Raw genomic sequence first — 51,355 nt, forward strand, 5'->3', positions numbered from 1 at the left:
TGGGCGGATATGCTCCCGGAGGGATTCGAACCCCCAATAACTGGTCCGAAGCCAGTCGTGATATCCATTTCACTACGAGAGCGTGATTATAATCTATATTATAGCCTATTTTAGTAAAAAAATCAAGAGGCATAATTTAAGTAAAATTAGCAATTTTTTAATTTTTATAAGAGAAACTTGACAAAACCGCTAAAATATGCTAATATATAGCAACCCTTAGATCTTTGACAACAACCAAAAACCGTTCCACAAAATGGAACAAAAAAAGGAGAAACAATGAGAAAGATTCTACCTTTTTTGGTTATTTTTCTTTTTACCTTTACCGCTTATGGAGAAGAGGGCTTTGGCGCAGCAGAAAGAGATAGATGCAAACCGACTCCAGAACAAAGATGTCTTTCACGAGGCGGAAAATGGGAAAACGGTCTTTGTATGAAAACGAAGTTGCAGGTCAAGTATCGCCGTCGTCGGCAAGTGAAGCCAAGAGTTTCCAATGAGCTTCGTTGTTTTCGGCGCGGAGGCGAATGGCGCGATGAAATGTGTCATGCGCGAGAAAAGCCACCGGTGTTAAAGCCGGAGACAAGAGTCGTCAGGATTCCGGCAAAATCGGTGCCAGTAGCTAGCCCCGTTGTTAATGTCAACCAGCAGGTTGGCGTTCAGCATGAAACAGAAAAAAAAGAGCCTGTCAAAACTCCTCCACTTTCTTCAAAAAAAGAAGAGCCTAAAAAGTGGTGGTGGATTGGCCCGGGCGCTTTTACCCTGGGGCTTTATATGTCCGATAAAAAGGAGTTCTTAACAGGCGTGGAAGGCAAATTGACTTTTGCTTTGAATGACCGTTTCCGTGTAAACGGACTTACGGGGTATTCTTTTTGGCAAGAGTCGAACGTTCTCTTGGGTGTTGGCTTTGATGTCCGCATCTGGCAGGCGCTTTTCACGACATTTACCTTTGATTCGCTTTGGGGCGGATTTGATGATTTTACCGTCAAACGCCGCACTTGGCTTTTGGGAACTGGGCTAACTTATTGGTTTGGCAATCGCGCCGATATTTCTTTGCGTTTTATTTTTGGAGTAAAGAACGAAGTCGGCACTTGCGACACCTATGATTACTTTGTTGGCGGTTCTGTATTTTCTGTTCACGTCTACTTTTAGAAAGCGAAAGGAACAAACAAATGAAGACACGCATCAGTATCATCCTTCTGGCGATTTGGATGTCTGCTTGTACGATGGCAGCTCCTGATTTGGCAAACTGTGACTCTTGCGTTGATAGCGGTCTAGACAACGGGCTCGTGCCCGACCAGCACGTTACTGATGGCAAGAGCAGAGATTCCACTGACGACTCAAAAGTTGTTTGGCCGGACAATGACAACGACGGCTACAGAGAAAATGTGGATTGCGACGACAACGATCCGGCGAGATATCCCGGAGCCAAAGAAATATGCGATAACAAAGATAATGACTGTGACGGCGAAATCGACAACCGGCTAACGGATGTCGGAGGCGTCTGCGGTTCCGCGATTGGCGAATGCAACCAAGGCATAACGGTTTGCTTTAACGGCAAATTGGAATGCGACGGTCCTACACTAGTACTTCCGAAGAACGAACTTTGTGATGGAAAAGACAATGACTGCGACGGAAAGACTGATGAAGACTGGTCTTTGCTTGGCACGATTTGTGAAGTAGGTCTTGGTGAATGCGCGCAGAGCGGATATTGGCAGTGCAATGGCTCGGCGACTAAACTGACTTGCAGTGCCAGTCCTCTTCAGCCGATAATTGAAGGACCACCAGGTTCTTCAATCTGTTATGATAACAAGGATAATGATTGTGATGGGTTGACTGACTTGCAAGATACTTCGTGTATTGCTTGCGTGTCAGATTCGGAATGCGATGACGGGAATAAGTGCACAAACGATCAATGTTTGGGCGGTATTTGTCAGAATGCCGCTTTATCTAACAATACTTCTTGCACCGATGAGCTTTATTGCAACGGTGTCGAGAAATGTATTTCCGGCGTTTGCACTTCCGGCATCAAGGTTTTGTGTGACGACGGCAACGCTTGCACGCAGGACAACTGTGATGAATTAGGAAAAAAGTGCGTTTTTGTCGCTTTGCCATCTTCTGGTAAAGAAGGTTTTCCCGGCGCCACCGAGTGTTTGGACGGCCAGGACAATGACTGTGATGGAAGCATTGACTTGTTGGATTCAGACTGCCAAGGATGCCAAAATGATCTTGAGTGCGACGACAATAACTCGTGCACTTACGACGTTTGCAATTCCAGTAAGGTTTGTGTTAATACGCCGAAGTCGGATGGAACAAGTTGTTCTGACGGACTTTATTGTAATGGCGCAGAAACTTGCCAATCGGGCAGTTGCCAATATGGGACGCAAATTACGTGTAATGATAACAATACCTGTACTGGCGATAAATGCGACGAAGTATTAAAGTCTTGTTCTTTTACCCCTATTCAGGGATGCAAGTCCTGTACGATTGCAAGCGATTGCGATGATGGGAATACTTGCACGGCCGATTCTTGCACCGGCGGAAAATGTTACAATTCCGATAAGCCAAATGGAAGTCTTTGCGATGACGGCCAATGGTGTACCTCGGTTGACCAATGTCAGGACGGATCTTGTCAGGGGACTCTGCGTGACTGTTCAAGTTTTGCAGATTCTTGCAACCAGGCATTCTGCGACGAATCGCTTAATGCTTGCAAGCAAATTCCAAAGGCAAATGGAACAGCCTGCGATGACGTGCTTTATTGCAATGGGCATGAGTCATGTCAGAGTGGCGTTTGTTTGTCTGGGACACTGATTTTCTGCACAAGCACAGATGTATGCAAATTGGCTTCTTGCGATGAATCGCAGGATAAATGTGTTCTTACGCAAAATCCAAACTCAGGCGCTGAGTCTTGGACCATTTCCGGAACCTGTTCCGATGGCAAGGACAATGACTGCGACGGACTTCTGGATTATGCTGACCCAGATTGTCATCAATGCCAATATCATGCCGATTGCAATGATGGAAATTCTTGTACGCAAGATACTTGCAATAGCACAACTTGGAAATGTGAGCACCAGAATCTAACCGGCGCTTGTGATGACGGCAAGTGGTGCACGGTAAATGATTATTGCTCAAACGGTTTGTGTATTTCTGGTTCTTCGCGCGACTGCGGAACAGGATATTCTTGTGACGAGTTGCAAGACCAGTGTCTTTATAAGGAATGCACGACCGGTTCTGATTGCAATGATAACAATACCTGTACTACGGATGCTTGCAATAGCGCGACTTGGAAGTGCGAGCACTTCGCTCTTTCCGGTAACTCTTGTGACGATGGTCTTTATTGCACAATTGGAGACTATTGTGTTTCCGGCACCTGTGTATCAGGTGGCGCACGCAATTGTTCACCCGGTTACTGTGATGAGGCTCAGGACAAGTGTGTGGGTTCTTACACCTATGGCTATGGATGCGCAGACGGCACGCGTGAGGGATTTGTCGTTGCCACCGATTTTCCCAACATCGCGGGTTGTTCTGGCACATGGTCAAATCCGGGATTGCAGAACGCATCCTATCTTTGTGAGTCCGGATGGCACATCTGTCAGGACTACCAAGATGTGGCGCAGAATATGCCATATGGCAAGGACTGTACGCATTGTTGGAACGGTACGGATAAGAGATTTTTTGCAACGCTTCAGCCATCAAGCGGATTCGGTTATTGCAACACTTCCGGAACAAACGACATTTTCGGGTGTGGCAATTTCGGCGATCCTCCGCAGCCTAGTTCTTGCGGGTTGCTGAATTATTTTTCCAGCGAGGATTGTATGGCGATCAAATATCCATATACCGGCGCGCCAGAAACATGGAGATGTGGCGACACCAGCGATTCTTCAAACGAGCTTACGACAGTTGTAAAGTTCCAGGCAATCGGTGGTGGCGTTCTCTGTTGCAAGTTGTAAATAATAGTTCATTTTTCTTAACATAAAAATAACCCCTGTCTAATACGGACAGGGGTTTTATATTTGGTAAAATCAAAATTTAGTTAAATTTTGATTGAAGCATTTTTTCCTCGCAACGCGGACATTCGCTCATGTCTACGTTTTTGATAATTTCAAATATAACACGTTTCACATTGTCTATATTTTTATTGAAAGTTTCGATAATTTCTTGCGCTGATGATTCTTTTATATCTTTTTCATTATGCGACCAAGCGTCATAATCTGTCGCAAGTGAGATATTGGCAATGCTAATTCCAAGTTCATTTGCTAATACAACTTCCGGATAAGCTGTCATGCCGATAACGCCAGCAAAAGTGCTGAATAGTTTACTTTCGGTAATCGTAGAAAATCGCGGACCGTTTATTACGACGATTGTTCCATGTTCTACAACCGGAACGCCAAGTTTTTTGCACGCTTTTATTGCGGTTTGACGCAAGTTCTCACAATATGGATCGACGCTCGTCATATGGCGAACTTCGGGACCTTCAAAAAAAGTGTCAGTTCTCCCACGCGTCCTGTCAAAATAAGAATCACAAATAACAAAAGTTCCCGGCGCGATATCACGATGCAAGCTTCCAACCGCGCAAGGAGAAATTATTTTTGTTACGCCCAGTTCTTTCATTGCCCAAAGATTTGCTCGATATGGAATTTTGTGAGGCGGAATTTTATGACCACGTCCATGACGTGGCAAAAATGCAACTTTACGGTCACAAAATTCACCGACCATAAATTTATCAGAAGGCAAGCCGTATGGAGTGCCAACCTCAATTTCTTTTAAGTTGTCTAAGAGTTCATAAAATCCCGAACCGCCAAAAATTCCTAGCATATTAGTAGTGGACGAGCGTTTTGACGTTGTTTTCCTCCAGTTTGTTTCGACCTTGTAAAAAATCTAACTCTATTAAAAATCCTATTCCTGCTATTTCCCCACCCAATTTTTTTACCATCTTGCACGTTGCTTCCATCGTTCCACCGGTTGCCAGGACATCATCAATAATCAGAACATTTTGCCCGGGTTCTATTGCGTCCTCATGAATTTCTAAGGCATTACTTCCATATTCCAAATCATAGCTTTCACCAATTGATTTGCGTGGGAGCTTGCCGGGTTTTCTAACGATAGCGATTCCTTTCCTTAGTTTGTATGCGACAGGCGCGGCCAATAAAAATCCGCGTGCGTCAATTCCTAATACAATGTCAATTTGTCTATCGGAAAATAATTCTGCAAGTTTATCAATAGCGTATTTAAAGGCCTCGCCATTTCCTAAAAGGGGAGTAATATCTTTAAAAACTACGCCGACTTTAGGATAGTCGGTCACATCTTTTATATATTGAGTTAAATCCATAAATTTATAGTTATTTTATAATGATTTTATATTAACAAACATATTATTAAAATTCAAACTATTGAGTTTCTATTATATTCCTGCTACTATTTATTATATAGTTTATCCTAATTACTAAACGTTAAACGTTGTTTTATGCTATATTCCAAATTATTTCCGAAAGCATTGCGCCAGGCGCCAAAGGACACAGAGTCGGCTAATGCTAAATATTTAACACAAGGCGGATTTGTCCATCAGGAAATGGCTGGAGTTTATTCTTGGCTTCCTTTGGGTTTCCGCGTTTTACAAAAAGTGGAAAATATTATTCGTGAAGAAATAAACGCACTTGGCGCGCAAGAAATTTTGATGTCCGGTTTACAACCAAAAGAAAACTGGTCAATCACTGGTAGGTGGGATGACCTAGATGTCTTGTTTAAATTAAAATCAAAAATCGGCGGAGAAGTTGCTCTGGGTCCAACAGCAGAGGAGATCGTTACCCCTTTAGTAAAGACATATCTAAACTCTTATCAAGATTTTCCAATAGCTTTATATCAGATTCAAAATAAATACCGTGACGAGCTTCGGGCAAAATCTGGAGTACTTCGTGGCCGTGAGTTTGGAATGAAAGATTTGTATAGTTTTCATAAAGACGAAAATGACATGGAAAATTTTTATGAAAAAACCGCTCGTGCTTATGCAAAAATTTTTAAGCGCTGTGGTTTGCAGGCCGTTCGCGTTCGCGCAGGCGGTGGGACTTTTTCAAAATTTTCCGACGAATTTCAGGTTATTACCCCGTCAGGAGAGGATACGATTTTTTATTGTTCAAAATGTAAGATACATTATAATAATGAATTGGTAAAAGTCGGCAAGTGTCCGGAATGTAAGAGTAGCTTAACCAAAGGAGAAAAGGCAATAGAGGTTGGAAATATTTTTCAATTAAAAACAAAATATAGCAAAGCTTTTGATTTTAAATATACTGATAAAAACGGTAAAGAAAAACCAGTTTTAATGGGTTGTTATGGGATTGGCACCACTCGGCTTGTTGGCGCAATAGTTGAAGCAAACCATGATGAGCGTGGAATTTTTTGGCCTCAAGATGTAGCACCGTATAACATTCATTTAATTGCTCTTTTTGGGAAAGATAAAAAAATAAATAAAAAAGTAAAGTCAGCCTCTTTGTTATTTATGAAAAAACAGGAGTCTGATGGTAAGAATGTTTTATTTGATGATCGTGAAGACATATCGGCAGGAGAAAAATTTGCCACTGCAGATTTATTGGGAATACCAGAGCGAATTATTATTTCTGAAAAGACACTGGCAAAAAATAATATAGAGATTAAAAATAGAAAAACAGGTAAAGTAACGATGAAAAAATCATAAGCAACAAGGAGGAGGAAATGAATAAAAAATCACGGCAAAAGATTCGCGCGTATATTGCAAATTTATTTCGGAGTCATCAGGACATTGTGTGGTGTGATTATTGGAGCGAAAAAGAGCAAGACGTTGAGTTAAAGTCAGCTTTGAAAATAGTAAAAAATAGTTATGCGAGAGATCCGGATGTAGTTGGTCATTATTACAATGCTACTCGTAAATTACAAAACAATAAATACGAAACTGTTCTGGAACGCGAGGTATTGGAGGCTTTTCGCGATGTAGCCAGCCGTATTCTTGAAGAGGCTGAGTATAAGGCAATGATAAACCGTCAAATTTAATAGGCGGTTTTTTTAAATTAAAAAGCCACGCGTTAGTCGCGTGAGTTTTATTTAGATTTTGTCAGGCACGAGCGCGTCAAAAGCGTCGAGCCACTCCTCAAATTTTTTCATTAAAGCCAAAAGGTAATCGGATTTGCTTACATCAAGACCTGCATTTTTCAGAAGAATTGCCGGGTAGTCGGAACCACCGGCGCGAAGCAATTTCATATATGCTTCAAGCGCGTTTGGTTCGCCGGATAAGATTTTTTCGCTAAAGAACGTAGCGCAAGAAAGGCCTGTGGCATACTGATAAACATAAAAGTTGTAAAAGAAATGGGGAATAAAAGACCACTCATGGCGGATGACTTCATTTATCATAGTATCTGGGCCGTAATAGCGCTGATTCAGTTTAAAGTATGCCTCTTCCAAATCGTCTGCAGAAAGTTGTTCGCCATTCCACGTTCTTTCATAAAGCATTGCTTCAAATTCCGCAAACATTACCTGCCTGAAAAATGTTGTTCGGACACTCTCTAACTGGTTATTAATTATGTAGGAGCGTAATGTGTCGTTGGCGTCACGTAATAGATACTCGCTAAGGAGATTCTCATTCAACGTGGAAGCAATTTCGGCGATAAAGATTGTGTAGTCATAACGCGGAAAGGGTTGGGCATTCATCGCTAGGTAACTATGCATTGAGTGTCCGGCTTCATGAGCCAGCGTAGAAACATCTTCTAATCTGTCCCTATAACTCATCAGAATAAATGGCTTGCCGTTATAGGTGCCGGCAGAATATGCGCCACTTCTTTTTCCTTTGTTTGGGATTCTATCAACCCAACGTTCGGTTGTGAGGCCTTGCCTTAAAGTTGCAACATATTCTTTGCCTAACGGCTCTATTGCCGCAAGTACTATTTCTACTGCTTTGTCATATTCAAATTTATAATCTATAGAGCTAAGAATCGGAACATACAAATCATGCCAGAAAAGTTTTTTCAATCCAAGCTTTCTTCTTCTGATGTCAGAGTAGCGGTGCAAGAGATGTAGATGTTCATTTGCTACTTGAAATAAAGTTTTGTAAACAGTGGAGCCCATGCCTTTATTATGCAGAAAATAATCCATAATGAACTGATGTTTTCGTGCGCGTGCCTCAGTTACGTTATATTTTATATGTGCTATAAGGGTTGTGGCTAGAGTTGTTCGGAAATTCTTATATGTTCCAAAATATTTTTCTGTTGTTGCTTTTCTAACTTTCCGGTCGGGGTGTTCTCTTAAGACACCGAAGTTTGAATTTGAAACTTCAACTCTTTTTCCATCAACCAAAATTTTTGGGAATTGCATATCAGCGTCGCGGAGTTTCTCGGCAATAAGTTTTGGCACTCCAAGTGTTTCGGATAAGCTTGCCAAAAGCTCTTCTTGCTCGGTTAGCAGAAGATGTTTTTTACCTCGCGATAATTTCTTTAGATATAAAACATAGTCGGTGAAGTCAGGCTCAAGAGACAATTGCGCCAAGAATTCATCTGATTGATTTGACAACTCAGGGTCAATAAATGCCTTGGCAGTTGCTAGTTTAGACAAAAGCTCATATATTTTGCCTGCTCTTTTTATTGATATGCCATTTGCAGTATCTTCATCTTCTTTTCTCATTGCAAAATCATATAGACGCTCAAAAATTTGTTCAATTGATGAATGCAATCTCAGACATTCCAAGATCGTTTCCGAATTATTCAGCGCACCCTTGTATTTCAGAAGTTCTTCAGAAAGATGCATGACTTTTTCATAATCTTCGTTCCAGGTTTTGTTATTGGTATAAAGGGATTCAATATCCCAGCAGTCACAAATCGGCATATTCTTTCGTTCTACTGTCATACCCCTCTCCTTTTTGTAATGAGCCATTGCTATATTAGTAGATAACTCGGATTTTGTAAAGAGTTGACATATCTCATAAAGTTTTTTAAGATAGTGTTAGTTTTTTTAGGGAAGGAGAGACGGAGATGGATCCGAGAATCAGATAATTGGCAAAAAATCTTATCCAAAATTCTGTTTGTCTTAAGCCGGGTGAGAGATTGATGATTGATGCCGCTGGTTCCGACTCTTATCCATTGGTTGAGGCGCTGATTGACGAGGCCTATGCCGTGGGTGCAGAGCCATACTATCAGCTTGATTTTGAGTATGGAACGGATGCACGACTTTTGCGTGTATTTTTGCGCGGAGCAAATCAAGAACAGCTAAGATTTTATTCCGAGATTTTTTTGAGGTTCATTTTTCAATCCGATGCCTATATTCGTTTTTATGCTAAAAATAATGCTTTTGAAATGTCCGATGTTCCAGAAGAGAAAATGGCCGCTTTTAATAAGGTAATGAAAAAAGGCCTAGATTATCGTGTAGGCCAGACTCGTTGGTGCGTGCTTCGTTGGCCGACACCCTCAATGGCACAGTCCGCAGAAATGTCCACTGAGGCCTTTGAAGATTTTTATTTCAAATGCTGTTTGCTGAATTATGATAAGATGAGTAAGGCTATGGATCCTTTGGTTGAATTGATGAATAAAACAGATAGAGTCAGAATCGTCGATCCTAGAACTGATTTGAATTTTTCAATCAAAGGAATTCCGGCAATAAAATGTGATGGGAAATTAAATATTCCCGATGGCGAGGTTTACACTGCGCCAGTTCGCAATTCGGTGAATGGGACGCTTTATCATGTGCCGGTGACGATGTATGAGGTAGGAGATTTTCCGGAATATCTTTGGAATTTAAAGAGGGAAAGATTGTGAGCGCTTCTTGTGGGCAAGGAGGCGACGAAGATCTCAATGTTATTTTAGATAGAGACGATGGCGCGCGTTATATTGGCGAGTTTGCTCTTGGCGTCAACCCATATATTCTAAAGCCGATGATGAGTATTTTGTTTGATGAAAAAATTTCCGGCTCGTTTCATTTTACTCCGGGCGATAGTTATGACGATGCGCCGAATGGGAATAAATCAACTGTTCACTGGGGCATAGTTTCGGTCCAAACGCCGGAATACGGGGGAGGAGCGATTTTGTTTGATGATGTCCTTATCCGTAAAGACGGACTATTTGTTCTTCCAGAATTGTTTTGTTTGAATCCAAAAAATTTGAAGTAATCTTTAAAAAACTCCGCTTACGCGGAGATTTTTTTATAACAAAAAAATTAGACTATATTTTTACAAGCAGTATAAATATTTTCAAAAAGAAGAGGAATATTTTTTAAATTAACGCTTGAAAAAGCGATTCTTATACAGCCTGAAGTAGTTACGACCCCAGTATCATAATCCAATAATAATTTTTTTCTAACTTTTTCAATATCTATATTTTTATTCAATTCCAAGCACATAAAATATCCGGAATTAAACGGTAATGCGTTAAAGTACTCATTAAATTTAGGATTTTTTAGAACTTCTTTTATCGCGTTATATCTTAATTTTAATATTTCTTGTTTTTCTTGTTTTTCTTGTGAATAGTCAGGAGAGTTTAATGATTTTAGCACTAAACTTTGAGAAAGGTTGGAGACGTTAGATATATTTCTTGCTACCGTGCCAACTATTTTTTCTTCTAAGGCTTTACATACACTTTTGGTCATTCCTTTATAGCCAAAAGTTAAAAATCCCACGCGTAATCCCCAAGCAAAATTTTCTTTTGTTGCCCCGTCTATTTTTATTGCTAAAATATTTTCATGAATATTGGAGAGAGGAGCAAATAATGATTCTTTATAAACATTATCTTCATATGTCAATCCAAAATAAGCATCATCGCAAACGGCCAATATTCTGTCGCCCATGTCTGCCCGTTTTTTTATAATTTCAAGTATTCTTTGGACCTCCTTATTGGTAGGAGAATATCCGGTTGGATTATTTGGATAATTTAGGAGCAATATTTTTTTTCCAATGTTTTGACCGAATGCATCTTCAAGCGCATCAATATCTAACCCTCCTTCTGAAAATGTTTTGTATGATTTAAAAATTGGTTCTTGCGTGCTGAAAATAACATTGTAGTTACTCCATGACTTATCGCTTAATAAAATAATATCTTCTGGATCTATAAATAATTGCGCCGTAACGCTTACGCCGTGGGTTAGGGCATTAGTCACAACGGGTGTACTTATGAGACTTTTTAATGAAGGATTTTTTTCATATATTGATTGTTGCCAAAGTTTCCTAAGTTCAGGTTTTCCAGGCATAGGCACATATGGAAAAATATCCTGAGGTTCCAGCAAAATATATTTAGTAATGCTTTTTAGATGCATGATAGATCCATCTTCCTCAAGGGCTATCCCAATTGTGGCATTAAGTTCTGTTTGTTTTGCCTGCAATGACTGCGCGAAGATACCTGTTTTTGAAAAATATGTTTTTTTTCCGGTTTCCGAAAGAAGCCCATAGATAAGCGGGCTCTCTTTTTTTATTATTTCATTTAGTTCCATCGCTTCTTTGTGCATAGCAATATCTTATCATATCGAAGGCTTATTTAAAACTTTTTCTTTGATTTGGATAACAAAAAATAGCCCGTAGGCTATCTTTTGTTTAATATTGATTTTCCTCTGTTGGCTTCTCGGTTATTTCTGCAGAAGTTTCCGGTAAAGTTTCAGCCATTTCGTTTTTTATAGTTTCATCTGAAGATGGATTTTCTGGCATTGGTGTTCGGTCGGAACGTTTCAAGGCATCTTTTAGATTTTTTCCAGGTTTGAATTTTGCTACTTTTACACTTGGTATTTCTATTTGTTCTTTTATATTTCTTGGATTTACACCGATTCTACCTTTCCTTTTTCTGGAAGAAAATGCTCCAAACCCCGCTATCGTAATATCTTCGCCTGCAATAAGACGTTCGGTTATAACGCGTGTAAGTTCTTCAAGCATTTTTTCTGTTTGAGCGCGCGAAACACCTCCTACGCGACCTGATAGTTCATCTGCCAACTGTTGTTTATTCATATGATTAGCTTTTTTTGGAAAGTAACTATTTAGCCGGTTAGGATTTGTCCCGCAAAGCGAGACAGGATAAAATCCTAAAAAGCTAAAAAGCTAAGTAGCCACGATCCTTTTTATGTTATTACTTCTTCTAATACTTGTTGTATTTTTATTGTACGTAGTATTTTGGAGTTTGGCAAGTTTTTACCTAATTCTACATAAATACCCTGGATTACTGCAGGGCCATTTTCTAATAAGCTATGTTTTAATTTTATATTTTTTTTCATCATTGAAGAGACAACTTCTTCTTTATTATCTCCAATAACAGAATCACGTGCGCCACACATTCCTAGGTCGGTTATATATCCTGTGCCGTCAGGAAGTATCTGGGCGTCAGCTGTTGGAATATGCGTGTGCGTTCCCCACACAAGAGACGCTTTGCCATTTAGAGCCCAACCCATTGCGCGTTTTTCGGAAGTTGCTTCTGTATGTAAATCTAATAAAATGGCATCCACGGATTTCTTTTTGTATTCATCTAAAATTTTTAATGCGGCAGGAATTGGAAGAGTCACTTTGTCGGCTTCTCCTTTCATAAAAACTCTACCCAAAATATTTATTACTAATATGCGTTTTCCGCCAGCTTTTATTATTTTGTGACCCTTTCCTGGTTTACGGTATATTTTTTTATAATTTGACGGGCGAATAATTATACTACGTAAGACGTTATCTTCCATAACGCGTTTAAATTCTATCTCTTTATTCCATACGTGGTTTCCAGTCGTAAAGAAATCTACTCCGGCTTTATGCACTTCGTGTAAAGTTTTGGTTGTTACCCCAAGTCCGTGAGCGATATTTTCTCCGTTTGCGATTACTAAGTCGGGTTTATATTTTTTACGCAAATCCGAGAGCTTTTTTACAAGCGCTTTTCTTCCAACTTTTCCCATTATATCGCCGAGAATCAAAATTTTTAACATAATATATTGTGTTTCAAGTTACGTTAATTATTTTGCGTATTCTATAATTCTTTTTTCTCTGATTACCATAACTTTTATTTCCCCAGGATATTTCAAATCAGCTTCAATCTGGTTGGCAATATTTTTTGCCAGCTCATGAGCGGAGTAGTCGTCAATCTGGTCGGGTTTTACGAAAACGCGGATTTCCCGCCCTGCTTGTATCGCGTACGCTTTATCAACGCCCTGGAATGCTTTTGCGATTCCTTCCAATTCTTCGAGACGTTTTACATATTGTTCAAAGCTGTCTTTTCTTGCGCCTATTCTTGCGCCGGAGATTGCATCGGCGACTTTAACAATAACCGCTTCTAATGTCTTTGGATGATCTTCGTGATGTCCTAAGGCGATATAAGCGACATCTTCGGCGATTCCGAACTTCTTTAATATATTATACCCTATTTCCGGATGTCCACCTTGAATATCCTGATCCATTGCTTTTCCGATGTCATGTAATAATCCGCCTTTTTTAGCAATCGTAACATCAGCGCCAAGTTCTTCAGCAAGCATAGTGGCTATGTTTGCAACCTCTATTGAATGTAAAAGAATATTCTGTCCATAACTGGTACGGAATTTTAGTCGGCCAACGATTTGCACTAATTTTTGATCAAAGCCCGTAAGCCCTAGTTTATAGAGAGCGTCTTCGCCGGCTTTAGTAATTTCTATTGCTAATTCTTTTTTAACATTTTGAATAGTTTCTTCAATGCGCGCCGGTTGAATTCTGCCATCGGCAATAAGTTTATCTAATACGCGTTTTGCAAGTTGTCGTCTTATTGGGCTAAAAGATGAGATTGTAATTACCTCAGGCGTTTCGTCAATTAGAATTTCTGTTCCGGTAAGTTGTTCAATAACTTTGATATTCCTACCTTCTTTTCCGATTATTCTTCCTTTCATTTCATCGCTAGGTAAATCAACGTTTATAGTTGTTGATTCTGCAACTACCGAACCGGCCATTCTTTCTATAACCGGCATAAGCACTTCTCGTGCTTTTTTTTCAAGCTCTTCGGAATTCTGATTTTCTAATTTTTTGCGAAGCGACATCAGCTCTTCCCCGCTGTCTTTAGAAACCAAATCCATAAGCTCGTGCTTTGCCCCTTCCGGAGAAAGGCCGGCAATCTGCTGAAGTTTTTTTATTTCTTCGTCGCGGAGATTTTGTATTTCTTTTTTTACTTCTTCAAGGCGTGTTGCCTTTTCCAGAAGCTTTTGCTGTTTTTCTTGAAAGTCCAAAAGTTTTTGATCAAAAACACTTTCGCGATTTTCCAGGCGTTTTTGGAGGTTTTGGATTTCTTTGCGTCTTAATGACTCATCCTTCTTGGTGTCGTCGATGAGCTTAAGGGCTCTTTCTTTTACTTTGACAAGATATTCCTGTCCTTTATTTTTTGCTTCGGTTAGGATTTTTTCTGCTTTTATTTCAGCAGAGCCAACTTGTCCTTTGGCAATGAGTTTATGAAGATAATAGCCAACTGCAAATCCTACAATCGTACCGAAGACTGCTACGGCTAAAATCAAAATAATTGCTGTTTGCATACATGTTTTACAGCAAAATGAAAAGAGGATTCTCTGAATCTCTAGAATCTGTATTTTTTGTGATAGATTGTGAGATTAAAGGTAAAATTAGCGAATTAATCATATAAATCCATTACAGCAATTTGGTGGAATGCTCTTTTTTTGCTTTAAAATATTAATTTAAATACAATGATACTGTACCATAAATATTAAAGTTTGGCAAGACCTTGACTTTTTGGCAGATTTTATTATATTTATTAAAGGAGGACGAAAATGTGGAAAATCAAACTCGGGTTTCTTCTGAAGATTTGGGATGAGATTTTGAAAAATTTGTCTTTCAACGTATATAAATAAAAAACTCCGATTAATGTCGGAGATTTTTAATATAATTTTTTTAAGTAAACTATTTTTGAAATAAGCATTTTTCCCAATTATCCCTAGTTATTTTTTTTAGCTCATTAGCGCGAGTGAGGTTGTAGTCTCCAATTGATGTTCTTTCTAATTCTTCCAAATATGCTCCGCATCCAAGTTTTTTTCCGATATCATATGCGAGCGCGCGGATATATGTGCCGGAGGAAACGCGGGTTTCTATTTTCAGATACGGCCACTTATAATCAAGTATCTTTATGTATTCAATATCTATATCAACCGGTTCACGCACAATTTCTTCGCCCTTCCGCGCCAGTTCATATAATTTTTTTCCACCTACTTTTTTAGCGGAGAACATCGGTGGAATTTGTTTTTGTTTACCCTCAAACTCTTTCAATATTTTTTCAATTTCTTTACTCCCTAATTCTTGATTCATCATTCCTGATTCCTGGATATTTCCCGTTTTATCATATGTATCCGATATTGCTCCGAGATGAAGTTTTGCTAAATATACTTTGTCTTGCTTTACGAAGCGGGAAATATTTTTAGTCGCCTCTCGTCCGACAGCTATAATTAAAAGTCCGCTGGCAAATGGATCCAACGTTCCTGCATGACCTATTTTTCTTATTCCTGTAATACGTCTTAGCTCATCAATAACATCGTGTGACGTGGGTCCGGACGGTTTATCTATAAGTAAAAATCCGCTATTAATGCTCATACTTGATTTTTATGCTATAATAATGTAGTGTAAGAAGCATATAGCGTTTAGTGAGGCAAGGAATGCACTAATTAACTAACCGCTAGTTGCTAATAGCTATTATTATGAATATATCAGAACTTTCTAGAAAATTAAAGGTAGATCCAAATCGTCTGCGTGGAATGCTCCCGCAGATGGGTTTTGATATTGGTAGAAAAGCCATAAAGATTGATGATAGAACAGCTCACCATATTATAAATAATTGGCGTACTCTTTTTCGTGAATGGGAATTAGAATATGTAAAAACAGAAGAAGACGAGCAAAAGACAGAACTTGCGCCTGAAGAAAAAAAAGAAATAAGAATACCAAAAATTATCACTGTCAGAGAATTTGCAAATAGAATAGACACGCCTATAAATAGTTTAATGAAAATATTGATGAAAAACGGTATTTTGGCATCATTGAATGATAAGATTGATTTTGATTCCGCTATGATTATTGGAGATGACCTTGGCTGGAAAGTTTTGCCGTTAGAAGGAGATCTGGAACTTGAATCGGGAAGCGAAGAAACTATCCGCGAAACGGTTAAGAAAAGCGGAAATACTACCGAAAGGCCACCGGTTATTGTTGTTATGGGTCATGTTGATCACGGAAAAACAAAAATTTTAGATTCAATCCGAAGTACAAATGTTATGGAGGGCGAAGCTGGTGGAATCACACAGCACATCGGCGCATATGAAGTAGAAAAAAATGGAAGAAATATAACATTTATCGATACTCCCGGGCATGAAGCTTTTACTGCGATGCGTTCTCGTGGAGCAAAGATTGCCGATATTGCGATAATAGTTGTTGCTGCCGACGACGGTGTTCAGCCTCAAACTCGCGAAGTAATAGATATCGTTAATGCCGCCAAGATACCATTTGTTGTTGCTATAAATAAAATAGACAAAGAGTCGGCTGATCCGGAACGAGTAAAACGAGAACTCGCAGAATTAAATTTAATATCTGAGGATTGGGGCGGAAAAACTATCTGTGTTCCTGTCTCAGCAAAAACAGGTCAGGGAATAGAAAATCTTTTGGACACCATTTTGTTTGTGGCAGATATGGAAAAAGAAGAACTTGTTGCTGACTCCAACGGAGAAGTTATAGCAAGTGTTATAGAATCACACATAGATAAATTTAAGGGCGTAGTTTCTACAGTCCTTATTCAAAATGGCACATTGGTTGTAAATAATTATTTGAAAATAGGAAATGTTTTATATGGGAGAGTGCGTTCTATGGAAAATTGGAAGGGTGAAAAATTGGATAAAGCCAGACCTTCTGTCCCCGTTCGTATTTTGGGATTAAAGCTTGCCCCTGAAGTAGGTGATGTTTTGCTTGCTACAGACAACACAAAAGGATTGGAAAGAGACTCAAAGCGCCAAGAATCCGGTAGACCGTTTGACCTCGCGTATGAAAAAAATACATCCGAAGATCATTCGGGAAAAGATATTCTAAAAATTATTTTGAAAACAGACGTTTTAGGTTCTGCGGAAGCTTTGCTCGGATCTTTGGAACAATTTAAACATTCCAAAGTTGGTATAAAGGTTATTCATAGCGGATTAGGAAACATAACAGAGGCTGATATTGATAGAGCTTTTTCGGGAGACGCTATCATTTATGGATTTAATGTCCGTATGGATGCTAAAATGGAAGAGGCCGCGCGCGAAAAAAATGTGGAAACAGAAACCTATCAAATAATTTACGATTTATTAGATTCAATCAAAGAACGCCTCCTAAAAAAATTAGCCGGTGAAGTAAAAAGAGTGGATTGCGGAAAACTGAAGGTTTTAGCAATATTCAAACGCGACAAAGACGGTCAAATTATTGGAGGAAAAGTAATTGAAGGAAAAATAATAAATGATTCAAAATTTGATTTAATGAGACAAAATGTTAAAATTGACGAAGGAGAAATAGTCCAGCTCCAATCAGGCAAACAAGACGTTGGAGAGGTTGTAAATCCTAATGAATGTGGTATGAAAGCAAAGATTGGACACGAAATTAATGAGGGTGATATACTACTTGTATACAAAGAAGAGTTTGAAAAAGTAAAGATAGAATTGTAATTTATAAAAAAATAAATTTATGCTAAAAGATGTCACAACAAAAAATTTTAAACGCGAAGTTTTAGAGGCTACAAGGCCGGTACTTATTGATTTTTATGCTGAATGGTGCGGGCCATGCAAGATGATGTCCCCGGTTGTTGATGAAATAGCAGAAGAAATGAAAAAGGATCTCAAAGTTTTTAAAATCAATATTGAAAAAGAAGAGGATCTAGCCAGTAAATATGGAATAATGTCTATACCAACTTTTCTAATTTTTAAAAAAGGAAAAGTTATAGAACAAATAATGGGAGCAATGGCAAAAGATAGATTGGAAAAGACTATAAAAAAAGCAATAAAATAATTTATCGGCGATATGGTTCATAAAGTTATAATCATTGGTTCCGGGCCGGCGGGTCTTACGTCGGCTATTTATACATCAAGAGCTAACTTAGCTCCTGTTTTGTTTGAGGGTGCTCTTCCGGGCGGACCATTGATGACAACTACAGTTATAGAAAACTATCCTGGTTTTCCAGAGGGGGTTAATGGTCCGGATTTAATTATGTCAATGCGACGCCAGGCAGAAAATTTTGGAACAAAAATAATTTCAAAAAATATTACAAAAGTTGATTTTAGTATAAGACCTTTTATAGTTTGGGCGGATGATGAAAAATATGAAGCAGAAACAATAATAATTGCAACCGGTACAGAAGCAAGAAATCTTGGGTTAGATTCGGAAAAGCGTCTTACCGGCAAGGGGATTTCTTATTGTGCTACCTGTGACGGTCCATTATTTAAAAATAAAAAATTAATTGTTGTCGGAGGCGGAGATGCCGCAATGGAAGAGGCTATTTTTCTTTCGAAACTTGCCGAAGAAGTAGTAATCATAAATCGTAGTGAAAAGTTTAAAGCATCTGATATTATGTATGAGAGGGTAAAAAAGAATCCGAAAATAAAATGGTTACCCAATACCGAAATAAAAGAGTTTGTCGGTGAAAGCCATTTAGAGAAGGTGAAGATTATTAATAATAAGACGAATGAGGAAAGTGAAGAAAAGGCAGATGGCGCATTTATTGCAATTGGAAGAATCCCTAATACAAAAATGTTTGAAGGAAAGTTAAAAATGAATAAGGGATATATTATTACAGAACCAGATAGCGCAAAAACAAGTGTAGAGGGCGTATTTGCTGCTGGTGACGCAAGTGAATGGAAATATTGGCAGGCAATAACTGCCGCAGGTAAGGGATGTATGGCGGCAAAAGATGCGGATAGATACCTAGATGAAAACACAAAATAAGCAAGTTTTTTAAAAAGACGGGAATGTTTTTTGTAGCAGATCCAAGGTATTGGTGATACAGAAAATATTTTTGTCTTTTTTAGTTGCAAGAAATTTTTATATATGGTAAATTAATTATTAATTATTAATTATTAATTAACTATTTTATGAGCTTAAAAGAAGAAGCATTAGAATTTCATAGAAAAAATAAAGGCAAGTTAGAAATTAAAAGTATGATTCCTCTAAAAACCAGAGAAGATTTGTCTTTAGCATATACGCCGGGCGTTGCTTTTGCCTGTCAGGAAATTGCAGCTAACAAAGAGATGGTTTACGAGTATACGTCAAAGGGTAGATTGGTCGCAATAGTAACCGATGGGAGCGCAGTTTTGGGATTAGGAAATATAGGCGCAGAAGCCAGTTTGCCTGTAATGGAAGGTAAAGCGCAATTATTTAAAGAATTTGGCGGAGTTGATGCTTTCCCAATTGCTCTAAAAACCCAAGACACTGAAGAGATTATTAAAATCGTTAAAAATATTTCCCCGGTTTTTGGTGGTATCAATTTGGAAGATATCTCTGCGCCCAGATGTTTTGAAATTGAAGAAAGATTAATTAATGAATTAAATATACCGGTTTTTCATGATGACCAACATGGAACAGCCATCGTAGTTTTGGCAGGTCTTACAAATGCATCAAAATTGGCAAATAAAAAAATCAGCGAGATGAAAATCGTTATAAACGGTGCTGGAGCTGCAGGAATGGCAGTAGCTAAAATACTTTTTGCCGGCGGAGCAAAAAACATAATATTGCTTGATTCTCGAGGTATCATCTGGGACGGTCGGGAAGAAGGAATGAATAAAGTAAAAGACGAAATGGCAAAAATAACAAATATGGAAAAACTGGAAGGTGGCTTGGCCGAAGCCGTAAAAGGATCAGATGTGTTTATTGGTGTTAGCCAGCCAAATATTTTAACAAAAGAGATGGTGCGCTCAATGAATGATAATCCGATTATTTTTGCAATGGCAAACCCGATACCAGAAATAATGCCGGACGAAGCCCATGAAGCAGGCGCAAATTTGATAGCAACAGGCAGAAGTGATTTTCCAAATCAAATAAATAATGTTTTAGCCTTTCCTGGATTATTTAGAGGAGTTTTGCAAAATGGGATAAAAAAAATAACAATGGAGATGAAATTATCCGCTGCCAAAGCCTTGGCGGATTATATAAAAGAGCCGACTTCGGAGTATTTTATTCCGGGACCTTTTGATGAGGGAGTCGCAGAAGCTGTTGCCAAATCAATCATTAATTAATTTTTTATGAATATATTTCAAAATGCGATAAAGCAATTAGAAGACGTTAAGACGATTATTAATATTTCACCCGAAGTTTACAAATTATTAGAAACACCACAAAGAATTTTACAAGTAAATATTCCGATTAAGATGGATAGCGGAGAATCGCGTATTTTTGAAGGGTGCAGAGTTCAGTACAATAATTGGCGCGGACCCTATAAGGGTGGAATTAGATTTAATGATGGAGTAGATATTGATGAAGTTAAGGCACTTGCTTTCTGGATGACTATAAAGTGCGCTATTGTAAATATTCCAATGGGTGGTGGTAAGGGCGGAGTAAGGATAAATCCAAAAAATTTAAGCAAAGGAGAATTAGAAAAATTATCACGAGGATATATGAGAGCGCTTTTTTCAGACTTAGGCCCGCAAAAAGATATTCCTGCTCCTGACATGAATACCACACCAGAAATAATGGCTTGGATGGCAGATGAATATGAAAAATTAAATGGTGCGCCTGAACCGGCGGTAATTACTGGAAAGCCGATAGAAATAGGCGGTTCTTTAGGCAGAGGAACATCAACGGCTAAGGGCGGATTTATGGTTTTAGATAGTTTGCTTTTGAAGATGAATATAGAAAATCCGCGTATTATTATTCAGGGTTTTGGAAACGCTGGAATGAATATGGCAAAGTTTTGCGTAGAAAATGGATATAAAGTAGTCGCTGTCTCTGACTCAAGGGGAGGCGCTTATAATCCCGATGGATTAAACATTAACGAACTTATAGAATTTAAAAAATTAAATGGAACGCTTTTTGGCGCGCCAAGAACGGAACTCTTAACCAATCAGTCTATTCTGGAACTTGATGCCGAAGTCCTCATTCCAAGCGCTTTAGAAAATCAAATAACCGAAGAGAATGCCGGGCGTATAAAAGCAAGGATTATACTTGAGCTAGCAAATGGTCCGGTGACTCCGAAAGCTGATAAAATTTTGGAAGATAAAGATGTTGTAGTTATTCCGGATGTTTTGGCAAATGCAGGTGGAGTTATCGTTTCATATTTTGAATGGGATCAAAATTTAAAAAAAGAAAAATGGAGCGAAGGGGAAGTATTTAATAAATTATATAATCTGATAATGCCTAATTTTGAAAAGATGCTCGAGCTTTCCCGCGACGCCAATATTTCGTTACGCAAGTCAGCATTCGCAATTGCGCTAAAACGTCTACAAGAAGCATATAATTCACAAAATATTTAACATTTCCCCAATTAAAAGACCACCCTGAATTTGGGTGGTTTTTTGTGCCAATTTTTTATGATTTGATTCGTTTGTTTTGTTTTACGAAGTCATCCCAATTTTTATATCCCTTGCTTCTCGCGGCTTTATTCAGAGTTTTGATAAGTCCGATTCTTCCAAGAAGATAGCTACCGCTTAAGAGAAGCCCGAACGGACTGGAAATTGCCAAAACGATTGAGGTCGCAAATCCTATGCCGATATCTACCTTATGTCTTGTTTTCGTTTCGTGCTCCTTTATTTGTTGCCTTCGATAATAAAGGAAGCAGAACCATAATAAATTGGGTGTTGAGACGGAACCATTGTGCCTTCAATATTGATGTGCAATCGTTTATAGATTCGAAACTTCAGACTCAGCATTCCAAAAGCGCTACTTTCATCAATTACTAAACGATTCGGGACAATATTTCTTGGACCGTTATTTGTTAAAAACCGTATTTGTTCCGCCAGCTCTTCATCGATATTTATTTTTATGGTTGCGTCCAACCAGATGTATCCGACATAGGCCGATGCATGTAACCATGAGAAGAAACTATAACTAATAATTCCCCCGCATTCGTATCGTCTGATGTCATAGCTGGCATCCAGATGATCAACAACCTGATCGTAAAGGTCAACCTCTTCTTTATTTATTGTGAGCATTGCGCTTTCAAGTGTTGCATCGCTTAGTGAGCTTGCCTGAAATTGCGCATAACCATAAAGATGCAAGCGTCGCCAACCAATTACAAAGACTTGCAACCCGGCGCCGTACGAAGGATTTCCAACAGAAGTAAGCCTTGTGCGCATTGAAATGTTATATGCGCCTGCTTTATAGTCAGCCAAGTCATAATCAATTCGTGAACTATCCAAAGAAAAAATTAGATATGGCTGGAGATATTTTTCCAAAATAGCCCACTTAAGTTTTACAAATGGCTCTATTCTTGTAAAACTCCAATTTTCTTGTTCGGTACTATATGCCAAAACGCCCCACTCAAATTGAATTTTTGGCGCTTCGCTGTCTTTGAATTTGAATGCATTCCAAAAAAATGACCAACTGCTTACTTTTTTGTTTTTATCCAAAATATCTTTTTTCTCATTTTTTTGTTGAGAATTTATTTTTTGTGTATCGTTATTCGAAGAAAGCTTTTTATTTTCTTTAGCTTCTACAGAAAAACTTAAAAAACAAATACTAACTACGAGAAGGATTTTTTTCATTTTCGTCTCCTGTCTTTTCAAAGAACCGGGGTATGTTTTAAGCTTTGTTTCATTATTTGTAGTAGATCGTCCAACTTTTTCGATCTATCTTTTAGTTCAACAATAATGAGAACGGCTGCTTGCTCATCAAGATTCTTTATTACTTTTTTTGCCAATGATTTGACGTCATCCGGCACAGGAAGGGAATCAACAAGTCCGTTTAACCGTGTCTTTCCCATTCAGCCTCCTTGCATAGCTAAACATTAGCATGAAAGACGTAATCGGTCAATACTTGCGATTTTTATAAAAAAGCTTTAAAATAAACATATACTATGGAATACCAACCAAACAAAATAGAAGCTAAATGGCAGAAAAAATGGGAAGAATGGGGTTTGTATAAAGCGGAAGATAGCTCCAAAAAACCAAAAAAATATATTTTGGTAGAATTTCCATATCCATCGGGAGATGGTTTGCATGTCGGTCATTGCAGAAGCTTTACTGCGCTTGATATTGTCAGTCGAAAAATGCGTATGGACGGAAATAACGTTCTCTATCCGATGGGGTGGGACGCTTTTGGGCTTCCAACAGAAAATTATGCCATAAAAACCGGCAAGCATCCACGCGAAGTAACCAAAACAAATACAGATAATTTTCGCCGTCAGATGAAGTCCCTCGGTTTTTCTTTTGATTGGTCGCGTGAGATAAATACAACAGACTCGGCGTATTACAAATGGACACAATGGATATTTTTGCAATTTTATAAGAAGGGTTTAGCATATAAAGAAAGAAGTTTTATTAATTGGTGCCCGTCTTGCAAAATTGGGCTGGCTAATGAAGAGGTGGTTGACGGCAAGTGTGAGCGTTGCGGAACAGAAGCCCTGCGCCGTGAGATGGAGCAATGGATGTTAAAGATTACCGCCTATGCCGATAAATTAATAGAAGGATTAAAAGACGTTGATTATCCGGAAAGAGTAAAGGATCAACAGATAAATTGGATTGGGAAAAGCGAGGGCGCGGAAATTGATTTTTGTGGAACAGTCATGGAGAAAGAATATTGTATTTCTGTATTTACAACTCGCATTGATACAATTTATGGAGTGTCAGCTTTGGTTTTGGCGCCAGAGCATTCTTTGGTTTCCAAACTCACGATAGACGAAAATAAAAAGCAGGTTAAAAATTATTTAAAAAAAGTAAGCAAAAAATCCGAACTGGAAAGAAAATCTGAGAATCAAGAAAAAACAGGTGTGTCTTTGGGTTCTTGGGCGTTAAATCCTTTTACCGGCGAGAAAGTTCCGATTTGGATTGCCGATTATGTTTTGGCAAGCTATGGAACAGGCGCTGTAATGACGGTGCCGGCACACGATAGTCGTGATTTTGAATTTGCCAAGCGTCATGGGCTGGATATAAAAGAAGTGGTAGCACCGGTAGAATTGGGAAAAGGCACAAAGACACTAGCAGAAGCCTATACGGAAGATGGAGTTTTGATAAATTCTAAAGAATTTAACGGACTAACAAGTTCTGACGCGCGTATTAAAATGGTAAGCTTTGCAGAGAGTAAAAAATTTGGACGCAGACAGACCAATTATCATTTACGCGATTGGATATTTAGTCGTCAGCATTATTGGGGAGAACCGATACCTATTTTATATTGCGAAAAATGCGGAACCGTTCCTGTTCTGGAAAAAGATTTGCCGATAGAACTTCCAGAAGTTAAAAAATACGAACCGACAGAAACAGGGGAGTCTCCTTTGGCAAATATAACTTCATGGGTAAATACAAAGTGCTCAAAGTGCGGTGGTAAAGCTCGCCGTGAAACAGATACAATGCCAAATTGGGCCGGTTCCAGCTGGTACTATTTGCGATACATTGATCCAAAAAATGATAAAGTATTTGCAGATAAAAAATTATTAAAATATTGGTTGCCTATTGATATTTATAATGGCGGAATGGAGCACACTACTTTGCATCTTTTATATTCACGATTTTGGCACAAGTTTTTATATGATGAAGGGTTCTTGCCGTACGGCATGCAGTATGGCGAGCCATATGGCAAGCGAACTTCGCATGGTATGGTCTTGGGTGAAGGCGGAATAAAAATGAGCAAATCCCGCGGAAATGTTATAAATCCCGATGACGTGGTGAAAGAATACGGCGCAGATACTTTGCGCTTGTATGAAATGTTTATGGGCCCGTATGGCGAAGCAATACCATGGGATACTAAAGGTGTAGTGGGAGTTAAAAGATTTTTAGAAAAAGTATGGAATCTAAAAGATGGCGCTGAGGATAGCGATGAAAAATTATTGCATAAAACAATAAAAGGTATAACAGAAGATATCAATAATTTTAAATTTAACACCGCGATTTCTAAAATGATGATTTTTGTAAATAAAGCAGGTAATTTATCAAAAAATAGTTTCGAAAAGTTTCTTAAAATATTATCTCCTTTTGCCCCACATATTGCAGAAGAACTTTGGGAGAAATTAGGTCATGAAAAATCTATTACACTGGAAAAGTGGCCGGCTTATGATAAAGACTTGGCAAAAGATGAAGAAATACAATTGATAATTCAAGTAAATGGCAAAGTCCGCGATAAAATTTTGGTAAGTGCCGGTATTAGCGAAGATGAGGCTAAGGAATATGCGCTCTCAAGCGAAAATGTAAAAAAATATATGGAAGGGAAGAAAATAAAAAAATTTATTTTTACAGGAAAGCTGGTGAATATAGTAATATAAGTATTTAGTATCGAGTATTATGTATTAAGTATGGGCGGGCTTTGTCCGTCTTTAAAATATGGAATTTTTGCGCGAGATAGCAAGGAGGTGTTTGGAGCGGAAATCGTATATTGTAGTGATTGCCTGTTCTGGGTTTATTGGCGGTATTCTCGTGCATAGTTTTATCAACTTTAAATTTAATTTTTTTTGGATTTATAATGCTCTGCTTTTATCCGGAGTTTTAATTTTACTTTTTTGGCGGGATAAAAAAATACGTTTGATTTTATTAAGCGTATTTTTTATTATTTTTGGGTTTACAAGGTTTAATTTGGGGATAGAGGAAAATAAAATTTTTCCAAATTATTATGATAAAGAAATCAAAGTTATTGGGATTGTAGCGGATGAGCCGATAAATAAAATAGACAAGCAACAATTAATAATTAAGCCGATAAAAATTGGAAGAGATGTTTTTAACGGAAAAGAAAAAATTTTATTAGCAACAAATCTTTATCCAAAATATCAATATGGCGATGGATTGGAAATTTATTGTAAATTTCAAGAGCCAAAGGTTTTTGACGATTTTGACTATGCGCGTTATCTTTCAATGCAAAATATTTATGGATTATGTTATTGGCCTACAATAACACGAACAAGCATAGATGATGTAAGAATAAATATAATTATAGAAAAGCTTTTGTTAGTAAAAAGTTTTTTGATTGAAAAAATAAATAAAAATCTTCATGAGCCCATATCAAGTTTTTTAGCAGGATTAACGGTGGGTGCTAGAAATGCAATTCCGCTAGAACTTTTAAATAATTTTCAACGAACCGGAACGACGCATATTATTGCAATTTCCGGTTGGAATATAAGCTTTTTGGGGGCAATGTTTCTTCCGATTCTTTTTGCTTTGAGTTTGTCACGCAAACCGGCATTTTATGTTATGCTGGGACTAATATTTTTGTTTGTTATTTTTGTGGGAGCCGGATCATCTGTTATTCGTGCCGGTATTATGGGCTCCTTGGCATTATATGCTTTAGCTTATGGCAGATACAATAATGCCGGCAGAGCTCTTCTCTACAGTATCTGCGCTATGTTTTTGATTAATTCGCACATTATTTATGACGCCGGTTTTTGGTTGTCGGTTTCAGCTACTTTCGGACTAATATATTTTTCACCAATAGTAGATAAGTACTTAAAAATTAAGATCAAGATTTTGAAAGAAACTTTGGTGCCGACAATTTCCGCGATAATTTTTACTCTGCCGATTTCCTCTTATATTTTTGGTCATATATCGTTATGGTCTTTGCCGGTAAATATTATTATTCTGCCTTTTGTTGCCTATGCCATTATTTTTACTTTGCCGTTACTGCCATTTTTAATATTTTTTTCGCAGGGCATAGGGCAGATTTTATTTTTGCCAAGCGCAGTAATTCTAAATTTTATTGTGAAAGTTATAAATTTTTTTGGAAATATGCCCTTTGGCTATCTTCCTTTAAAAATTAATTTTTTTATAATGCTTGCTTTATATGGTCTAATTTTATATTTTACTTTTTGGAAGCTGAATCAACATGAAGAATAAAGAAAAAATATTTATTATTTGTTGCACACTTTTATTTATCAGCGATTTTTCTGTAGAAGATATTTTTATACGCCAAAAAAGCAGGGCGGTCTTTTGCGATGTCGGGCAAGGCGACGGGATTTTTATAAATTTGAAGGACGGAGTACAGATATTGGTTGATGGCGGACCGGATAATAAATTTGTTGGATGTGTCGGCAATAATTTGCCCTATTTTGACCACAGAATAGAATATATGATTATTAGCCATCCGGACAAAGACCATTTTGTCGGCGCAGTTGAAATTTTGAGAAGATATGACGTGGGCAAGGTTTTTATAAGTGGCGATAGTTCGGATATTTCGGAATATCAAGAATTTTTGCGCTTAGCTAAAAATAAATTGGAAGTTGCCACCAAAGATTCTGACATTAATTTTGAAAATGGAAAAATTGATTTTATGCATCTAGGAGGATACAAAGATAGTAATGATAGTTCTTTGATATTCAAATTGATTTATAATGGAAAATCAATTCTTTTTACCGGCGATGCGCCAGTTAAGATTGAAGATGATTTAATAAATAGTAACGCTGATTTAAAGGCGGATATCCTGAAGGTTGGACACCACGGGAGCAAAAATTCAACGAGTGAAGAATTTCTGCGCGCTATTTCGCCATTTTTGGCAATAATTAGTGTTGGCGAAAATAATTACGGACACCCATCATATCGGGTAATAAAGAATTTGGAAAATGCCGATATAAAATATAAACGTACAGACGAGGAGGGAGATATAGCGATACAATTGCCAATTATCAATGATAAATGAAGGTGTCACTATGCGACAAATTATTATTGACAAAATATATGTTTCTGGTATAAGCTTTTTGTAGAGGAGGACGAAATGTCGAAGCAGATAGTTGCATAGAAATGTCAGATTTGTAGGCGCGTCTTTTTTACAGAAGAAGATGCGCAAAATTGTGAAAATAAGCATGCTAAATTTTTAAAAGTACATACTGACATAATGCAATTGTTTAATGATTTTTTTCCTGTTGTAGCTATAAGGAGATATTTTATATATGCATACGGAAGTTACTCTGATGAAAAAATAGTTATACTTGGTTATAGTTGTAATTATTTTGATTTTGCGAGAGGAGTATTAAACCTAAGTTTGAAAATGTTGATTAGAGATCGGGTTCATACATATGCATGCGAGTCGGCAATTGAGGTTCTGTGTGAAGACCCGCTTCAGACAGTTAGGGAGTTTGTAGCAGGCAAGAAAGATAAATTGAGATTTAAACATCCGGATAGAACGCATTCAAACGCCTACGATTGGCTTGCTCTGCCATCAAAATAATATAGCCGTCCAAATAAGGACGGTTTTTTGATTTATATCTATATTCTGATAATATGTTAATAAGGAGGTAAAAGATGTGGAAACGAATTAAGGATATTGCTATAAAATATCCAAAGTTGACATCTCTCGTAACTTTTATTTTGTTCTTTTTATCAATAGAATATATTTTAAAGGGCGGGTGGCAATTGGCTCTTATTATTTCACTTTCTCTAGCAGTTCATGAGTATAGCCATGTGTTAGCAATGAAGATTTATAAGATTCCTGTAAAAGGCGTTATATTTATTCCTTTCTTAGGCGCTGTTGCCATTGGTGGAACAAAAGGGAAAATATGGACTAGGCAACAAGAATGTTTTATTGCTCTTGCGGGTCCAGTAATGGGGTATCTCACCGCGCTTCCTCTTTGGCTTTTGTGGAAGACGACAGATAATCTATTATATATCTATGGTATGGGGTTTGTTATTTTTCTTAATCTTTTCAATATGTTGCCAATGAGTCCGTTAGATGGCGGGAGAGTCATAAAGTCACTTTTAATGAGTATCTCATGGAAGTATAGGAAAATCGGATTTTTTATTTGGGGAATTCTGGTTCTCGGTTCGCTACTATTATTTGCAAAGTTGTTCCTTAGAAGCAGTTACGGAATCATGATGATGGTTTTATTGGGATGGTTTGGGTTTCAGGAAATCAGATTTGAATGGCATTATTACAGAGCCGGGCAAATGATTAATTGGCCTCTTTCCAAAAAAGCTATTATCGGCTTCTTGTTTGCCTATCTGGTGCTTGCCAGCTGGCCATTTTTGCTCATTGTTTATCTTTAGAAATCAAACCCCGCACCGTTCTTCGTTAAAATTACGAAGGATAAACTGTGGGGTTTTTGCATTTTTTTATAAATGTGGTAATATTTGTTATATATTTATAATTAAATTAATAAAGTATGGAAAGAACATTAGTCATCGTAAAACCTGACGCGCTTCAGCGTAATTTAATGGGGGAGATATTTGGACGTTTTGAGAGAAAGGGTTTAAAGGTTGTTGGACTAAAGATGATGCAATTAGAAGATTTAATGCTTGACGAGCACTATTCACATCACAAAGATAAGCCATTTTTTGATGGTCTTAAAAAGTTTATGAAGAGTGCACCGGTCGTAGTTGCGGTCTTGGAAGGATTGGAAGCGATAAGCGCAGTTCGTCTTATTGTTGGACCAACAAAAGGCAGAGCTGCTGATGCCGGAAGTATTAGGGGCGACCTTGGAATGAGTGGACAAGCAAACCTTGTTCATGCGTCAGACAGTTTGGAAAATGCGGAAGCAGAAGTTAAGAGATTTTTTAAGGACGAAGAATTATTTGAATATACAAAGGGTGATTGGGAATGGGTATATGGAGAGGAAGAAAGAGAATAGTTATTAATTGCATTATACAAAACAACCCGCCAAATTGGCGGGTTGTTTTTATTAGTTTTTATTTAGAGACTTTTCTTTCTTTCAGTCTTTTCTTGTGGTCGCGTAAGTAATAAAGTTTGGCGCGTCTTACCTTTGCTTGTTTTACCGGTTCTATTTTTGCAATCGTTGGAAGATGTAATGGAAATATTTTTTCTACACCGATGCTATCAGAAACTTTTCTTACAGTAATCGTTTTGCTTATTCCTTTATTTTTGATAGCGAGTATCATTCCTTCAAAAATTTGAATTCTTTCTTTTGCTTCTCCCTTTTTTCCAACTTCTTGAATTTTTTGATGAACCCTTACAGTCATGCCGGGTTTAAGATTTGAAAAATCTTTTAATACTTTATCTTCGGCACCTTCGGTAGAAGATAGTTCTTCTGTTTTGTCCGAAATTTTTTCGGCTGTCTCCTCTAGGATTTTTTTTACTTCTGGCTCTACTTCTGTATTTGTAGTTTCTACAGATGGAGATTCGGCAGGAGCTTCTTCTGGTTTTGGTTCGTTAGGAGTCGAAACTACTGGTTTTGCTTCTGTTTCTTCGTGCTCTTTTTGTTTTTCGGCAGAGGAAGAGGTATTCTTTTCGTCAGTCATATGTTTAGATTTTATTTTTTAACTCTTTATATTTTGCCATATTTTATTAGTTTTGTCAAGAGTGGCCACGCTTTGGTTTATAGATATTGGCCTGTTATTGATTTTTTGCTTTGTTTTATCTCTTCAGGCGTGCCTTCCGCTATAATCTCTCCGCCCTTATCTCCACCATCCGGGCCAATGTCAATAACCCAGTCCGCGCTTCTGATAACGTCTACATTATGCTCAATTATAACAACGGTATTTCCTTTATCAACTAATAGGTTTAATACATTCAGTAATCTGCGAATATCTTCAAAGTGTAGTCCTGTCGTCGGCTCGTCTAAAATATAAAAAGTTTTACCCGTTTCTCGGCGCGAGAGTTCTGTTGCAAGTTTTACTCTCTGGGCTTCTCCACCGGAGAGTTTATTAGCAGGCTGACCTAGGCGCAAGTATCCCAATCCTACATCATAGAGGACAGAGAGTTTGTCGTATATTAATTGCTGGTCAGTAAAAAATTCTCTTGCTTCTTGTACGGACATTTCAAGAACATCTGCTATGGTTTTCCCTTTATAATGAATTTCCAAAGCTTCTTTATTATATCTTTTTCCATTACAATCTTTACACTCAATAAAAACATCAGGCAAGAATTGCATTTCTATTTTCATATATCCTTCACCGCCACACGTTTCGCATCTTCCGCCTCCTTTGACATTAAAAGAAAATTTTCCCGCATCATAACCTTTCATTTTTGCCTCCGGAACCTCTGTGAATAAATCGCGGATTGCCGTAAAGACACTGGTATAAGTCGCGGGATTGGAGCGTGGAGTTTTTCCAATAGGTGATTGGTCGATAGAAATAACTTTATCAATATTTTCGATTCCTTTAATACTTTTATGGCTTGCCGGTAAATCTTTACTTCTATAAAAATGGGCGGAAAGAGCTTTTGCTAATGTATCAATAACTAGCGTTGATTTTCCGGAGCCTGATACTCCTGTAACGCATATCAATTTACCCAAAGGAAATTTAGCGGTGACATTTTGAAGGTTATTTCCAGAAGCACCAAGAATAGAGAGGGTTTTTTTGTTTCCTAATCTGCGTTTTTCCGGAGCTTTTATTTTTTTGGTGCCGGTAAGACATCCTGCGGTAATAGATTTTTTATTTTTTTTAATTTCTAGAACTGTTCCCTCGGCAATAATTTCTCCGCCATATTCTCCAGCGCCCGGACCGATATCAACAACCCAGTCAGCAGATTTTATTGTGGTAATATCATGCTCAACAGTAATAACCGTATTGCCATTATCGCGCAATTTTTTTAAAGTAGCTAAAAGCTTACTTGTATCTCGTTCATGCAGTCCAACTGTTGGTTCGTCTAAAATATAGATTACTCCTGACAGGTCGGAACTGATTTGAGTGGAAAGGCGAACGCGTTGAGCTTCTCCACCGGAAAGCGTTGTAATTGATCGGTCAAGCATAAGATATCCAAGACCTACATCAATAAGATTTTGTAATCTAATTATTATTTCTTTAATTGCCAAATTAGATATCTTTTTTTGGTTTTCGTCTAAGTCGGCGCTAAGTTTTTTGAAAACCGATACTGTTTTTTCAAGAGATAAGTTGACTAAGTCGGCGATGTTATATTTATCTATAGTGACCAAGAGCGCAACTGCGTTTAGACGTTTAGCAAGACATGTCGGGCAAGTCATTTTTCGCATATATCCTTCTATCTCTTTGCGCATATAGTCAGAATTGCTCTCTTTATATCTTTGCTCCAAGTTTTTAGATACGCCAGGAAATGTAGTTTTTTTATCATTTACTTCATACTCTTGTTCCCCGGTTCCCTCCATAATAATATCAACGGCTTTTTTTGATAATTCTGAAACTGGAACATTAATACTAAAATTATATTTTTCTGCAACAGCCGCAATTAGCTTGCTGTAGTAGGCGCTATTACCAGAAATTCTTGTCCATGGCTTGATGGCTCCTTGCGCCAAAGTTAATTTTTTGTTCGGTATTGCTAAATCCACATCTACTACCTGTCGGATGCCAAGGCCTGTGCAGGCGGGGCATGCTCCATAAGGATTATTAAACGAAAAGAAGCGTGGTTCTAATTCTTTTATAGTAAAATGGCACTTTGGACAACTTAGGTTTTCCGAAAGAATTATATTTTCATTTTTTTCTGGATTATAAATACTTATTATTCCGTTTCCCCAATCAAGATACATTCTTATCATTTTCAAAAATTCTTCATCCTGGTAGTTAACGCTTTTATTCAGCTCCAAAATAACAGCTTCAAGATTATGTATTGTCCCTTGTGGTGCTTCTTCTTTTATAAAATCTTCAATCGGATAAAACTTGTCGTTGAAGCGAATTTCTTTTACACCGTTTTTCATCATTTCTCGAACTGTACGCTTATGGTCTTTTCTGTCTTTATGAAAAAGAGGAACCAAGAGTTTTATATTTTCTTTCTGCGCTATTTTTTTTATTTTATGAGCAATATCAATAATTTCAAGTTGACCCAGAGGCTGACCATCATTTGGACAGTGTGGAGTTCCGATGCGCGCGAAAAGGAGACGCAAGTAATCATAAATTTCTGTAATGGTTCCGACGGTTGAGCGAGGATTTGAAGAGATGCTTCGCTGATCGATGGCAATGGTAGGGGAGAGTCCTGTGATTTCGTCTACGTCGGGCTTGTCTTGTGTTTCCAAAAATTGCCGCGCATAAGATGAGAGCGATTCCATATATCTGCGCTGACCTTCGGCATAGATTGTATCAAAAGCTAAAGAAGATTTTCCCGAACCCGAGAGTCCGGTTATCACGACAAACTTATTTTTTGGAAGTTTGACGTTAATATTTTTCAAATTATTAACTCGCGCGCCTTTGATGTTTATGTATTCGTTTGGCATAAGTTTTTATAAAAAAAGGAAGTGCTTTCTTACTCCCATTAATATACTATATAATTGTCAATCGTGCAAGAGGGGCAGGATAAATCGCGCTTCTCTTGACAAAAAGGCAAATTTATGCTATGCTACGGCTTAATAAAGGAGAGCATGATGCAAGGCGCAGAGCACTATACGGGTGATGGATTATTAGGTAGGTCATACAGAGGCTCTGTTGGTCACACCGATCATTATTCTGCAAATGGCGGATGGCTTGGCAGCTCATATATCAAGCCTAATGGCCGTGTTGACTACTATTCAGAAAATGGAGAAAGATTAGGGGGCTCTTTTACAAGAATTAATGGCGAGGCAACGTACTATGATGACAATGGTAAGTTGGCCGGTAGGTTATATAAAAAAGCCGATGACTCTACTGAACATTGGTTTGCAAATGGCGGACGGCTTGGCAGGTCATATTACGGTAATAGCAGTTATTTCACAATGTTTGGACATAAGCAGAAAAAAGAAAAAATTCAGGATAATGTTTGCTCATTTGGCGTTGCCGATGGAGGCAGAGGCGATGGAGGCGCGGCTATAGATATGGAGTTGGGTTTTGTCGGTATGGCGGCGATAGTAATAGTCGCAGTTGGATTTTTGGTGGTTTATAGTGTTGCCCATGTTGCCATAGATGTATATAAGGGTACTATAGAATTTTTGCAAGAGTGGGATAATGAGATAGAAAAAGAGTGTTACAAAAAAAGAAAAAATAATTTACGACACTATGATATGATAACAGGTGTCACGGATATGTCTGACATAGAGGAAGAGATATCAGAAGCTAAAAAATATAAGTATGTTACTTTTTTCTTTACTATTTTATTTTTTATTTTTCTCTCCAAGATATTTTTTTAAAAAAGCTTCCAATTTATTGGAACCTTTTTAAGATATCTCTATTCTTTATTGATTATATAAAGGATATGACTTATGGTTGCTGTATTGCAGTATCTTTTCCTAAGCAAACACTGTCACTTTTAATGAGGGTTGCATAATAAGCTTTACAAAAATTTTCATTTGTTGAGCAAGGTACTGCAGAATAGTTTGCTCCAGTGGCAAACCATTTACTATCGTAGCTAAATGCACATATATAATTTGTTTTACATTGTTTTTCTCCTGATGAGCACTCTAGTTTTGCTATGTCGTTATCAGGACCAACTCCGGTTATACAACAAAGTGCTCCTTCGCTTCCATTTGAGCATAGTCCGTTTTTTGTCACTTCACCCGTAGTCTTATCCTTTAATACTCCAATACATTCCCATTCACCAGGAACTGTACCAGCATTAGTGCAATCAATATTAGATCTACAAGAAGTACCTATTGAAACAGGATCTCCTGCGCAGCTACCAATATTTCCTAATTTTTCTTCTGATAGTTCCTTTCCCGTAGTGAGGTCTATACACTTTCCACTTATGCAATTAGAATTAAATGCGCATAATCCAAACGCCGGTATACTTTTTTTTGCTAGTTTCACACAGATGCCATTTGAAACAGATTTAGTTGCAGGACCTGAATCTCCCAAGCTACTTACTACCATATAAGCGCCTACGCCTGTAGCAGTATCTACAGGGTTGGCTATGACGAATTTACCTAACGTTTTAGCTATTGGTTTCAGTACATTCAAAGCGCCTCTTATAATATATTGCCCAGCAGAAGCAACGTTAGAGGCTCCAGCCACAGCTCCTCCGGTTACAGCAGTTGCGCTCCAAACAACAACCTTAGATGCTGCTATTATTTGTCCAGCTTCTCCCCCAACTTCCTCACATGTATCTCCAGTAAAACAATCACAATCATTACTACAGTTTGTTAAGGCAACTTTGCCTGTTTTTTGCGGAGAATCGGCAGGACAGTCTCCGTTTTTTGAATTTAGCACTGTTAGCACTGACCGCCTCACCATTTTTATTTCTGGAAGTTTTAGTTGGGTAAGTGCTGGGTTTATCGTATTTAATAAGAAATATGAACCAAGCGTTAAGAAGAGTCCTACGATTGCGCCCAATATTCTTTCTTTTGCAGAATTGATAGCTCCGGGGTTTCCGCCTTTTGCAGAACTGATAGCTCTGGGGTTTCCGACTGATGTTAGGTATTGGAGCCCGCCTATCATAATCATAATTACAGCAACGATGCTGACGATAGAAACTAAATAAGTATAAATTCGCGGTATATAATCTAGTAGTCCCTTTACTTGTGTTCCGCCGATTGATACCTGAAGACTTACGGTTGGCGGAGGCGCGTAACAATAAGCTGTTGTTTTTCCATCAAAAGTGGTACATTCTTTTTTTGATGAAGCGGTTTCTGTCCAAATACCACTTTTTTGTTTACATAAGTCTTGTGGCCAGCATTGCATTGGCGGTTCTTTGGCTGTGTTACCGGTAGTCTGCGCGAAAACAAAAATTGGCAAGGCATAAACTCCTATTAATAATAGTAGGGTAAATAGGACAAAAATTTTTTTAAAAAAAGACATATTATTTATATAACTAAATTATCAATAAAAGATATAGAAATTATTCTAATAATTTATCTATCAGTTGCTTAAATGTTTCTTTTGGTATGGCGCCTTCTACTCGTATCGGTTTGTCCTCATATCCTTTTTTTATGAAAAAGAATGTCGGCGTTCCGCGCACGTTATTATTCAACCCTGCGGATAAATCCGCTTCTATACTTTTTAAATAACGTTTTTCGCTAACGCAGGACCAAAATTTATTTTCATCAATAGCAATTTGTTTAATTGCTTTTTGTGGATCAATATCCGATTGATAAAGTTTGTCATGGAGTTGCCAAAATGCGCTTTGTTCATTTGCGCATTTGCCAATTAAAGCAAGCGCGCTTGATTCCGGATAAAGCTCATCAATCGGAAATTCTCGGTAAATAAAATTTATTTTATCTTGGTATTGCAACATCATTTCGCGGGCAATACTTGAAACATCTTTTGAAAATGGGCAGGAAAAGCTGGCAAATTCTATAATTGTAAGCTCCGGCAAGTCTGCGCCAAAGGCTGGCGCATCCATATCTATAATTTCTCTTGCATTATATTTTTGTTCTGTGGCATTCGATTTAATCGCGGAAAAGCTCCCACCCTCTTGTATAGAGATTGCCCCGGTTTTTATTTGAAAATAATATCTGCCAACTTGAATTAAAAAAATTACCAATCCAAGAATAAGCAAAATACTAAGGAGCTTTAAAATAAATTTTGCGCTAGAATTCATATATATTATTATAACATCTTTTATGCTATACTTATAATAGTATGAAAAAAATTAGAGCCGAAAAAAGAGAAGAGAAAAGACAAAAGAAAAAAGGTCACAAAGTGTCAGGTGGCAGAGTTCGGGCATTAGCAAGGTTAATAGAGGATAAGGCAAAGTAGTAAACAGATGATGAATACGAGAATGTTCTGAGATTTTATCTCTCTGGACAAGTATTGACAAATATAGCCGAATATGCTATACTATTGATATATGAACGTGAAATTCATCATAAATATAGTGCAAATTGTTTTAGCGATTTTTTTAATTATTGCTATTATTTTGCAGGCTCGCGGTTCCGGACTTGGCTCTGCTTTTGGTGGAGACAATATGGTTTTCAGAACAAAGCGCGGAGTTGAAAAAATTCTTCATACTATTACTATTGTTTTGGCCATTATCTTTCTTGGCCTCTCTCTCGGTTTAATTTTTATAAAATAAAATTCAAAGTATTACGAAGTAAGAGGATAGCCATATGTCGCAAAGCGACACGATATTATTCGTAATTCATAATTCGTAATTTTTTTTGTGTGCCTCAGAAGATATACCAATTTTTATTAAATATTTATAAGGAGGTAAAAAATCGCCTCGCTTATATTAAGAATGTCAAAAGACGAATAAAGATGGTAAACGTTGAAAAAAAAGCTATTTTAGATTTATTCAAAAGAAAGCGTTTTCCTCGTCCATCACAATTTCGTTATTTGCCTCGTTTTTTAAATAAAAAAGAAAAAACTTTTTTGGTTATTTTTTCAATACTGACTTTCTCGGGTATCGTTGGGCTTGTATCTCTTTTGTATTTCAATAATACCGTAGAAGTAGCTGCGCGCGGAGGCGAATATACCGAAGGTATTGTTGGCTATACGCGTTTTATTAATCCTCTATACAGTCAAAATAACGAAGTTGATAAGGATTTAACAGCTCTTATTTATTCCGGACTTACAAAAAGAAATGAGCGATTAAACATGGTCATGGATTTGGCAGAGAGCTACGAAGTTAATGAAGAAGAGACAATTTATACTTTCAAATTAAAAGAAAATATACTTTGGCATGATGGCAAATCATTTACCGCTGATGACATAGTTTTCACGATTAACGCCATAAAAGACCAAAATTATAACAGTCCGTTACGAACGAGCTGGTCAGCCGTAGAGGTTACCAAGATTAATGATTTTTCGGTTCAATTTAAATTAAAAAAATCTTTTGGCAATTTTTTAGCTCTTACTACTGTTGGGATTTTGCCAAAACATATTTGGGAAAAAGTCCCTGTTGCTAATATTAATCTTGCAGAGGCCAATAATAAACCGGTTGGAACAGGACCTTACAAGTTTAAATCATTTACAAAAGATAAGGTTGGTGCGATAAAAGCATATGAACTTATAGCAAACGAAAAATATTATGGTGAGAAACCAAATTTGGAAAAACTTATATTAAAATTTTATCCAGAATACATTTCTGCGATAAACGCACTGGATAACAGACAGATAGATGGCTTAGCCTTTGTTTCAACAGAGGGGATGAAAGATTTGAAATTAAGAGGACGCCTCAATTTTTATGATATTCGTCTTCCGCAATATACCGCTTTATTTTTTAATGAGGGCAACAACGTTATATTAAAGGATATCAACATAAGACAAGCATTAGCTTTGGCGATAGATAGAAAAAGAATTGTCAAAGAAGCGCTTTTAGAAGATGGCGCTCTTATAGAAAGTCCGATTCTTCCAGGATATTTTGGGTTGGAAGAAGATACTTCTCATTTGGTACATAACGAAGCAGATGCGCAAAAAATTTTAGTAGATGATGATTGGGTACTGAAAGATGGTAATAAATACAGAATAAAAGGAACTACACAATTGAAAATAGTTTTAACTACAATAGAAAAGGGACAAAATGTAAAAGCAGCAGGAATTATAAAAGAAAATTGGGAAGCAATAGGCATCCAAGTTGAATTAAAAATTATTTCAACTTCAAATTTGAATGTTCTTTTAACCGATAGAAGTTATGAGGTTTTTCTTTTTGGACAAATGTATGGAACTGATTTAGACCCATACGCTTATTGGCATAGTTCCGCAATAAAATATCCAGGATTAAATCTTGCCGGATACGGAGAGCGTAAAGCAGATGCTCTTCTAGAACAGGCAAGAAAAACAGTTGATAAGGTTGTAAAACAACAAAAATATCAAGAATTTGAAGCGTTGTTAGTCGAAAATTTTCCAGCTATATTTTTATGGGAACCAAAGTATAATTATTTGATTGATAAAAAAATAAAAGGACTTAAGATTAATAATCTCGTTACTCCATCAGATAGATTTACAAATCTTTTCTCAGCTTATATTAAAACAAAACGCATATTTAGATAAATCTCAGATTTTAGATTTATAGTACGCCTGAGTGGTGAAACTGGTATACACGCATGATTCAGGTTCATGTGCCGTAAGGCGTGAGGGTTCGACTCCCTCCTCAGGCATTTAAGATAATTGATTAATTTTTATGGTAGAAAGAAAAAAAATAAACAAAAGACCTAGACGACAAAGAATACAAAGACCATTTGATAAAAAAAATATTGAAAATATCAAAAAACTGCGTATTATTCCTTTGGGCGGATTAGAAGAAATTGGTAGAAACTGTACCCTTTTTGAATATGGCGATGATATTGTCATAGTCGATATGGGACTCCAGTTTCCCGAAGAAGATATGCCGGGGATTGATTACATAATTCCCAATTTTGATTACTTAAAAAATAAAAGTAAAAAAATTAAAGGTATAATCATAACTCATGGTCACTATGACCATATTGGGGGAATACCTCATCTAATGGCAAAAATTGGAAACCCAATAATTTATACAGCCCCCCTTACCGCCGGTATAATCAAAAAAAGACAAGAAGAGTTCCATGATGCGCCTCCTCTAAAAATACAAACTGTAAAAATAGGAGATACGATAAAGCTCGGAGTTTTTACTTTTGAGCCGTATCATATAAATCATAATATTTTTGATGCTTTTGGCGTAGCTTTGGATACCCCTTTGGGTTATATCATCACGACCGGAGATTTCAAATTTGATTTTACTCCTGTAAATGACGAACCGGCAGATCTTACGCAAATTGCGATGTATGGAACAAAAAAAGTTTTAGTGCTTATGTCGGATAGCACAAACGCTGAAAGTCCTGGTTATCAAATTTCCGAAGGCGAAATAAATCATGATATGGACAAAATTTTTGAAGATGCGAAGAGCCGAATTATTATTGGTACATTCTCATCTCTTTTAACTCGTGTTCAACAGCTTATTTCTTTGGCGGAAAAGTATAATAGACGCGTTCTGATTCAAGGCAGAAGTATGAAGAGTAATATTGAGATTGCTCATAGCCTCGGATATATGAAAGTAAAACCACACACGATCATAGAAGAGAAAGATTTTAAAAATATTCCGGATGAAAAGCTTATCGTTATTTGTACCGGAGCGCAGGGTGAAAAAAATGCCGTCTTAATGCGCGTAGCAAATAATGAACACCGTCTTATAAGAATACAAAAAGGAGATACTATTGTTTTTTCGTCTTCTGTAATTCCCGGCAATGAAAGAACGGTTCAACACCTGAAAGACACTCTTGTTCGTCATGGAGCAAAAGTTATTCATTATCAAATGATGGATGTTCATGCTGGAGGTCATGCCAAGCAAGAAGACTTAAAATTAATGATGCGTCTTATAAAACCGGAATATTTTATTCCAATTCATGGAAACAGATATCTTCTTGAAATGCATGGAAATTTGGCAGAGAAAACCGGCATACCGAGAGAAAAAATATTTATCGCTTCAAATGGTCAGGTTATAACCTTTGATAAACGTGGCGGACGACTGACGCAGGAAAAAGTTCCGAATGATTATGTAATGATTGATGGGCTCGGTTATGCCGATTCAAATGAAGTGGTGCTTCGCGACAGAAGACAGCTGGCAGAAGATGGAATGTTCGTTGTTATTGTTACGATAGACACAAAAACTAGCGAACTTATCGGCAATCCTGACATTATTTCGCGTGGGTTTGTTTATTTAAAAGAACATAAGCCACTAATTGAACAAGCCAGAACAAAAGTTAAGCTTTTATTAAAAGATACCGACCCTGCTTCGCCGGCATTTGAGGATTATCTAAAGAATAAAATAAGGAATGAAATTGGACAATTTTTATGGAAAAGAACAAAAAAACGTCCAATGGTTTTGCCGGTGTTAATAGAGGTTTAAAATCTAAATTTTTCAATCAATAGTTTCTAACTTACAAATTTTAGAAACCCTGCATTGCGGGGTTTCTAAAATTTTGATAATATAAGAATATATGACGGTAAAAAAACAATCTCAGCAAATCATCTATTCCGGGATTCAGCCGACCGGCCTGCTTCATATTGGCAATTATTTTGGCGCGCTGAAAAATTTTGTCGTATTACAAAGTCAATATAAATGTTATTTTACTATCGTTGATTTGCATTCTCTTGCTACAAACTTTGATCCGAAAGAGAAACCTAAACAAATTTTATCTTTAGCGATGGATTATTTGGCGCTTGGGCTTGATCCGAAAAAATGTACAATTTTTGTTCAGTCGCATGTGCCGGAGGTAACAGAGCTTGCTTGGATTTTTAATTGTATTACACCGGTAAAAGAGTTGGAACGTATGACGCAGTTTAAAGACAAAGCGGTTCATCAAAAAAAGAATGTGAATATGGGACTTTTTGATTATCCGGTTTTACAAGCCGCGGATATTTTACTTTTTAAATCAGGGTTAGTGCCAGTTGGCGAAGATCAAGCTCAGCATATTGAACTTACTCGCGATATTGCCAAATGGTTTAACGCTCGTTTTGGCGAAACATTTCCTTTGCCCGAAGCGCTCCTTACGGAGTCGCCAAGAGTTATGAGCCTGTCAGATCCTTTTAAAAAAATGAGTAAAAGCATGGGGGAAAAATCTTATATTGCGCTTACAGATGATAGCAAAATCATAAAAGACAAGATTTCTAAGGCCGTGACAGAACCGTCTGGTATAATTGATGAGAAAAAAATAAAAGATAATCCTGGGATGATGGGAGCGTATAATCTTTTAGAGATGTTGCGTCTTTTAGGAAATAAAAAACAATACGACAGATTTAAAAAAATAAAAAAAATAAGTTATAAAGATTTGAAAGAAGCCGTAGCTCACGAACTTGCCAATCATTTTGAGCTTTTTAGAAAACACAGGGCAGTTCTCCAAAAAAACGAAGGAAAAGTTCAAAAGATTTTGGAAGCCGGCGCTAAGAAAGCGAGAATAGAAGCATTGAAAACAATAGAGGATGTTAGAAAGAGAGTAGGGATTAGATAGTTTATTTAAAAACATGAAACAAGGAGGAAAAAATGAAAGCGAAAGAGATCACACCAAGAGAAGTTAGTATATTGGCTCTTTTTAAGCAGAGATTATATAACCCTACAAAAGAAGATATACTGGTCGTTGAAAATGACTTAAAGGAGATGGGTGTATCAATAGAAGTAGAGAGGATACTAAAATTAATGTTGAAAGAGGCTCAAAATAAAATAAATAAAAAAATCGAGTAAAACGCTCGGATTTTTTGTATATTGTATTTTTTTGTGCTAACATAAGTTTAGTCCTTTGGAGGGAAAAATGAGAAAAATTAGTGGACTGGAAGCGAGCATTCTGGCATATTATGCGCAATACGCAGAGTTTATAGAACGCGATAATGAAAATTTGGAGGATCGATTGGGTGTAGAATCCCGTAAAATATTGAGAGAAATGAGAAAGATTTGGAGAGGAAAAAAAATTAAAAAAAGTGTATCAGGAATGTCCGCGCAGGCCATTTGGGATTGGGCAAACAAAAAAACCGAGTAAAATACTCGGTTTTTTTAATATTCAGGTAAACAAATAAGCCGAATTTTGTTCCCATTATTCGTCAGTTGACGGAGATGGGGGTGATTATCTATCTAGACTTTGCATTACTGCAAAGTTCGAGCGGCCTACCATTTCCCTTGCGGGAACCTTGGCCTTGCACCGGGCAGGGTTTACCGTCCTCGGCTGTCGCCAGCCGGGAAGAGAAGTAGCAATTTCGTAATATACGAAACACACCTTCTAACTTTTCACATTTGGCTCCCGAAGGAGCTTTAATCGTCTCTGTGGCACTTTCCCTAAATTTCATAAATGAAAATTTCTCGCGAGAGGTAATTTCCATATATTTATATTGGTCGACGTTATCGACTGCCCATAATTCTGTTAAAGAAATGGTGTTCGGACTTTCCTCTCCCGACAAGTCGGGAGTAACCACCTTGCTTACCTGAATAGATACAATATAGCACATTTTAGTTTTTTTGTCAAGTGCCTGCCTTGAAATTTTAGTTAAATAATGGTAATTTGGAAGTGTATGAAGATGCGATTATTTTTTACTACAATTCAGTTGCCGGTAGATTATGTAATGTTGGTTTCCGCTGCCCTGGCGTCTTATTTTATCCGCTTTGGATCAGCCTATGCGGATTTGGAACCGGCTGTTTCCATCATTCCATATAATTGGTATTTTTTATTATCTTTTACCATTCCTCTAGTATGGCTTTTGATATTTGCTTTAAACGGTTTATATAAGATAAAAGAAAGAAAATTTTTTGATGATATCCCAAAAATTATTTTTGCCTGTTCAACCGGGATAGTATTTGTTATTGCTCTTATATTTTTCAAGCGCGAATTTTTTGCTTCACGTTTTATTATTTTAGCGGCATGGGTATTATCTATTGTTTTTGTTTCGTTTGGGAGAATAATAATAAAATTTATTTATTACTTATTCAAGAAAAAGGGGATAGGTGTTTTACGAGTGGCCGTAATTGGAAGCGGAAAAGCATATGACGCCATAAAAAATGAATTTTTAGAAAATCCGGTTTTAGGAAGAAAAACAGTTGCTTTTTTTGTTGTTCTTGATGAAATGGCAAAGTATGCTTTAAAAAACTTAAAGTCAGAAAAGAAGCTTGATGAAATAATTTATGCTGGTATTCCAACAAGAGATGCTCATATTGAGCTGTTAAGGTTTTGTGAAGAAAATAGAATCAATTTTAAATATAGCGCGGATTTTTTTTCAACCACTTTGAAGAATATAGAAATGACTACGGTTGCCGGCATACCCATGGTAGAAGTAAAAAGAACTCGTCTTGATGGCTGGGCAAAAGTATATAAAAGATTTTTTGATATTATTGGTTCCTTTTTTTTGATAATATTATTTTTTCCAATAATGCTTGTGGTTGCGATTGCTATAAAATTTGATAAATCAGCTCCGGGTCCCATTTTTTGGTCGCATCTTGATGATGGCAAAAAAGCTAAGAGAATCGGAGAAGATGGTAAGCCATTTAATTATTTTAAATTTCGTTCAATGAAAACCAATACTCATAATATGAGATACGAAGAGTTGGCGGGACTTAATGAACGACTAGGTACGCCAATGGTAAAAATAAAAAACGATCCTCGTGTCGGTAGGGTCGGAAAATTTATTAGACAGTATAGTTTGGATGAATTACCGGAATTTTTTTTAGTCTTTAAGGGAGACATGAGTTTGGTTGGACCTCGTCCGCATTTACCGGAAGAAGTTTCAAGTTATAGCGGACACCACAAACACATTCTTTCAATTAAACCCGGGATAACCGGATTAGCTCAGATTTCTGGCAGAGCTGACCTTGGTTTTGAAGAAGAGGTAAAGCTTGATAAATATTATATGGAAAACTGGTCGATGTGGATGGACTTGTATATTTTACTCAAGACTCCATTTGTTGTTTTGAGTAAAAAGGGAGCATATTAAATTAGGTATTATATGAAAATAGCCTTAATTCATGATTATCTATCCCAGCAAGGAGGAGCTGAGAAAGTTTTAAAAACGTTTACCGAGATTTGGCCGGAAGCGCCGATTTTTACTTTATTTTATGATGAGGAAAAAATGGGCAAAGAGTTTCATGGAACAAAAGTTATCACATCTCCGCTTCAAAAGGCGCCCAGTATAAAAAGCTATTATCAGTGGTATTTGCCTTTTATGCCTTTGGCGACAGAGAGCTATGACTTATTGGGTTATGACGTTGTTTTATCTTCCACCTCAGCTTTTGCCAAAGGGATTTTAACGCGTCCGGGAAGCACGCATTTTTCGTATTGCCATACTCCGACTCGTTATCTTTGGAGCGAGACCCATTCTTATGTTAGTGAGTTAAATATTCCGAAACCGATTAAATGGGTGCTACCTCCGGTTTTAAGCAAATTACGCCTTTGGGATAGATCGGCTGCCGACAGAGTTGATTATTTTATCGCCAATTCTGATGCAGTTGCAGAACGTATTAATAAATATTATCATCGCAGAAGCGAGGTTATATATCCACCGATAGAAACTGACAAATTTTATATAAGTAAGCCAGAAGATTTTTATTTAATTGGCGGTCGGCTAGTAAGCTATAAACGTTATGACGTGGCAATACAAGCATTTAATAAGCTCGGTATCAATCTTTATATTTTTGGCGAAGGGCCAGCGAGTGAATATTTGAAAAGTATTGCCAAGCCGAATATAAAATTTTTAGGGAAAGTAGGCGAATTGGTAAAACAAGAGCTTTTTAGCAAGTGCCTTGCTTTTCTTCATCCGCAAGAAGAGGATTTTGGCATTACAGCGGTTGAAGCGATGGCATCAGGCAGGCCGGTTATCGCATATCCAAAGGGCGGAGCGCTTGAAACGGTTGTTCCAGGAGTAACCGGAGAGTTTATCGATGAACAGGCGTGGGAAGATATAGTAGGAGAAATAATTAGATTCAAACCGGAAAAATATAATTCACAGACAATTCGAGAACACGCTAAAAAATTTGATACGAAAATTTTTAAAGAAAAAATTTGCGGATTTATTAATGAGAATTTAAAATAATTTTTTATTTATTAAAAATTATTATGATGCATAATCCTAATAAAGAAAAAAATATTTGCATAGATGCAAGAGCGCTATTGGGCTCTGGCGGAATTCCACAATATACCAGGCACCTGATTAATAATCTCAATAGTGAAAATAAAAAAATATATCTTTTTTGCAACTCTTTGCATCGCCTTAAAGAATTTGAGAGCAGATTTTTAAAAGTTTTTTTTCGAGCGCCAAATAAATTATTTAATCTTAGCTTACTTTTATTCGGTTTTCCCAATATAAATAAGATGATTGAAAAACGCATTAAAAATAAGATAGATTTATTTTTGTTGCCTAACATAAATTTTTGGAAAAGCAAGGGAGATAAAAAAATCGTCATTGCTCATGATTTATCTTTCGCGATTTGTCCAAAATTTTTCAATTTACGTGATCGTATTTGGCATTGGATAATAAATCCTAAAAAACTTTATAAAAATTCAGATTTAATAATAGCCGTATCAAATAATACCAAAGAAGACTTAATAAATATTTTTGGGATAAACCCTCAAAAAATAAAAGTTGTTTATCCGGGAATAAGCATTGATGCAGGCGAACTCCAAAATAGAAAGGGGAATTATATACTTTATCTTGCCAATCTGGAACCAAGAAAAAATATTTTAGGGCTTATTTCGGCTTATGAAAAATGTAATACAGGATTAGATCTTTATATAGCAGGAACAGGAAAGCATAAAAAAATAATTAAAAAGAGGATTACTAAAAGTGATAAAAAAGATAAGATAAAAATGGTTGGGTATATTAGGGAGAGCGATAAAGCCAGACTTATTTACGAATCTCAACTTTTTGTTTATCCTAGCTTTTACGAAGGGTTTGGCTTTCCGCCTTTAGAAGCTCAGATTTTGGGAGTGCCGGTTGTTGCCAGCTCTACATCTTCTATGAGCGAAGTTTTGGGAGATAGCGCGCTTTTGGTCAATCCCTATAATATTAATGAAATATCCAAAGCGATGGAAGATGTTCTAAATAATTTAGAATTAAAAAATAGATTAATTGAAAAAGGCTGGGAGAATGTAAAAAAATATAGCTGGGAAAAATGCGCCAGGGAAGCGGGAGAAATAATAAATTCATTTTTATGAAAATAATTATTGACGCCAGGTTTTTTGGGACAGAAACCGGTATTGGCAGATATGTAAAGGAGGTTGTAGAAAATTTAGAGCAGATTGATAAAACCAATCAATATGTTATTTTTTTATCGTCAAAAAATTGGGATTTATATAACCCAAAAAATATAAATTTTAAGAAAAAAAAAGTTGATCTAAATTGGTATACATTAAAAGAACAATTGTTTTTGGGCAAATATATAGATGAAGAAAAGGCTGATATTGCATATCTCCCGCATCTTAATATTCCGTTTTTTTTGAAGACACCTTATGTGATGACTGTCCATGATCTTATACTAAAACATTTTAAATCAGTGCGCGCCAGCACCTTGGGTCCGCTAAAATTTTATATAAAATATTTTTTTTATAATTTTATTTTGAGTCGAGGAGTTCGGCGGGCAAGAAAAATTATTGCCCCAACATATTTTGTAAGGAACGAAATAATTAAAGAGCTTGGAGTAGACCCGGATAAAGTGCGTGTTGTTTACGAAGGTCTTTCTGCATTGCCACGAAACATTGATTTAGGCAAAAATTTTCTGCGCGACAAAGGGATTTTATCTCCCTATATATTATATGTAGGCAATGCCTACCCTCATAAAAATTTGGATTGTTTGATAGAAGCGTTTCATAAAATAAAAAAAGAACAATCTGATTTACAATTGGTTTTGGTCGGCAAGCGAGATTATTTTAGTAAGCGGTTGGAAGAAGAATCTAGAAAAAAATATTCACAATTTAATATCAAATATCCAAAAGATATTTTATTTTACGGATACGCCAGCGATGAAGAGCTTGTGACGCTATACAAATATGCAAAAGTTTATGCCTTTCCTTCGCTAATGGAAGGATTTGGATTGCCACCCTTAGAGGCGCTTTCATTTAATTTGCCCGTTGTCTGTTCCGACATTCCGGCTTTACATGAAGTCTTGGGAAATGCGGTTTTATATTTTAATCCTTATAATGTTGAGGATATAAAAGAGGTTTTAAAAAAATCTTTGATAGGATATAGTACTGACGCTAATGTGAACACTTTGCTTGCGAGATATCAATTTAAAAAAACAGCAGAAGAATATTTGGAAATTTTTTATAAGAATGTTAATATTAATAAAAAAGACACAAGGAGAAAATGATGAGTTCTTTTAAAGAAGTCTCTATTAGCGCCGAAATAATTTTTAAAGAATTTTGCGGATATATACATAGTGTAAAAGATCAAGAATATATAGCGCTTCTTTTAGCTCGTATTTATAGTTCGGAGACATCTGCCATAGTTCCCGAAGTATCAATTTATTGGGTATTGCCTTTTCGTTGGATGTTTTTTGGAAAAAAAATTGGACTACCCAAAGAAGATTTTTTAAAATTAATTTATAGCCCGAATCTGTAAGGAGAAGAAAGATGGCAAGAAAAGAAGGAAGTTATTTTTGCTGTACTGTAGATGACCTTTTCCAATTAATTAAGGATATCGCAGGATTTGAACGTTGGAAAAAGCAGGATAAAATAGTTTTTAGAACAGCAATTGACGACACATACGAAGATAATGAACTTTCTGTTTTATATGCTTCGTTTTCTTTTTCTGCGCGGGTTCAACAAGCGGTAAAAATAGTATTAATGGGAAAAAATAAAAATATCACAAAAGAAGAATGGTTAAAAATTCTTGTAAAAGAGTGGGGAGAAGAATGGGGATTTTCTTGGAAAAACAAGAATAAAGAATTTCTTAAAAAGATATTATGATGGGTCCCTACAGAGAGCCTGACGGATTCTTTTGTTCCGCAGAAGGACTTTTAGAAATATTTTTTGTCCTTGAAGGAGATGGTATTCTGAGACATAAAAGTTCTTTAATAAATATCGTAAAAATTGTATATGGAGAAATGATTGAGTTTGATTTTCCTTTTTTTATTATCCTGATTTTAAGTAATATAAAAATGCAAAAGTTTTGGCAGCTTATAAGTTTTAGTAAAGGGCGCGGAATTCTAAAAAGAGATTGGTTCATGGCGATAGAAAAAGTTTTTATAGGTGGTTGATTTTAACCGCCTTTTTTGATACATTATTCTCATGGACAAATCACTATCTGAAAATAAAAAAGCATATCATGATTACGAAATACTGGAAAAATACGAAGCCGGTATTGTTTTGTATGGATTTGAGGTGAAAGCGGTAAGAAATGGTAATATGAGCTTAAAAGGCGCATATGTAACTTTTCATAATAATGAGGCCTTTCTCACAGGCTCTTACATCGGTAAATATAAACCAGCAGGCGGACTATCGGATTATGAGCCCGAACGTTCAAGAAAGCTTTTACTTAAAAAGCGTGAAATTCTCTATCTTAAGGGAAAAAGCGAAGTAAAGGGCTTGACAATCCTGCCCCTTTTAGTGTATACTAAGGGAAGCAAGGTAAAGATTGAGATAGGGATAGGAAAAGGAAAGAAACAGTATGAGAAAAAAGAAATTAAGAAAAAGAAAGATATTGAGCGTGATATCAAAAGAACTTTGAAATATTAGCTTTATATAGCTTATAACTCATTAGGGGATGCTAGGCATCGATGGGAATATAAGCAATATGTGCAAGTCGGGGTGAGCACCCCGTAAACAGCTCAACCGTACAAGTGCAAACTTAGTACAAAGAGCCAAAAGCGTTTTAGCTAATGCTTTTGCGCCAAGGCTCGCAATGGCTGTCGCTTAATAGCAATAGCCCATCCGCTCGGTTGATTCTCGATAAGCCGAATCCGGGTGTCATATTTCGAGATAGGTAATAAGGGTTTGTTCAGCCTGATTTACCAAAACACAAATTGAACTTTGCGATTGGTTATTTCGCCTACTTTTTAACCGATTGCGAGAAACCAAGTGGGCTAAGCTTGTAGATTGTATTGTGTATTATTTTCAGACGCGGGTTCGACTCCCGCCATCTCCATTTGTTTTTGAAAAATTCGAAGATAGATGGAGATGATTAATTAATCAAATAAATCAACATGAGGATTTCGCGCAAAAAGCGTCCGGAAAAACCGCAAATAAGATTTAAATATAACGAGGGGATAAGAACTCCCCGTCTTAAAATTGTTGATGATGAAGGAAATTTTTTAGGTGAAATGGATACGCGTGATGCTTTACGCATGGCAGAAGAGCAGGGAAAGGATTTGATAGAAATCGTCCCAAAAGGTGACTTGCATATCGCAAAAATTACTGATTACGGAAGATTTAGATATCAAAAAGAAAAAGAAATAAAAAGACAAAAGGCTCAGCAAAAAAAGATCGAAGTAAAAGGAATACGTCTTTCTTCCAGAATCGGCAGACATGATATTGATTTGCGTATTAGACAGGCACTAAAGTTTTTAGAAGATGGAGATAAGGTCAAGGTGGAACTGATGCTAAAAGGAAGAGAGAAGGGGCATCCGGATATTGGAAGAGAAGTTTTAAATAATTTTGTAAAAGAAACTGGAGATAAAACACCGATTAAAATAGAACAGCCTGTATCCAGGCAGGGATGGAAGTTTTTCGTTATAATTGCTCCTGGACAAAATAATTTTCAAAATAATCAAGAAAAAGCCGAAGAACAGAAAGAGGATGTTCAAGGCCTTTAAATAAAAAAGTATGGGAAAATTAAAAACACATAAAACGGTGACCAAAAGATTTAAGGTTACCAAAACAGGAAAGGTCTTAAAAAGAAAAGCGGGACAAGGTCATTTTAATTCAAGAGAATCAAGCAAGACAACGCGTAAAAAACGCAGAGATGTTTCAATGTCTGAAACATTGAATAAAAATATAAAAGAATTAATGTAAAAAGGTGTCGGGTAATTAGGAGTTTAGTCCTGCATGGCGGGATAGCTTAGCCTACAACCTAAAACCTACAACCTAAAACTTAAATTATTATGCCAAGAGTAAAAAGAGGTAAAGCCCATGTAAAACGCAGAAGAAATATCTTACAAAAAGTTAAGGGTTTTAGAGGTGGAAGAAAAAATCTTATTAAACAAGCGAAGACAGCCGGAACAAAAGCCGGAGCTCACGCTTATCGTGACAGACGAGTTAAGAAAAGAGTTAACCGAGGCTTTCAACAGGTTCGTATCGGCGCAGCATTAAAGGAGCTTGGATGGAGCTACTCAAAGTTTATGGGAGCCCTAAAAAAATCCGGCTCAGTATTGGACAGAAAAGTTTTATCGGAACTTGCTTCAAAAGAACCCGAGACATTTAAAAAGATTGTTGAACAAATAAAACAATAAATTTTCTACAAATAAAAAATACAGCCCGCAAATTGCGGGCTGTATTTTAAAAACCGCTGTTAGGCGGTTTTGTGATTTAGTGATGTTCTTTTAATAATTGCGGATCTCGGCTATTTGGCGACTCGGTGAGCATCTGGATTTCCGCTTCAAGTCGTTGGAGCTCAATTTGGATTTGCTCGGATTGCATTTTTAGTTCTTTGACGCGATCCCTCTTTTTCTCAAGCATAATCGGTTCTTTTGATTTTGCTTGCGGATCAATAAATCTGTAAAAAATTAGAGATGGCTTGCCAATCAAATTTAAACCATATTTAACAGTCCATCCTTCTTGTCTATATCTTTCAAGAAAAGCTTCAATTTCGCCGTTCTCAGCCAAGATCTTGAGCGTTGTTTGGTCTTCACATTCATTATAATAGAAATTAGCAATAGCTTTAACCCTTTTTTTAAAAAATCCTACTTTCTTTTTTGAAAGAAACCTTACAATGCTACTATCAATGGATTTTTCCAACTCTCTTATTCTGTCATCATTTATAGATTTTTTGATGGATTCTTTTTTTTGGGTTTCCGCTTCTCTCAAACTGATCGCCATTCGTATTGCTCCTTTGTAAAGATCTATTTTTTTAATATCATATTTCCGTGTTTTTGTCAAGTATCTTTTTATTGTGGCAATAATCTAAACTGAACGCACCACCCAATTAGAAAAATATGGTCAAAACCATTAAAGTGGTGGATATGTCAAAT

General features: G+C 36.9%; 48 protein-coding genes, 3 tRNA genes, 2 other RNA genes and 1 pseudogene (1 of these 54 cut by a window edge). 36 read left to right on the plus strand and 18 right to left on the minus strand.

Annotated features, from left to right (window positions below; all coding sequences use genetic code 11):
• Window position 1, minus strand: a tRNA-Lys gene (locus COU51_03350) (it extends 72 nt beyond the left edge of the window).
• A 9-nt stretch (window positions 2-10) separates the two neighbouring features.
• Window positions 11-82 (minus strand) — tRNA-Arg (locus tag COU51_03355).
• A 194-nt stretch (window positions 83-276) separates the two neighbouring features.
• Here COU51_03355 and COU51_03360 point away from each other — a divergent pair.
• Together COU51_03360 and COU51_03365 are read left to right on the plus strand one after the other, a co-directional pair.
• Window positions 277-1,146 (plus strand): hypothetical protein, encoded by an 870-nt coding sequence (locus tag COU51_03360; GenBank protein ID PIR66549.1) that lies wholly within the window; start codon window positions 277-279, stop codon window positions 1,144-1,146.
• 20 nt (window positions 1,147-1,166) lie between these two features.
• Window positions 1,167-3,947: a hypothetical protein gene (locus COU51_03365; GenBank protein PIR66550.1), complete on the plus strand. Its 2,781-nt coding sequence runs from the start codon at window positions 1,167-1,169 to the stop codon at window positions 3,945-3,947.
• Window positions 3,948-4,026: 79 nt separating this feature from the next.
• Here COU51_03365 and mtnP read toward each other — a convergent pair whose 3' ends face one another.
• Together mtnP and COU51_03375 are read right to left on the minus strand one after the other, a co-directional pair.
• A complete protein-coding gene (gene mtnP / locus COU51_03370; protein PIR66551.1) occupies window positions 4,027-4,812 on the minus strand; it encodes an S-methyl-5'-thioadenosine phosphorylase in 786 nt (261 codons plus the stop codon).
• A 1-nt stretch (window position 4,813) separates the two neighbouring features.
• Window positions 4,814-5,326 (minus strand): adenine phosphoribosyltransferase, encoded by a 513-nt coding sequence (locus COU51_03375; protein ID PIR66552.1) that lies wholly within the window; start codon window positions 5,324-5,326, stop codon window positions 4,814-4,816.
• Window positions 5,327-5,461: 135 nt separating this feature from the next.
• Here COU51_03375 and COU51_03380 point away from each other — a divergent pair, with 135 nt between their 5' ends.
• Both COU51_03380 and COU51_03385 read left to right on the plus strand, forming a co-directional pair.
• Entirely contained in the window at window positions 5,462-6,685 is a 1,224-nt protein-coding gene (locus COU51_03380; GenBank protein PIR66553.1) for a hypothetical protein, read from the plus strand.
• Between the two features lie 17 nt (window positions 6,686-6,702).
• Window positions 6,703-7,017, plus strand: coding sequence for a hypothetical protein (locus COU51_03385; protein PIR66554.1), 315 nt, complete (start codon window positions 6,703-6,705; stop codon window positions 7,015-7,017).
• Between the two features lie 51 nt (window positions 7,018-7,068).
• Here COU51_03385 and pepF read toward each other — a convergent pair whose 3' ends face one another.
• Window positions 7,069-8,886 carry an oligoendopeptidase F gene (gene pepF / locus COU51_03390; protein PIR66555.1) on the minus strand — a complete coding sequence of 606 codons (1,818 nt, stop codon included), beginning with the start codon at window positions 8,884-8,886 and terminating at the stop codon, window positions 7,069-7,071.
• A gap of 98 nt (window positions 8,887-8,984) precedes the next feature.
• On the opposite strand from pepF, the pseudogene COU51_03395 reads away from it, so the two are divergent.
• Window positions 8,985-10,114 (plus strand): annotated as a pseudogene (locus COU51_03395) (aminopeptidase).
• A 47-nt stretch (window positions 10,115-10,161) separates the two neighbouring features.
• On the opposite strand, the gene COU51_03400 reads toward COU51_03395, so the two are convergent.
• The 5 genes from COU51_03400 to truB form a co-directional block, all read right to left on the minus strand.
• The gene (locus COU51_03400) at window positions 10,162-11,442 is read right to left on the minus strand and encodes an aspartate aminotransferase (GenBank protein ID PIR66556.1); all 1,281 of its coding nucleotides are present in this window, start codon (window positions 11,440-11,442) and stop codon (window positions 10,162-10,164) included.
• An 85-nt stretch (window positions 11,443-11,527) separates the two neighbouring features.
• Window positions 11,528-11,932, minus strand: a complete 405-nt coding sequence (locus COU51_03405; GenBank protein ID PIR66557.1) for a DNA-binding protein — start codon at window positions 11,930-11,932, stop codon at window positions 11,528-11,530.
• A gap of 110 nt (window positions 11,933-12,042) precedes the next feature.
• On the minus strand, window positions 12,043-12,882 hold the full coding sequence (locus tag COU51_03410) for a metallophosphoesterase (GenBank protein ID PIR66558.1): 840 nt from the start codon (window positions 12,880-12,882) through the stop codon (window positions 12,043-12,045).
• Window positions 12,883-12,909: 27 nt separating this feature from the next.
• Window positions 12,910-14,442, minus strand: coding sequence for a ribonuclease Y (rny, locus tag COU51_03415; protein ID PIR66559.1), 1,533 nt, complete (start codon window positions 14,440-14,442; stop codon window positions 12,910-12,912).
• Window positions 14,443-14,824: 382 nt separating this feature from the next.
• Complete coding sequence (gene truB / locus COU51_03420; protein PIR66560.1) at window positions 14,825-15,508, minus strand: tRNA pseudouridine(55) synthase TruB; 684 nt, start codon at window positions 15,506-15,508, stop codon at window positions 14,825-14,827.
• Window positions 15,509-15,612: 104 nt separating this feature from the next.
• Here truB and COU51_03425 point away from each other — a divergent pair, with 104 nt between their 5' ends.
• The 5 genes from COU51_03425 (at window position 15,613) to COU51_03445 (ending at window position 21,384) form a co-directional block, all read left to right on the plus strand.
• Complete coding sequence (locus COU51_03425) at window positions 15,613-17,592, plus strand: translation initiation factor IF-2 (GenBank protein ID PIR66561.1); 1,980 nt, start codon at window positions 15,613-15,615, stop codon at window positions 17,590-17,592.
• A gap of 19 nt (window positions 17,593-17,611) precedes the next feature.
• Window positions 17,612-17,932, plus strand: coding sequence for a thioredoxin (gene trxA, locus COU51_03430; protein ID PIR66562.1), 321 nt, complete (start codon window positions 17,612-17,614; stop codon window positions 17,930-17,932).
• A gap of 12 nt (window positions 17,933-17,944) precedes the next feature.
• Window positions 17,945-18,865, plus strand: a complete 921-nt coding sequence (gene trxB / locus COU51_03435; protein ID PIR66563.1) for a thioredoxin-disulfide reductase — start codon at window positions 17,945-17,947, stop codon at window positions 18,863-18,865.
• A 146-nt stretch (window positions 18,866-19,011) separates the two neighbouring features.
• Window positions 19,012-20,151, plus strand: coding sequence for an NAD-dependent malic enzyme (locus tag COU51_03440; protein PIR66564.1), 1,140 nt, complete (start codon window positions 19,012-19,014; stop codon window positions 20,149-20,151).
• Window positions 20,152-20,157: 6 nt separating this feature from the next.
• A complete protein-coding gene (locus COU51_03445; protein PIR66565.1) occupies window positions 20,158-21,384 on the plus strand; it encodes a glutamate dehydrogenase in 1,227 nt (408 codons plus the stop codon).
• 273 nt (window positions 21,385-21,657) lie between these two features.
• Here COU51_03445 and COU51_03450 read toward each other — a convergent pair whose 3' ends face one another.
• Window positions 21,658-22,614, minus strand: coding sequence for a hypothetical protein (locus COU51_03450; protein PIR66566.1), 957 nt, complete (start codon window positions 22,612-22,614; stop codon window positions 21,658-21,660).
• A 17-nt stretch (window positions 22,615-22,631) separates the two neighbouring features.
• The gene (locus COU51_03455) at window positions 22,632-22,832 is read right to left on the minus strand and encodes a hypothetical protein (GenBank protein PIR66567.1); all 201 of its coding nucleotides are present in this window, start codon (window positions 22,830-22,832) and stop codon (window positions 22,632-22,634) included.
• A 93-nt stretch (window positions 22,833-22,925) separates the two neighbouring features.
• Here COU51_03455 and COU51_03460 point away from each other — a divergent pair, with 93 nt between their 5' ends.
• The 6 genes from COU51_03460 (at window position 22,926) to COU51_03485 (ending at window position 29,606) form a co-directional block, all read left to right on the plus strand.
• The gene (locus COU51_03460) at window positions 22,926-25,325 is read left to right on the plus strand and encodes a leucine--tRNA ligase (GenBank protein PIR66568.1); all 2,400 of its coding nucleotides are present in this window, start codon (window positions 22,926-22,928) and stop codon (window positions 25,323-25,325) included.
• Between the two features lie 58 nt (window positions 25,326-25,383).
• The gene (locus COU51_03465; protein PIR66569.1) at window positions 25,384-26,883 is read left to right on the plus strand and encodes a hypothetical protein; all 1,500 of its coding nucleotides are present in this window, start codon (window positions 25,384-25,386) and stop codon (window positions 26,881-26,883) included.
• On the plus strand, window positions 26,873-27,682 hold the full coding sequence (locus COU51_03470; GenBank protein PIR66570.1) for an MBL fold metallo-hydrolase: 810 nt from the start codon (window positions 26,873-26,875) through the stop codon (window positions 27,680-27,682). Before COU51_03465 ends, COU51_03470 begins: the two co-directional genes overlap by 11 nt.
• A 195-nt stretch (window positions 27,683-27,877) precedes the next feature.
• The gene (locus tag COU51_03475) at window positions 27,878-28,210 is read left to right on the plus strand and encodes a hypothetical protein (protein ID PIR66571.1); all 333 of its coding nucleotides are present in this window, start codon (window positions 27,878-27,880) and stop codon (window positions 28,208-28,210) included.
• A gap of 74 nt (window positions 28,211-28,284) precedes the next feature.
• Complete coding sequence (locus COU51_03480) at window positions 28,285-29,025, plus strand: hypothetical protein (GenBank protein PIR66572.1); 741 nt, start codon at window positions 28,285-28,287, stop codon at window positions 29,023-29,025.
• A 116-nt stretch (window positions 29,026-29,141) separates the two neighbouring features.
• Window positions 29,142-29,606: a nucleoside-diphosphate kinase gene (locus tag COU51_03485; protein ID PIR66573.1), complete on the plus strand. Its 465-nt coding sequence runs from the start codon at window positions 29,142-29,144 to the stop codon at window positions 29,604-29,606.
• A gap of 58 nt (window positions 29,607-29,664) precedes the next feature.
• Here the strand turns inward: COU51_03485 and rplS are convergent, their stop codons facing one another.
• Together rplS and COU51_03495 are read right to left on the minus strand one after the other, a co-directional pair.
• Window positions 29,665-30,234: a 50S ribosomal protein L19 gene (gene rplS / locus COU51_03490; protein ID PIR66574.1), complete on the minus strand. Its 570-nt coding sequence runs from the start codon at window positions 30,232-30,234 to the stop codon at window positions 29,665-29,667.
• Between the two features lie 77 nt (window positions 30,235-30,311).
• Window positions 30,312-33,116: an excinuclease ABC subunit UvrA gene (locus COU51_03495; GenBank protein PIR66575.1), complete on the minus strand. Its 2,805-nt coding sequence runs from the start codon at window positions 33,114-33,116 to the stop codon at window positions 30,312-30,314.
• A gap of 144 nt (window positions 33,117-33,260) precedes the next feature.
• On the opposite strand from COU51_03495, the gene COU51_03500 reads away from it, so the two are divergent.
• Window positions 33,261-34,001, plus strand: a complete 741-nt coding sequence (locus COU51_03500) for a hypothetical protein (protein ID PIR66576.1) — start codon at window positions 33,261-33,263, stop codon at window positions 33,999-34,001.
• A 70-nt stretch (window positions 34,002-34,071) separates the two neighbouring features.
• Here COU51_03500 and COU51_03505 read toward each other — a convergent pair whose 3' ends face one another.
• Window positions 34,072-35,604, minus strand: a complete 1,533-nt coding sequence (locus COU51_03505) for a hypothetical protein (GenBank protein PIR66577.1) — start codon at window positions 35,602-35,604, stop codon at window positions 34,072-34,074.
• Between the two features lie 40 nt (window positions 35,605-35,644).
• Window positions 35,645-36,346 (minus strand): hypothetical protein, encoded by a 702-nt coding sequence (locus COU51_03510; GenBank protein PIR66578.1) that lies wholly within the window; start codon window positions 36,344-36,346, stop codon window positions 35,645-35,647.
• Between the two features lie 249 nt (window positions 36,347-36,595).
• On the opposite strand from COU51_03510, the gene secG reads away from it, so the two are divergent.
• The 7 genes from secG (at window position 36,596) to COU51_03545 (ending at window position 42,233) form a co-directional block, all read left to right on the plus strand.
• Entirely contained in the window at window positions 36,596-36,820 is a 225-nt protein-coding gene (gene secG, locus COU51_03515) for a preprotein translocase subunit SecG (protein PIR66579.1), read from the plus strand.
• Between the two features lie 182 nt (window positions 36,821-37,002).
• Window positions 37,003-38,736 (plus strand): hypothetical protein, encoded by a 1,734-nt coding sequence (locus COU51_03520; GenBank protein ID PIR66580.1) that lies wholly within the window; start codon window positions 37,003-37,005, stop codon window positions 38,734-38,736.
• Between the two features lie 25 nt (window positions 38,737-38,761).
• Window positions 38,762-38,843 (plus strand) — tRNA-Leu (locus COU51_03525).
• A 23-nt stretch (window positions 38,844-38,866) separates the two neighbouring features.
• Window positions 38,867-40,609 carry a ribonuclease J gene (locus tag COU51_03530; GenBank protein PIR66581.1) on the plus strand — a complete coding sequence of 581 codons (1,743 nt, stop codon included), beginning with the start codon at window positions 38,867-38,869 and terminating at the stop codon, window positions 40,607-40,609.
• A 91-nt stretch (window positions 40,610-40,700) separates the two neighbouring features.
• Window positions 40,701-41,711, plus strand: coding sequence for a tryptophan--tRNA ligase (gene trpS / locus COU51_03535; protein ID PIR66582.1), 1,011 nt, complete (start codon window positions 40,701-40,703; stop codon window positions 41,709-41,711).
• 32 nt (window positions 41,712-41,743) lie between these two features.
• A complete protein-coding gene (locus COU51_03540; GenBank protein PIR66583.1) occupies window positions 41,744-41,941 on the plus strand; it encodes a hypothetical protein in 198 nt (65 codons plus the stop codon).
• Window positions 41,942-42,008: 67 nt separating this feature from the next.
• Window positions 42,009-42,233 carry a hypothetical protein gene (locus COU51_03545; protein ID PIR66584.1) on the plus strand — a complete coding sequence of 75 codons (225 nt, stop codon included), beginning with the start codon at window positions 42,009-42,011 and terminating at the stop codon, window positions 42,231-42,233.
• An 18-nt stretch (window positions 42,234-42,251) separates the two neighbouring features.
• Here COU51_03545 and rnpB read toward each other — a convergent pair.
• Window positions 42,252-42,675: RNase P RNA component class A (rnpB, locus tag COU51_03550), an RNA gene on the minus strand.
• A 66-nt stretch (window positions 42,676-42,741) separates the two neighbouring features.
• Here rnpB and COU51_03555 point away from each other — a divergent pair.
• From COU51_03555 to rplT, 12 genes are all read left to right on the plus strand, one after another.
• Window positions 42,742-44,172, plus strand: a complete 1,431-nt coding sequence (locus COU51_03555) for a hypothetical protein (protein ID PIR66585.1) — start codon at window positions 42,742-42,744, stop codon at window positions 44,170-44,172.
• Between the two features lie 12 nt (window positions 44,173-44,184).
• Entirely contained in the window at window positions 44,185-45,267 is a 1,083-nt protein-coding gene (locus tag COU51_03560) for a glycosyltransferase family 4 protein (protein ID PIR66586.1), read from the plus strand.
• 23 nt (window positions 45,268-45,290) lie between these two features.
• Window positions 45,291-46,388 carry a hypothetical protein gene (locus tag COU51_03565; GenBank protein PIR66587.1) on the plus strand — a complete coding sequence of 366 codons (1,098 nt, stop codon included), beginning with the start codon at window positions 45,291-45,293 and terminating at the stop codon, window positions 46,386-46,388.
• On the plus strand, window positions 46,346-47,539 hold the full coding sequence (locus COU51_03570) for a hypothetical protein (protein PIR66588.1): 1,194 nt from the start codon (window positions 46,346-46,348) through the stop codon (window positions 47,537-47,539). Before COU51_03565 ends, COU51_03570 begins: the two co-directional genes overlap by 43 nt.
• Window positions 47,539-47,790, plus strand: coding sequence for a hypothetical protein (locus COU51_03575; GenBank protein PIR66589.1), 252 nt, complete (start codon window positions 47,539-47,541; stop codon window positions 47,788-47,790). The genes COU51_03570 and COU51_03575 overlap by 1 nt, the downstream gene beginning before the upstream one ends.
• 11 nt (window positions 47,791-47,801) lie before the next feature.
• Complete coding sequence (locus tag COU51_03580; protein ID PIR66590.1) at window positions 47,802-48,137, plus strand: hypothetical protein; 336 nt, start codon at window positions 47,802-47,804, stop codon at window positions 48,135-48,137.
• Window positions 48,137-48,427 (plus strand): hypothetical protein, encoded by a 291-nt coding sequence (locus COU51_03585; GenBank protein ID PIR66591.1) that lies wholly within the window; start codon window positions 48,137-48,139, stop codon window positions 48,425-48,427. The genes COU51_03580 and COU51_03585 overlap by 1 nt, the downstream gene beginning before the upstream one ends.
• 31 nt (window positions 48,428-48,458) lie before the next feature.
• Window positions 48,459-48,905, plus strand: a complete 447-nt coding sequence (locus COU51_03590; GenBank protein ID PIR66592.1) for an SsrA-binding protein — start codon at window positions 48,459-48,461, stop codon at window positions 48,903-48,905.
• A gap of 24 nt (window positions 48,906-48,929) precedes the next feature.
• Window positions 48,930-49,317, plus strand: a transfer-messenger RNA (tmRNA) gene (gene ssrA / locus COU51_03595).
• Between the two features lie 55 nt (window positions 49,318-49,372).
• Entirely contained in the window at window positions 49,373-49,981 is a 609-nt protein-coding gene (locus tag COU51_03600) for a translation initiation factor IF-3 (protein PIR66593.1), read from the plus strand.
• Between the two features lie 10 nt (window positions 49,982-49,991).
• Window positions 49,992-50,180 (plus strand): 50S ribosomal protein L35, encoded by a 189-nt coding sequence (locus tag COU51_03605; GenBank protein ID PIR66594.1) that lies wholly within the window; start codon window positions 49,992-49,994, stop codon window positions 50,178-50,180.
• Window positions 50,181-50,269: 89 nt separating this feature from the next.
• Window positions 50,270-50,617, plus strand: a complete 348-nt coding sequence (gene rplT, locus COU51_03610; GenBank protein PIR66595.1) for a 50S ribosomal protein L20 — start codon at window positions 50,270-50,272, stop codon at window positions 50,615-50,617.
• Between the two features lie 76 nt (window positions 50,618-50,693).
• On the opposite strand, the gene COU51_03615 is transcribed toward rplT, so the two are convergent.
• Window positions 50,694-51,263, minus strand: coding sequence for a hypothetical protein (locus COU51_03615; protein ID PIR66596.1), 570 nt, complete (start codon window positions 51,261-51,263; stop codon window positions 50,694-50,696).
• Between the last annotated feature and the right edge of the window lie 92 nt (window positions 51,264-51,355).

It is taken from the genome of Parcubacteria group bacterium CG10_big_fil_rev_8_21_14_0_10_36_14 (genome assembly GCA_002772895.1).
Taxonomy (GTDB): Bacteria; Patescibacteriota; Patescibacteriia.

What these genes read in the sequence shown, in the direction of transcription:
- COU51_03570 (PIR66588.1), top strand. Translation starts at nt 46,346, where the DNA reads ATGCGCCAGGGAAGCGGGAGAAATAATAAATTCATTTTTATGAAAATA.
- COU51_03375 (PIR66552.1), bottom strand. Translation starts at nt 5,326, where the DNA reads ATGGATTTAACTCAATATATAAAAGATGTGACCGACTATCCTAAAGTC.
- COU51_03480 (PIR66572.1), top strand. Translation starts at nt 28,285, where the DNA reads ATGTGGAAACGAATTAAGGATATTGCTATAAAATATCCAAAGTTGACA.
- pepF (PIR66555.1), bottom strand. Translation starts at nt 8,886, where the DNA reads ATGGCTCATTACAAAAAGGAGAGGGGTATGACAGTAGAACGAAAGAAT.
- COU51_03495 (PIR66575.1), bottom strand. Translation starts at nt 33,116, where the DNA reads ATGCCAAACGAATACATAAACATCAAAGGCGCGCGAGTTAATAATTTG.
- COU51_03470 (PIR66570.1), top strand. Translation starts at nt 26,873, where the DNA reads ATGAAGAATAAAGAAAAAATATTTATTATTTGTTGCACACTTTTATTT.
- COU51_03360 (PIR66549.1), top strand. Translation starts at nt 277, where the DNA reads ATGAGAAAGATTCTACCTTTTTTGGTTATTTTTCTTTTTACCTTTACC.
- COU51_03460 (PIR66568.1), top strand. Translation starts at nt 22,926, where the DNA reads ATGGAATACCAACCAAACAAAATAGAAGCTAAATGGCAGAAAAAATGG.
- rplT (PIR66595.1), top strand. Translation starts at nt 50,270, where the DNA reads ATGCCAAGAGTAAAAAGAGGTAAAGCCCATGTAAAACGCAGAAGAAAT.
- mtnP (PIR66551.1), bottom strand. Translation starts at nt 4,812, where the DNA reads ATGCTAGGAATTTTTGGCGGTTCGGGATTTTATGAACTCTTAGACAAC.
- COU51_03605 (PIR66594.1), top strand. Translation starts at nt 49,992, where the DNA reads ATGGGAAAATTAAAAACACATAAAACGGTGACCAAAAGATTTAAGGTT.
- COU51_03485 (PIR66573.1), top strand. Translation starts at nt 29,142, where the DNA reads ATGGAAAGAACATTAGTCATCGTAAAACCTGACGCGCTTCAGCGTAAT.
- COU51_03565 (PIR66587.1), top strand. Translation starts at nt 45,291, where the DNA reads ATGATGCATAATCCTAATAAAGAAAAAAATATTTGCATAGATGCAAGA.
- COU51_03520 (PIR66580.1), top strand. Translation starts at nt 37,003, where the DNA reads ATGGTAAACGTTGAAAAAAAAGCTATTTTAGATTTATTCAAAAGAAAG.
- secG (PIR66579.1), top strand. Translation starts at nt 36,596, where the DNA reads ATGAACGTGAAATTCATCATAAATATAGTGCAAATTGTTTTAGCGATT.
- COU51_03580 (PIR66590.1), top strand. Translation starts at nt 47,802, where the DNA reads ATGGCAAGAAAAGAAGGAAGTTATTTTTGCTGTACTGTAGATGACCTT.
- truB (PIR66560.1), bottom strand. Translation starts at nt 15,508, where the DNA reads ATGAGCATTAATAGCGGATTTTTACTTATAGATAAACCGTCCGGACCC.
- COU51_03555 (PIR66585.1), top strand. Translation starts at nt 42,742, where the DNA reads ATGGTAATTTGGAAGTGTATGAAGATGCGATTATTTTTTACTACAATT.
- trpS (PIR66582.1), top strand. Translation starts at nt 40,701, where the DNA reads ATGACGGTAAAAAAACAATCTCAGCAAATCATCTATTCCGGGATTCAG.
- COU51_03445 (PIR66565.1), top strand. Translation starts at nt 20,158, where the DNA reads ATGAATATATTTCAAAATGCGATAAAGCAATTAGAAGACGTTAAGACG.
- COU51_03545 (PIR66584.1), top strand. Translation starts at nt 42,009, where the DNA reads ATGAGAAAAATTAGTGGACTGGAAGCGAGCATTCTGGCATATTATGCG.
- COU51_03585 (PIR66591.1), top strand. Translation starts at nt 48,137, where the DNA reads ATGGGTCCCTACAGAGAGCCTGACGGATTCTTTTGTTCCGCAGAAGGA.
- COU51_03530 (PIR66581.1), top strand. Translation starts at nt 38,867, where the DNA reads ATGGTAGAAAGAAAAAAAATAAACAAAAGACCTAGACGACAAAGAATA.
- COU51_03450 (PIR66566.1), bottom strand. Translation starts at nt 22,614, where the DNA reads ATGAAAAAAATCCTTCTCGTAGTTAGTATTTGTTTTTTAAGTTTTTCT.
- COU51_03380 (PIR66553.1), top strand. Translation starts at nt 5,462, where the DNA reads ATGCTATATTCCAAATTATTTCCGAAAGCATTGCGCCAGGCGCCAAAG.
- COU51_03590 (PIR66592.1), top strand. Translation starts at nt 48,459, where the DNA reads ATGGACAAATCACTATCTGAAAATAAAAAAGCATATCATGATTACGAA.
- COU51_03510 (PIR66578.1), bottom strand. Translation starts at nt 36,346, where the DNA reads ATGAATTCTAGCGCAAAATTTATTTTAAAGCTCCTTAGTATTTTGCTT.
- trxA (PIR66562.1), top strand. Translation starts at nt 17,612, where the DNA reads ATGCTAAAAGATGTCACAACAAAAAATTTTAAACGCGAAGTTTTAGAG.
- COU51_03465 (PIR66569.1), top strand. Translation starts at nt 25,384, where the DNA reads ATGGAATTTTTGCGCGAGATAGCAAGGAGGTGTTTGGAGCGGAAATCG.
- COU51_03575 (PIR66589.1), top strand. Translation starts at nt 47,539, where the DNA reads ATGAGTTCTTTTAAAGAAGTCTCTATTAGCGCCGAAATAATTTTTAAA.
- COU51_03600 (PIR66593.1), top strand. Translation starts at nt 49,373, where the DNA reads ATGAGGATTTCGCGCAAAAAGCGTCCGGAAAAACCGCAAATAAGATTT.
- COU51_03475 (PIR66571.1), top strand. Translation starts at nt 27,878, where the DNA reads ATGCAATTGTTTAATGATTTTTTTCCTGTTGTAGCTATAAGGAGATAT.
- COU51_03500 (PIR66576.1), top strand. Translation starts at nt 33,261, where the DNA reads ATGATGCAAGGCGCAGAGCACTATACGGGTGATGGATTATTAGGTAGG.
- rny (PIR66559.1), bottom strand. Translation starts at nt 14,442, where the DNA reads ATGCAAACAGCAATTATTTTGATTTTAGCCGTAGCAGTCTTCGGTACG.
- COU51_03410 (PIR66558.1), bottom strand. Translation starts at nt 12,882, where the DNA reads ATGTTAAAAATTTTGATTCTCGGCGATATAATGGGAAAAGTTGGAAGA.
- COU51_03540 (PIR66583.1), top strand. Translation starts at nt 41,744, where the DNA reads ATGAAAGCGAAAGAGATCACACCAAGAGAAGTTAGTATATTGGCTCTT.
- rplS (PIR66574.1), bottom strand. Translation starts at nt 30,234, where the DNA reads ATGACTGACGAAAAGAATACCTCTTCCTCTGCCGAAAAACAAAAAGAG.
- COU51_03455 (PIR66567.1), bottom strand. Translation starts at nt 22,832, where the DNA reads ATGGGAAAGACACGGTTAAACGGACTTGTTGATTCCCTTCCTGTGCCG.
- COU51_03385 (PIR66554.1), top strand. Translation starts at nt 6,703, where the DNA reads ATGAATAAAAAATCACGGCAAAAGATTCGCGCGTATATTGCAAATTTA.
- COU51_03560 (PIR66586.1), top strand. Translation starts at nt 44,185, where the DNA reads ATGAAAATAGCCTTAATTCATGATTATCTATCCCAGCAAGGAGGAGCT.
- COU51_03440 (PIR66564.1), top strand. Translation starts at nt 19,012, where the DNA reads ATGAGCTTAAAAGAAGAAGCATTAGAATTTCATAGAAAAAATAAAGGC.
- COU51_03400 (PIR66556.1), bottom strand. Translation starts at nt 11,442, where the DNA reads ATGCACAAAGAAGCGATGGAACTAAATGAAATAATAAAAAAAGAGAGC.
- COU51_03425 (PIR66561.1), top strand. Translation starts at nt 15,613, where the DNA reads ATGAATATATCAGAACTTTCTAGAAAATTAAAGGTAGATCCAAATCGT.
- COU51_03405 (PIR66557.1), bottom strand. Translation starts at nt 11,932, where the DNA reads ATGAATAAACAACAGTTGGCAGATGAACTATCAGGTCGCGTAGGAGGT.
- trxB (PIR66563.1), top strand. Translation starts at nt 17,945, where the DNA reads ATGGTTCATAAAGTTATAATCATTGGTTCCGGGCCGGCGGGTCTTACG.
- COU51_03365 (PIR66550.1), top strand. Translation starts at nt 1,167, where the DNA reads ATGAAGACACGCATCAGTATCATCCTTCTGGCGATTTGGATGTCTGCT.
- COU51_03505 (PIR66577.1), bottom strand. Translation starts at nt 35,604, where the DNA reads ATGTCTTTTTTTAAAAAAATTTTTGTCCTATTTACCCTACTATTATTA.